56 protein-coding genes and 1 pseudogene (2 of these 57 only partly in view) are annotated in these 57,671 nt (G+C 52.9%); 40 read left to right on the top strand and 17 right to left on the bottom strand.

All coding sequences use genetic code 11. The features are described 5' to 3' along the window. The 3 genes from C3432_RS11345 to C3432_RS11335 form a co-directional block, all read right to left on the bottom strand. On the bottom strand, positions 1-361 hold the 5' portion of the coding sequence (locus tag C3432_RS11345) for a hypothetical protein (protein WP_103776689.1). The gene continues 29 nt to the left of window position 1, outside the view; 361 of the gene's 390 nt are visible here — the first part of the coding sequence; it begins with the start codon at positions 359-361; the stop codon falls past the left edge of the window. Positions 362-378: 17 nt separating this feature from the next. After that, complete coding sequence (locus tag C3432_RS11340) at positions 379-1,797, bottom strand: PAAR domain-containing protein (protein WP_103776688.1); 1,419 nt, start codon at positions 1,795-1,797, stop codon at positions 379-381. Positions 1,798-2,062: 265 nt separating this feature from the next. Next, on the bottom strand, positions 2,063-2,521 hold the full coding sequence (locus tag C3432_RS11335) for a hypothetical protein (protein ID WP_181012897.1): 459 nt from the start codon (positions 2,519-2,521) through the stop codon (positions 2,063-2,065). 604 nt (positions 2,522-3,125) lie between these two features. On the opposite strand from C3432_RS11335, the gene tauA reads away from it, so the two are divergent. From tauA to tauD, 4 genes are read left to right on the top strand one after another with little or no spacing between them, the layout of a single operon-like run. Beyond that, positions 3,126-4,088 carry a taurine ABC transporter substrate-binding protein gene (gene tauA / locus C3432_RS11330; protein WP_103776686.1) on the top strand — a complete coding sequence of 321 codons (963 nt, stop codon included), beginning with the start codon at positions 3,126-3,128 and terminating at the stop codon, positions 4,086-4,088. 11 nt (positions 4,089-4,099) lie between these two features. Continuing rightward, the gene (gene tauB, locus C3432_RS11325; RefSeq protein WP_103776685.1) at positions 4,100-4,867 is read left to right on the top strand and encodes a taurine ABC transporter ATP-binding subunit; all 768 of its coding nucleotides are present in this window, start codon (positions 4,100-4,102) and stop codon (positions 4,865-4,867) included. Continuing rightward, positions 4,864-5,691, top strand: coding sequence for a taurine ABC transporter permease TauC (tauC, locus tag C3432_RS11320; RefSeq protein ID WP_103776684.1), 828 nt, complete (start codon positions 4,864-4,866; stop codon positions 5,689-5,691). Before tauB ends, tauC begins: the two co-directional genes overlap by 4 nt. Next, positions 5,688-6,539, top strand: coding sequence for a taurine dioxygenase (gene tauD, locus C3432_RS11315; RefSeq protein ID WP_103776683.1), 852 nt, complete (start codon positions 5,688-5,690; stop codon positions 6,537-6,539). The genes tauC and tauD overlap by 4 nt, the downstream gene beginning before the upstream one ends. A 156-nt stretch (positions 6,540-6,695) precedes the next feature. Here tauD and hemB read toward each other — a convergent pair whose 3' ends face one another. Next, the gene (gene hemB / locus C3432_RS11310) at positions 6,696-7,670 is read right to left on the bottom strand and encodes a porphobilinogen synthase (RefSeq protein ID WP_103776682.1); all 975 of its coding nucleotides are present in this window, start codon (positions 7,668-7,670) and stop codon (positions 6,696-6,698) included. Between the two features lie 252 nt (positions 7,671-7,922). Here hemB and C3432_RS28335 point away from each other — a divergent pair, with 252 nt between their 5' ends. The 3 genes and pseudogenes from C3432_RS28335 to iprA all read left to right on the top strand — a co-directional run bounded on the left by C3432_RS28335 (position 7,923) and on the right by iprA (position 9,764). Continuing rightward, entirely contained in the window at positions 7,923-8,285 is a 363-nt protein-coding gene (locus C3432_RS28335; RefSeq protein ID WP_103776681.1) for a hypothetical protein, read from the top strand. Continuing rightward, positions 8,267-9,051, top strand: a pseudogene (locus C3432_RS11300) (autotransporter outer membrane beta-barrel domain-containing protein); the annotation flags it as partial. The gene C3432_RS28335 and the pseudogene C3432_RS11300, both read left to right, overlap by 19 nt. A gap of 89 nt (positions 9,052-9,140) precedes the next feature. Further along, positions 9,141-9,764, top strand: coding sequence for a hydrogen peroxide resistance inhibitor IprA (gene iprA / locus C3432_RS11295; protein ID WP_103776680.1), 624 nt, complete (start codon positions 9,141-9,143; stop codon positions 9,762-9,764). A 157-nt stretch (positions 9,765-9,921) separates the two neighbouring features. Here iprA and ampH read toward each other — a convergent pair whose 3' ends face one another. After that, positions 9,922-11,061 (bottom strand): D-alanyl-D-alanine-carboxypeptidase/endopeptidase AmpH, encoded by a 1,140-nt coding sequence (gene ampH / locus C3432_RS11290; RefSeq protein ID WP_103776679.1) that lies wholly within the window; start codon positions 11,059-11,061, stop codon positions 9,922-9,924. A gap of 273 nt (positions 11,062-11,334) precedes the next feature. Between ampH and C3432_RS11285 the strand changes: the two genes are divergently transcribed. The 3 genes from C3432_RS11285 (at position 11,335) to C3432_RS11275 (ending at position 14,334) form a co-directional block, all read left to right on the top strand. Next, positions 11,335-11,868: an isochorismatase family protein gene (locus C3432_RS11285; protein WP_103776678.1), complete on the top strand. Its 534-nt coding sequence runs from the start codon at positions 11,335-11,337 to the stop codon at positions 11,866-11,868. Between the two features lie 136 nt (positions 11,869-12,004). Continuing rightward, a complete protein-coding gene (gene sbmA, locus C3432_RS11280; protein WP_103776677.1) occupies positions 12,005-13,225 on the top strand; it encodes a peptide antibiotic transporter SbmA in 1,221 nt (406 codons plus the stop codon). A 14-nt stretch (positions 13,226-13,239) separates the two neighbouring features. After that, a complete protein-coding gene (locus tag C3432_RS11275) occupies positions 13,240-14,334 on the top strand; it encodes a DUF1615 domain-containing protein (RefSeq protein WP_103776676.1) in 1,095 nt (364 codons plus the stop codon). A gap of 3 nt (positions 14,335-14,337) precedes the next feature. Here the strand turns inward: C3432_RS11275 and C3432_RS11270 are convergent, their stop codons facing one another. Beyond that, a complete protein-coding gene (locus C3432_RS11270) occupies positions 14,338-14,646 on the bottom strand; it encodes a YaiY family protein (protein ID WP_103776675.1) in 309 nt (102 codons plus the stop codon). 254 nt (positions 14,647-14,900) lie between these two features. On the opposite strand from C3432_RS11270, the gene C3432_RS11265 reads away from it, so the two are divergent. Then, positions 14,901-15,101, top strand: coding sequence for a DUF2754 family protein (locus C3432_RS11265; protein ID WP_103776674.1), 201 nt, complete (start codon positions 14,901-14,903; stop codon positions 15,099-15,101). A gap of 104 nt (positions 15,102-15,205) precedes the next feature. Here the strand turns inward: C3432_RS11265 and ddlA are convergent, their stop codons facing one another. Further along, a complete protein-coding gene (ddlA, locus tag C3432_RS11260; protein ID WP_103776673.1) occupies positions 15,206-16,300 on the bottom strand; it encodes a D-alanine--D-alanine ligase in 1,095 nt (364 codons plus the stop codon). Positions 16,301-16,525: 225 nt separating this feature from the next. Here ddlA and C3432_RS11255 point away from each other — a divergent pair, with 225 nt between their 5' ends. The 5 genes from C3432_RS11255 to adrA all read left to right on the top strand — a co-directional run bounded on the left by C3432_RS11255 (position 16,526) and on the right by adrA (position 21,521). Beyond that, complete coding sequence (locus C3432_RS11255) at positions 16,526-17,209, top strand: extensin-like domain-containing protein (RefSeq protein ID WP_103776672.1); 684 nt, start codon at positions 16,526-16,528, stop codon at positions 17,207-17,209. A 707-nt stretch (positions 17,210-17,916) separates the two neighbouring features. Beyond that, positions 17,917-18,177 (top strand): anti-adapter protein IraP, encoded by a 261-nt coding sequence (iraP, locus tag C3432_RS11245; RefSeq protein WP_103776670.1) that lies wholly within the window; start codon positions 17,917-17,919, stop codon positions 18,175-18,177. 160 nt (positions 18,178-18,337) lie between these two features. Then, a complete protein-coding gene (gene phoA, locus C3432_RS11240; protein WP_103776669.1) occupies positions 18,338-19,753 on the top strand; it encodes an alkaline phosphatase in 1,416 nt (471 codons plus the stop codon). 216 nt (positions 19,754-19,969) lie between these two features. Continuing rightward, a complete protein-coding gene (psiF, locus tag C3432_RS11235; RefSeq protein WP_103776668.1) occupies positions 19,970-20,290 on the top strand; it encodes a phosphate starvation-inducible protein PsiF in 321 nt (106 codons plus the stop codon). Between the two features lie 127 nt (positions 20,291-20,417). Then, on the top strand, positions 20,418-21,521 hold the full coding sequence (adrA, locus tag C3432_RS11230) for a diguanylate cyclase AdrA (RefSeq protein WP_103776667.1): 1,104 nt from the start codon (positions 20,418-20,420) through the stop codon (positions 21,519-21,521). 16 nt (positions 21,522-21,537) lie between these two features. Here the strand turns inward: adrA and proC are convergent, their stop codons facing one another. Continuing rightward, on the bottom strand, positions 21,538-22,347 hold the full coding sequence (proC, locus tag C3432_RS11225; protein ID WP_103776666.1) for a pyrroline-5-carboxylate reductase: 810 nt from the start codon (positions 22,345-22,347) through the stop codon (positions 21,538-21,540). Positions 22,348-22,495: 148 nt separating this feature from the next. Between proC and C3432_RS11220 the strand changes: the two genes are divergently transcribed. The 5 genes from C3432_RS11220 (at position 22,496) to ppnP (ending at position 25,186) form a co-directional block, all read left to right on the top strand. Beyond that, positions 22,496-22,954 (top strand): YaiI/YqxD family protein, encoded by a 459-nt coding sequence (locus C3432_RS11220; RefSeq protein ID WP_103776665.1) that lies wholly within the window; start codon positions 22,496-22,498, stop codon positions 22,952-22,954. A 180-nt stretch (positions 22,955-23,134) separates the two neighbouring features. Next, positions 23,135-23,680: a shikimate kinase AroL gene (aroL, locus tag C3432_RS11215; RefSeq protein WP_103776664.1), complete on the top strand. Its 546-nt coding sequence runs from the start codon at positions 23,135-23,137 to the stop codon at positions 23,678-23,680. A gap of 26 nt (positions 23,681-23,706) precedes the next feature. Further along, on the top strand, positions 23,707-23,898 hold the full coding sequence (yaiA, locus tag C3432_RS11210; RefSeq protein WP_103776663.1) for a protein YaiA: 192 nt from the start codon (positions 23,707-23,709) through the stop codon (positions 23,896-23,898). 255 nt (positions 23,899-24,153) lie between these two features. After that, positions 24,154-24,831 carry an AroM family protein gene (locus C3432_RS11205; protein ID WP_103776662.1) on the top strand — a complete coding sequence of 226 codons (678 nt, stop codon included), beginning with the start codon at positions 24,154-24,156 and terminating at the stop codon, positions 24,829-24,831. Between the two features lie 70 nt (positions 24,832-24,901). Beyond that, positions 24,902-25,186, top strand: coding sequence for a pyrimidine/purine nucleoside phosphorylase (gene ppnP, locus C3432_RS11200; RefSeq protein WP_103776661.1), 285 nt, complete (start codon positions 24,902-24,904; stop codon positions 25,184-25,186). Positions 25,187-25,222: 36 nt separating this feature from the next. On the opposite strand, the gene rdgC is transcribed toward ppnP, so the two are convergent. Continuing rightward, positions 25,223-26,134, bottom strand: coding sequence for a recombination-associated protein RdgC (gene rdgC, locus C3432_RS11195; protein ID WP_103776960.1), 912 nt, complete (start codon positions 26,132-26,134; stop codon positions 25,223-25,225). 91 nt (positions 26,135-26,225) lie between these two features. Between rdgC and mak the strand changes: the two genes are divergently transcribed. Further along, entirely contained in the window at positions 26,226-27,134 is a 909-nt protein-coding gene (mak, locus tag C3432_RS11190) for a fructokinase (RefSeq protein ID WP_103776660.1), read from the top strand. 21 nt (positions 27,135-27,155) lie between these two features. Here the strand turns inward: mak and araJ are convergent, their stop codons facing one another. From araJ to sbcD, 3 genes are all read right to left on the bottom strand, one after another. Beyond that, entirely contained in the window at positions 27,156-28,307 is a 1,152-nt protein-coding gene (araJ, locus tag C3432_RS11185; RefSeq protein WP_103776659.1) for an MFS transporter AraJ, read from the bottom strand. A 180-nt stretch (positions 28,308-28,487) separates the two neighbouring features. Beyond that, positions 28,488-31,631: an exonuclease subunit SbcC gene (sbcC, locus tag C3432_RS11180; RefSeq protein WP_103776658.1), complete on the bottom strand. Its 3,144-nt coding sequence runs from the start codon at positions 31,629-31,631 to the stop codon at positions 28,488-28,490. Then, positions 31,628-32,830 carry an exonuclease subunit SbcD gene (gene sbcD / locus C3432_RS11175; RefSeq protein ID WP_103776657.1) on the bottom strand — a complete coding sequence of 401 codons (1,203 nt, stop codon included), beginning with the start codon at positions 32,828-32,830 and terminating at the stop codon, positions 31,628-31,630. Before sbcD ends, sbcC begins: the two co-directional genes overlap by 4 nt. A gap of 398 nt (positions 32,831-33,228) precedes the next feature. Here sbcD and phoB point away from each other — a divergent pair, with 398 nt between their 5' ends. Together phoB and phoR are read left to right on the top strand one after the other, a co-directional pair. After that, positions 33,229-33,918, top strand: a complete 690-nt coding sequence (gene phoB, locus C3432_RS11165) for a phosphate response regulator transcription factor PhoB (protein ID WP_103776655.1) — start codon at positions 33,229-33,231, stop codon at positions 33,916-33,918. Between the two features lie 78 nt (positions 33,919-33,996). Beyond that, positions 33,997-35,292 carry a phosphate regulon sensor histidine kinase PhoR gene (gene phoR / locus C3432_RS11160; RefSeq protein ID WP_103776654.1) on the top strand — a complete coding sequence of 432 codons (1,296 nt, stop codon included), beginning with the start codon at positions 33,997-33,999 and terminating at the stop codon, positions 35,290-35,292. Here phoR and C3432_RS27655 read toward each other — a convergent pair. Further along, entirely contained in the window at positions 35,246-35,413 is a 168-nt protein-coding gene (locus C3432_RS27655) for a hypothetical protein (RefSeq protein ID WP_181012896.1), read from the bottom strand. The two genes, phoR and C3432_RS27655, sit on opposite strands and share 47 nt — an antisense overlap. 286 nt (positions 35,414-35,699) lie before the next feature. Between C3432_RS27655 and brnQ the strand changes: the two genes are divergently transcribed. The 5 genes from brnQ to C3432_RS11135 all read left to right on the top strand — a co-directional run bounded on the left by brnQ (position 35,700) and on the right by C3432_RS11135 (position 44,669). Then, a complete protein-coding gene (gene brnQ, locus C3432_RS11155) occupies positions 35,700-37,019 on the top strand; it encodes a branched-chain amino acid transporter carrier protein BrnQ (protein ID WP_103776653.1) in 1,320 nt (439 codons plus the stop codon). 75 nt (positions 37,020-37,094) lie between these two features. Further along, a complete protein-coding gene (gene proY, locus C3432_RS11150; protein WP_103776652.1) occupies positions 37,095-38,471 on the top strand; it encodes a proline-specific permease ProY in 1,377 nt (458 codons plus the stop codon). Between the two features lie 200 nt (positions 38,472-38,671). Beyond that, positions 38,672-40,489, top strand: a complete 1,818-nt coding sequence (gene malZ, locus C3432_RS11145) for a maltodextrin glucosidase (protein WP_103776651.1) — start codon at positions 38,672-38,674, stop codon at positions 40,487-40,489. Positions 40,490-40,626: 137 nt separating this feature from the next. Next, a complete protein-coding gene (locus tag C3432_RS11140) occupies positions 40,627-43,278 on the top strand; it encodes a DUF2339 domain-containing protein (RefSeq protein WP_103776650.1) in 2,652 nt (883 codons plus the stop codon). Beyond that, on the top strand, positions 43,275-44,669 hold the full coding sequence (locus tag C3432_RS11135; protein ID WP_103776649.1) for a DUF3999 domain-containing protein: 1,395 nt from the start codon (positions 43,275-43,277) through the stop codon (positions 44,667-44,669). The genes C3432_RS11140 and C3432_RS11135 overlap by 4 nt, the downstream gene beginning before the upstream one ends. 162 nt (positions 44,670-44,831) lie before the next feature. On the opposite strand, the gene C3432_RS11130 is transcribed toward C3432_RS11135, so the two are convergent. Both C3432_RS11130 and acpH read right to left on the bottom strand, forming a co-directional pair. Beyond that, a complete protein-coding gene (locus C3432_RS11130) occupies positions 44,832-45,434 on the bottom strand; it encodes a peroxiredoxin (RefSeq protein WP_103776648.1) in 603 nt (200 codons plus the stop codon). A gap of 188 nt (positions 45,435-45,622) precedes the next feature. Further along, on the bottom strand, positions 45,623-46,204 hold the full coding sequence (gene acpH, locus C3432_RS11125) for an ACP phosphodiesterase (RefSeq protein WP_103776647.1): 582 nt from the start codon (positions 46,202-46,204) through the stop codon (positions 45,623-45,625). A gap of 217 nt (positions 46,205-46,421) precedes the next feature. Here acpH and queA point away from each other — a divergent pair, with 217 nt between their 5' ends. The 9 genes from queA (at position 46,422) to yajD (ending at position 55,184) form a co-directional block, all read left to right on the top strand. Continuing rightward, on the top strand, positions 46,422-47,486 hold the full coding sequence (gene queA, locus C3432_RS11120) for a tRNA preQ1(34) S-adenosylmethionine ribosyltransferase-isomerase QueA (RefSeq protein WP_103776646.1): 1,065 nt from the start codon (positions 46,422-46,424) through the stop codon (positions 47,484-47,486). A 182-nt stretch (positions 47,487-47,668) separates the two neighbouring features. Beyond that, the gene (gene tgt / locus C3432_RS11115; protein ID WP_103776645.1) at positions 47,669-48,796 is read left to right on the top strand and encodes a tRNA guanosine(34) transglycosylase Tgt; all 1,128 of its coding nucleotides are present in this window, start codon (positions 47,669-47,671) and stop codon (positions 48,794-48,796) included. Positions 48,797-48,818: 22 nt separating this feature from the next. Then, positions 48,819-49,151: a preprotein translocase subunit YajC gene (yajC, locus tag C3432_RS11110; RefSeq protein WP_003021544.1), complete on the top strand. Its 333-nt coding sequence runs from the start codon at positions 48,819-48,821 to the stop codon at positions 49,149-49,151. A 27-nt stretch (positions 49,152-49,178) separates the two neighbouring features. Then, complete coding sequence (gene secD / locus C3432_RS11105; protein WP_103776644.1) at positions 49,179-51,026, top strand: protein translocase subunit SecD; 1,848 nt, start codon at positions 49,179-49,181, stop codon at positions 51,024-51,026. A gap of 10 nt (positions 51,027-51,036) precedes the next feature. After that, complete coding sequence (gene secF / locus C3432_RS11100) at positions 51,037-52,008, top strand: protein translocase subunit SecF (protein ID WP_103776643.1); 972 nt, start codon at positions 51,037-51,039, stop codon at positions 52,006-52,008. A 174-nt stretch (positions 52,009-52,182) separates the two neighbouring features. Then, a complete protein-coding gene (locus C3432_RS11095; protein WP_374755467.1) occupies positions 52,183-53,577 on the top strand; it encodes a M24 family metallopeptidase in 1,395 nt (464 codons plus the stop codon). Between the two features lie 73 nt (positions 53,578-53,650). Beyond that, positions 53,651-54,016, top strand: a complete 366-nt coding sequence (locus C3432_RS11090; protein ID WP_103776641.1) for a VOC family protein — start codon at positions 53,651-53,653, stop codon at positions 54,014-54,016. A 25-nt stretch (positions 54,017-54,041) separates the two neighbouring features. Further along, positions 54,042-54,734, top strand: a complete 693-nt coding sequence (locus C3432_RS11085; protein WP_103776640.1) for a helix-turn-helix transcriptional regulator — start codon at positions 54,042-54,044, stop codon at positions 54,732-54,734. A gap of 102 nt (positions 54,735-54,836) precedes the next feature. Beyond that, entirely contained in the window at positions 54,837-55,184 is a 348-nt protein-coding gene (yajD, locus tag C3432_RS11080) for an HNH nuclease YajD (protein WP_103776639.1), read from the top strand. Between the two features lie 113 nt (positions 55,185-55,297). Here the strand turns inward: yajD and C3432_RS11075 are convergent, their stop codons facing one another. Beyond that, the gene (locus tag C3432_RS11075) at positions 55,298-56,182 is read right to left on the bottom strand and encodes a nucleoside-specific channel-forming protein Tsx (protein ID WP_103776638.1); all 885 of its coding nucleotides are present in this window, start codon (positions 56,180-56,182) and stop codon (positions 55,298-55,300) included. A 298-nt stretch (positions 56,183-56,480) separates the two neighbouring features. Further along, entirely contained in the window at positions 56,481-57,020 is a 540-nt protein-coding gene (locus C3432_RS11070; protein ID WP_103776637.1) for a SadB/YajI family lipoprotein, read from the bottom strand. Positions 57,021-57,172: 152 nt separating this feature from the next. Between C3432_RS11070 and nrdR the strand changes: the two genes are divergently transcribed. After that, positions 57,173-57,622 (top strand): transcriptional regulator NrdR, encoded by a 450-nt coding sequence (gene nrdR / locus C3432_RS11065; RefSeq protein WP_103776636.1) that lies wholly within the window; start codon positions 57,173-57,175, stop codon positions 57,620-57,622. 3 nt (positions 57,623-57,625) lie between these two features. Further along, a protein-coding gene (gene ribD, locus C3432_RS11060) for a bifunctional diaminohydroxyphosphoribosylaminopyrimidine deaminase/5-amino-6-(5-phosphoribosylamino)uracil reductase RibD (protein ID WP_103776635.1) crosses the window boundary here: on the top strand, positions 57,626-57,671 show its beginning. It continues 1,058 nt past the right edge of the window; 46 of the gene's 1,104 nt are visible here — the first part of the coding sequence; its start codon is at positions 57,626-57,628; its stop codon lies beyond the right edge, outside the window.

Genomic DNA, 57,671 nt, shown 5'->3' with positions numbered 1-57,671 from the left:
CTGCACCAAAGATAAAGGCAAGAAATATACTGAGATAAAATGCTATCACATATATTATTGTGAGTTTTTTAGGTAATGACCTTATAAATTCCACGTCATTAACGTTTTCACTAAATTTAGATTTTTTATTATATACCAAAGGCCAAAAAATAAAATCCAACTTCATAGTGTATCCCGCACATAATGGCGGAGATTTGTAAAATAGTTCTGTGCTTTGTGGTAATCTCCCAAATTTGTTTTTATATAAATCACATATGGTATAAAAATTTCTGTCACCAATAAGCATTAAAATGTACATAATTATTGCACCAAAAAATACTATGCCACTCAAAATTAAAAATATTATTCTTTCATTAATCATTTTTTCACCATCATCTTTTACTGCATGTCACTTTTTATATCGTATATTACTTCACCCGTTGATTCACCAACTTCTTCTCCAGCTTTACTTAGACCAAATGCTGCACCTGCTCGAACGATAATCTGACATGCCATACCTCCCACTCCACCTGCTGGAGCACTTAAAGCGCCTAATACTACTGCGCAAGTTGCAGTTGCTACGGGCACGATTACAGAGTTAAATGCGGCTGGAACTGCTATGCCCCCGGCAAATTTACCAATCTCAGTATAAGTCGTCTTTTCGCAATCTCTACCGATGGTACATGCGCTATAAATAGAATTAGTTCCGTTTAATGCAGACAGCCCAATACCGACTTTACTAAATGTCTTCATCAGTTTTGCCAGCTTTGCTGACTTTTCGATATAGGTCGCATAACCGTCAATATCGTTAACTCCTGTTTGATTCCATTTATGTACTATTGATGATGAAGATAACCTCAAAGCTTTTTTCATATCATCATACTGAGCAAGTCCGATATGTTCTCTAAATATTTTTAGAAATATCCCGTCTAATTGTTTGAATAGAATTTTCCGCTCTGCAAAAAACTGTTCACTGATTAATGTACCTCTTGATACATATTGATTTCTATAAGCATCCTGAATTTTATTTAGAGTATTTTCAATTTCACCAAAGTATTTTTCAGACATATCACTAAGAATGCCACCATAATCTGAACCATATGAGGTAACCATATCTATTATGTGTCTGTTTTGATATAAAAATCTTGCTTCTTCAAGAGTTAATGGCTCTAGCGCGCTATCTATTTTATCCCTGGCATTTTCGATATGTTTGATTTGTTCCGCGTCTTGTTTTTCTGGATCAGCAATAATTAAAATAGAACCAGGTTTTTTTTTCATATCAGGATTTAAGCTATGAAATAGCTCACGTGTACCATCGGGGGGATTATTGAAAAACCACGATTCATACGACGATGGTGTGGCTTCGTATGGCAGTACACAAAATCCCGCATCTACAGGTTCACGGGGCGGTTTTTCGTCGTCAACCGGGCCAGATGGCTCTGGAGCTATTGTAAGCGGTTTCGGTGCGTGCTGTGGTGTTTCAGATACCATTTTGTTTGTTGCTGGCCTGGCGGAATGGACTTTATTTTTACTCTCACTTTCATAGCCATACGTTACATTATAAATTGAATTAATAAATTTGCACTTACACGGACATGTACCGGTGCTATGTGCTGTTCCGGCAGCCTGTACACCCTGTATATAATAATTAGGCTGTCCCCCTGCTATAGAATAAATATTTTTATCTCTACCACATATATATTTATCACCATTACGAGCAGTACACTGTCCATGAATTGTATGATTAGACGCACCCGTTATGATTCTCCCGCCACATGTTGTTTTATCACCAATTCTTAAAAAATATGCCATACCCATAAAACCTCACTCCATAACTCATGTTCATGAATATACTGACAGATTTTTTTATTACTTTGATAGAAATACATTTTTAAATCTTACTCATCTGTTAAAAGTACGATAACAAACGATTTTCACAATAAATTTTGTGCTTTTGATCACATAGTATATAAAAAGCATAAATACAATCCTGGACGATTCAGGCTCAAAATAATTAATATGTGACTTATTTAACAAATGAATTGATTATAATGTTTTCACCTTTTCTATAATCAAATTTATCTCATTTAGCCCATTTTTTGATAGTAGAATCTGTAACGCTTTTTCCCATTTCAACGTTGCCTCTCTTTTTTTCAATAATATAGTCGTATCTGTCGTAGTGTTTTTTACCAATACTACTATTAGCGTGTTGATTTATTATTTCTTTTTCATTTTCTGTGAAATGCAGCATCCCAGATAGTGTTTTAAACGTTCGCCGTATATCACGTAACGAAAAAACAGACTCCACATGTTTCTTCGCAAAACTATTCACAGGAGCGGACCAGTAAAAGGAACTTAACTCAACTGTTGGCTTTAGAGCGCGTTTGAGCGCGTCAGCTTTGATTTGAGAATTATAAATTTTGAGTTGTTTTTCATAATTCTTATTAGGAAAAAAGAAATCGCTATCAGGATATCGCAACGCTTGCTCATTCAGTATTTTTTTAGCTGAATCACATATATACACGACATTATTTCTGTTCATTTTTGTGAATTCTTTGGCAATAGTTAATTTATTATTTTCGGTATCATAAAAACTTTTCTGCGAATGCGCCAGTTCGAAGGGGCGTTGTCCGCAGGTATACAGGCACAGCATTAGCAGGGATTTTAAGTCAGGGTCAAATTCCAGAAGGTTCTCTTTGAAAATTGAGTCTATTTTCTTTATTTCAGCAAATGTCAGATAGCGTTCGCCTGGTTTACTCGCGTTAATTTTTGAATATTAGTTGTTGGGTTATGGGGCAGATGAAACTCTATACCATTTGAAACTGAGTTACCTGGCGGGTCGTTATCCGCCACCATGCCGTATGCAAAAAATAGACCGTAAAATCAGACTATTACGATTGGTTTGCGATTAAATTATAGTCAATGATTTTGAATGATGTGGGCCTTCTCCGGTCTGCAACGGGGTGACCTGGCGAATGGGAACGTGTTCAAAACAACTTATCCGACATCGCTAAATACATTACATCGCTAACCATTGCCGCTTTTTTTCTAAAAACGCTTTGTTCTTAGCCAGAATTTTTAATTCCTTTATCAAATTCAGCCGCAACGAAATACTGCCTCCATAACAAGACAGGGGAGCAGACAACATGATTTTTTCATCGCGTAACACACTACTTGCCGCACTGGCGCTCATCACCTTTCAGACGCAGGCGGTGAACGTTACCGTGGCGTATCAGACCTCCGCCGAACCGGCGAAAGTCGCGCAGGCGGATAATACGTTTGCCAAAGAGAGCGGGGCCACCGTTGACTGGCGCAAGTTTGACAGCGGGGCAAGTATTGTTCGTGCGCTGGCATCCGGCGACGTGCAGATAGGCAATCTCGGCTCCAGTCCGCTGGCGGTAGCCGCCAGTCAGCAGGTGCCGATCGAAGTCTTTCTTCTTGCTTCCAGACTCGGTAACTCTGAAGCGCTGGTGGTGAAGAAAAATATCAGCAAGCCGGAAGACCTGATCGGCAAGCGTATTGCCGTGCCGTTTATCTCCACCACCCATTACAGTCTGCTGGCAGCGTTAAAGCACTGGGGCATCAGGCCTGGCCAGGTAGAGATTGTGAACCTGCAACCGCCCGCGATTATCGCCGCCTGGCAGCGCGGAGATATTGATGGCGCTTACGTCTGGGCACCCGCGGTTAACGTGCTGGAAAAAGAGGGTAATGTGCTGACTGATTCAGAAAAAGTGGGAGAGTGGGGATCGCCAACGCTGGATGTCTGGGTGGTACGTAAAGATTTTGCCGGGAAGCATCCCGAGGTGGTGAAAGCCTTTGCCAAAAGCGCTATCGACGCGCAGCAATCGTATATCGCCAATCCTGACGAATGGCTGAAACAGCCGGAAAACATCAGCAAGCTGTCGCGCTTAAGCGGCGTGCCGGAAGCGGATGTGCCGGGACTGGTGAAAGGCAATACCTATCTGACGCCGCAACAGCAGACATCCGAGCTGACCGGACCGGTGAACAAAGCCATTATCGACACCGCGCAGTTCCTGAAAGAGCAGGGCAAAGTGCCTGATGTCGCGAACGATTACAGTCAGTACGTTACCGACCGCTTTATACAATAAAGGAGGCGCGGATGCTGCATATCTCACATCTCTTTGCTGATTACGGCGGTAAGCCCGTGCTGGAAGATCTCAATCTGACGCTCGACAGTGGTGAACTGCTGGTAGTGCTGGGCCCATCCGGTTGTGGGAAAACAACGTTGCTCAACCTGATTGCCGGATTTGTGCCTTATCAGCACGGGAGCATTCAACTGGCGGGCAAACGGGTGGACGGGCCGGGCGCGGAGCGTGGGGTGGTTTTTCAGAATGAAGGGCTGCTTCCCTGGCGTAATCTCCAGGATAACGTTGCTTTTGGTTTGCAGCTGGCAGGCGTGGAGAAAGCGCGGCGTCAGCAAATCGCGCATGAGATGTTGAAAAAGGTCGGACTGGAAGGGGCGGGCAGGCGCTTTATCTGGCAGCTTTCCGGCGGTCAGCGTCAGCGTGTTGGCATTGCCCGCGCGCTGGCCGCCAATCCCCAGCTTTTGCTGCTGGACGAACCCTTCGGCGCGCTGGATGCTTTTACCCGTGAGCAGATGCAAACCCTGCTGCTGAAGCTCTGGCATGAGACGAACAAACAGGTGCTGCTGATCACCCATGATATTGAAGAGGCGGTGTTTATGGCAACCGATCTGCTGCTGCTGTCCCCAGGACCTGGCCGGATAGTGGAGCGTCTGTCGCTCAATTTCGCCCGCCGCTTTGTGGCTGGCGAATCGAGTCGTGGTATTAAGTCCGATCCACAATTTATTGAGACCCGCGAATATGTGTTAAGCCGCGTCTTTGAACAACGGGAGGCCTTTTCATGACCGTGGTTATCAATGACAAACCGGCTCAGCGCACGTCCGTATGGCGCTGGCCGTTCTCCCGACAGATAACGTTAAGCCTGGCAACGCTGACGACCCTCCTGGCGGTATGGTGGGCGGTGGCGGCGCTCCAGCTAATAAGTCCACTGTTTCTGCCGCCACCGCAGCAGGTGCTGCAAAAGCTGGTGACGATTGCCGGACCGCAGGGGTTTATGGATGCCACGCTGTGGCAGCATCTGGCGGCAAGCCTCACCCGAATTGTGCTGGCTCTGCTGGCGGCGGTGCTGCTGGGCGTCCCGGTTGGGATCGCGATGGGGCTGAGTCCGACGATGCGCGGCATTCTCGATCCGATCATTGAACTGTATCGTCCGGTGCCGCCATTGGCCTATTTGCCGCTGATGGTTATCTGGTTCGGTATTGGCGAAACGTCCAAGATCCTGCTGATCTATCTGGCGATTTTTGCTCCTGTAGCGATGTCGGCGCTGGCGGGGGTGAAAAGCGCGCAGCAGGTGAGAATACGTGCTGCGCAATCGCTGGGCGCCAGTCGCGCACAGGTGCTGTGGTTTGTGATCCTGCCCGGCGCGCTGCCGGAGATCCTGACCGGTTTGCGCATTGGGCTTGGCGTGGGCTGGTCGACGCTGGTGGCAGCAGAACTGATCGCGGCAACGCGAGGTTTAGGATTTATGGTCCAGTCGGCCGGTGAGTTTCTTGCCACCGACGTGGTGCTGGCAGGGATCGCGGTGATTGCGGTCATTGCTTTTATTTTAGAACTGGGTCTGCGTACGCTTCAGCGCCGTCTGACGCCCTGGCATGGAGAAGTACAATGAGTGAACGTCTGAGCATTGTCCCGCTGGGACCGTATATCGGCGCACAGATTTCTGGTGCGGATTTGACCCGCCCGCTGAGCGATAATCAGTTTGAACAGTTGTATCATGCGGTACTGCGCCATCAGGTCGTGTTCCTGCGCGAGCAGGCGATCGCACCGCAGCAACAGCGAGCGCTGGCGCAGCGTTTTGGCGATCTGCATATTCATCCCGTCTACCCACATGCCGAGGGGGTGGATGAGATTATCGTGCTCGATACGCACAATGATAATCCACCGGATAATGATAACTGGCACACGGATGTGACTTTTATCGAAACGCCGCCTGCCGGGGCGATCCTGGCGGCTAAAGAGCTGCCCTCCACCGGCGGCGATACGCTGTGGACCAGTGGGATCGCGGCGTATGAGGCGCTTTCTGAGCCTTTCCGCCAGCTCCTGAGCGGCCTGCGTGCGGAGCATGATTTCCGTAAGTCTTTTCCGGAGTACAAGTACCGTCAAACTGAAGAGGAGCATCAGCGCTGGCGGGAGGCGGTGGCAAAACATCCGCCGTTATTGCATCCGGTGGTGCGCACGCATCCGGTGAGCGGCAAACAGGCTCTTTTCGTTAATGAAGGCTTTACTACCCGAATCGTTGATGTCACACAGAAAGAGAGCGAGGCGCTGCTCGGATTTCTGTTTACCCATATAACTAAGCCGGAATTTCAGGTGCGGTGGCGCTGGCAGCCCAATGACGTGGCGATCTGGGATAACCGTGTCACCCAGCATTATGCCAACGCCGATTATCTGCCGCAGCGGCGCATAATGCACCGGGCGACTATCCTCGGGGATAAACCTTACTTTCGCGCGGGGTAAGGCTGTGGCGAGACTGCCTGCGGGTGCATCGGGGGAGCCGGGGGATAAAAACCGACCAGCGCCTCGCGCGCAAAAGGGCAAATGTCGTTTGGATGATGATTCGGCAACGTTTTGTGAACATGCCGGATGACGGAGTGTCATCCGGCAGAGGGGAGATTAACGCAGGATCTTCTTCTCAGCTAAATCGAGCGCGAAGTAGCTGAAGATCAGATCCGCACCGGCACGTTTGATTGAGCCTAAGCTTTCGAGCACCACTTTCTCTTCATCAATGGCACCGGCCATTGCTGCGAACTTGATCATCGCATATTCGCCGCTGACCTGATACGCGCCAAGCGGCAGCTCAGTACGTTCGCGGATGTCACGCAGTACATCCAGATAGGCGCCGGCAGGTTTCACCATCAGACAGTCTGCACCCTGCGCTTCGTCAAGTAACGACTCACGAATCGCTTCACGACGGTTCATTGGGTTCATCTGATAGGTTTTACGGTCGCCTTTTAAGGCGGTTCCCGCCGCTTCCCGGAACGGGCCGTAGAAAGATGACGCGAATTTAGTGGAGTAGGACATGATGGCGGTATCGGTAAAGCCCGCGGCGTCCAGCGCCTGGCGGATTGCCTGTACTTGTCCGTCCATCGCGGCAGAAGGCGCGATAAAGTCAGCGCCAGCCGCGGCAGCAACAACGGCCTGTTTGCCGAGGTTGGTCAGCGTGGCATCGTTATCCACGCCGTGCTCGCACAGTACGCCACAGTGTCCGTGGGAGGTATATTCGCAGAAGCAGGTGTCAGACATGACGATCATTTCCGGCACCGTCTGTTTGCAAATGCGCGACATACGCGCCACCAGACCGTCTTCTTTCCAGGCATCGCTGCCGGTGTCATCAGTATGGTGGGAAATTCCGAAGGTCATCACTGAACGAATTCCGGCACTGGCGATGCGTTCAATCTCACGTGCCAGATGCTTTTCCGGAATACGCATGACGCCTGGCATGGCTTCAATCGCTTTATAGTCGTCCAGTTCTTCTTCAACAAAGATCGGCAACACCAGGTCGTTTAAGCTCAGTGTTGTCTCTTCAAACATGGCGCGCAGCGCAGCAGATTTGCGCAGGCGGCGAGGGCGTTGGATTAAGTCTGTCATGGGATGCCTGATGTTTGTGGAATCGAAGGCTGTAGTATACCTGAACCTGAGTGCGGTGTTTCACGAAATGGGCCTCATTATCGACCCGTTCCGGGATAACCAGCGCTAATTTTTTATTGTGTATAACTAAATATTCATATTTACCAATGGCATTTATATTTAAGATCTTATTTTAAATATCGATGATTTTTTATTTTTATGATTTACATACAAGGGGGTTAGCTATTCATTGTTTTTTTGTTTCGGTAAATCATGGAAATTTATACCTATAATGGTACGCACACGGATGGTACGCCAGATACTCACGTTGTTGATGTTTACAACATGGGTACCGCCATCACGCTGGATCAGGAAGTTGATCTGGTCATTAAAAATAACTCCCGTGTTGCCGGTATTACCCTCACTCAGGGTTATGAGTGGGAAGACACTAACGATAATACCGTCAGCACCGGCGTAAACAGCGGTGAAGTATTTAACAATACCATCACGGTGACTGATTCTACCGTGACCCTGGTTCATGGTCTGATGAAGGGACTTCTGGCTGGTTCGGTAATAACAATAACGCCAGCGATTACAGCGGTGAACATACTGCTGATGACGTGGCTATTTTTGTAACTGCACATCCGTCTGCGGATAACGCAATGCAAACCACCGTTAATCTCAGCAATTCTACCCAGGGGACTCGTCTGACCAACTCTCGTCATGGCCTGACAGATAACGGTGGTGCATGGGTGAGTTACTTTGGCGGTAACCTCAACGGCGACAACGACACCATTAACTACGATCAGAATGTTAACGGTATCATGGTCGGTCTTGATACCAAAATTGATGGTAACAACGCTAAGTGGATCGTCGGTGCTGCGGTGGGCTTCGCGAAAGGTGATATGAGCGACCGTACTGGTCAGGTGGATCAGGACAGCCAGTCTACATCTACTCTTCAGCTCGCTTTGCAAACAACATCTTTGTTGATGGTAACCTGAATTACTCTCACTTCAGCAACGATCTGTCTGCTAACATGAGCAACGGTGAGTACGTTGACGGCAGCGCCGCTTCCGATGCCTGGGGCTTTGGTCTGAAACTGGGTTATGACTTCAAACTGGGTGATGTGGGTTACCTGACTCCGTACGGCAGCGTATCTGGCATGTTCCAGTCTGGTGATGACTTCCCGCTGAGCAACAACATGAAGGTTGACGGTCAGTCTTACGACAGCATGCGTTATGAGCTGGGGGTTGATACCGGTTATACCTTCACCTACAGTGACGATCAGGCTCTGACGCCGTACTTCAAACTGGCTTACGTTTACTCAGACGTCAACTACCCTGGTGGTGGTGATGTAGATCAAGACTGGTCCGCGAACGTAGGCGTTAAATATACCTGGTAATGATTTCTTTTTGATAAACTTATTAATAGTTATTTAACCCAGGCAATGCCCGTTAAGGATTTGACGGGCATTATTGCAAGGAATGCAAAATGATCTCACTGAGTAAACCACTTAATGAATTCAGGAAACTCGATCAATGCTTGTCTAAATATGGTACTCGCTTCGAGTTTTGTAATGAAAAACAAGTTATATTTTCTAAAGATACCCACCAGGATGATACGTTTGTTATTTTAAACGGCGTTATCTCTCTGCGAAGAGGAGAAAATATACTTATAGGTATTGCTCAGGCGCCATTTATCATGGGGCTGGCAGATGGTGTAATGAAAAATGATGTACAGTATCAACTGGTCAATGAAAGTAGCGGTTCGGGATATCATCTACCGGCCTCTCAAACGATAAAAATCATTGAGGAGAATAATCTGTGGCGTGAAGCCTTTTGCTGGCTGGCATGGCAAAATCGCATCATGGAAATGCGCGATGTACAGCTAATTGGCAATAATTCCTACGATCAAATCCGGGCTACGTTGATATCAATGATTGAGTGGGATGAGGAGTTACGTTTCCGTATCGGTGTTATGAATTACATTCACCAGAGGACGAGAATTTCGCGTTCCGTTGTTGCTGAAGTGCTTGCTGCCTTGCGAAAAGGTGGTTATATCGAAATGAATAAAGGCAAACTGGTGGGGATTAACCGTTTGCCTTCAGAGTATTAATCAGGATGCGGGAACAATTAACGATTTATACTCGTCATCCTTCAGGTTGCTGGTGCGTTGGCTTTGTTACCCGGCCCGTCCCTGGGCCGCGCCCCTGCGGGGCCAGCGCAAGCGCTGTTCAAACGACGACGCCGTTTTGCCCCGCAACGCGAATTATTTAAAATCTATTCTGGCTAAGTTCGGTCACCAAATCATTAATTCCATCACTCATATTGGTGAACCGGGTGAGTGGCGAACGGGTAACGACCACAAAGGCACCGACATTTTGCTGGGGAATCATCGCCATATAGGTGATGAAACCGCCGCCGCCGCCTGTTTTCTGAATGATTCCCGGACGTCCGTCTTTGGGCGCCATATAAACCCATCCCAGGCCCAGCGCATCGGCTTTTCCGGGCACATCCATCCCCGTCACTTTGGTTAACTGCGCGCGCTGAAAGATGAGCGTCTGCATACGATCGGCCTGATGGCTGCGCTGGTAGAAGTCAGAAGAGAGATACTGCTGCATCCAGCGCATCATGTCTCCGGGGGTGGAGTAGACGCCGCCGCTGCCAATTGCCGCCAGGGTATTGTTACATGGACTGGCCCCTTTCTCCGCCACCATCAGACGTTTGCACTGATCGGGCGACGGCGTATAAGTGGTGTCTTTCATGCCCAACGGACGAGTAATTTGTTCTTCGAAAAGTTGGGTGTACGGCTTACCGGAGGCGCTCGCCAGCGCATCAGCCAGCAGATCGAACGCCAGGTTGGAATAAGCGGCTTGCGATCCGGGCGCGCTTTTCAAGGTCGCGGTGGAGAGATAACTCCAGCGCTGTTCGCGGGTCGGCCAGACAAACACCGGACGTTTTGCCGCACCGCCGGGCTGTTCGCGAGGTAACGCGCTGGTATGCGTCGCCAGATTCACCAGGGTGATGGGCGTACCCTGATACGTTGGCACGCGCGCTCCCGGCGGCGCGTATTTACTCAACGGGTCATCCAGCTTCACGGTGCCCTGATCAAGCAATTTGACCAGCATCTCGCTGGTCATCAGCTTGGTGAGAGAGGCGATGCGAATAACAGAGTCCAGCTGTGGACGAACATTATTGCCAGGACGCGTCTCCCCAAAGCTGCGGAACACACGCTGATTGCCATCGATCACAACCAGCGCCATCCCCGTGGCGCCGCTGCCGTAATAAATATGATCGGCGTAGCGTTCTACGATATCAGAAGCGAAAACGGGATCGGTGACAGACTGCGCTGCCTGGGCTGATGTCAATGACGCCGCACACAGCGCGGCAGAAAAAAGCAGACTACGTTTCAACGGTGGTGTCCATGAGTGAAATAAAACAGAAAACTATACACAAAATTCGCGTTGCATCGAGGCGGCAAGAGAAGAAACCCGCAGCCAACAAAGATGATGTGTATGCGTATTTATACTATCTGGTAACACAATGCAAATCGCTAATTACAGCAATAATAGTGTTAAAAACGTAACGGAGACTAAACAAGGGATTTTTTATCGATAAACAAGATTCACTTTTGTGATCCCACACGTGCGATAATCTCGTTTTCCCCCTCCCCGCAGGAATGAACGATGTCTGAAAAACACGCGGTCATGGTAGTTGATATGCAAAACGGCGTTTTTACTACGCCACGAATCAATCGGGAAATCTGCGTTAAACGCATAAACCAGCTGACGCGGGCAGCGGACGTGACCCTTTTTATTCAGCATGCGGAAGCCGGAGGGCTGGAGGAGGGGAGTGAAGGGTTTGCGCTTTTACCGGAGCTGATGGTTCCCGCGAACGCGCTGTTCGTCACCAAAACGGCATGCGATGCATTTTACAAAACGGCACTGGAGCAGGTGCTGAGTGAGTATGGCATTAAGCAGTTTGTGATGTGCGGCTGTGCGACGGACTATTGTGTCGATACCACGCTGAAAAACGGCGCCAGTAGAGGTTATCGCATTACCGTTGCCGGGGATGCCCACACGACAGCCAATCGGCCTGCTGCCAGGGCAGAAACGCTGATTGCGCACTATAACGATGTCTGGCGCAACCTGACTGTGCCAGGCAATCCCGTCTTTGTGAAATCCGTCGAAACAATTCTTCAGGACTGGAAAGCGAACTAAGCGTCACCATTTTGGTCACAATGGGCGGTTTCGCCTTGCGTGTCATTGGGCTTTGTCCCTTTTTGCCGCAGTGAGCACTGTGGCAAAAACACAGCAGTCGTAAGTAAAAACGATAAGAAGTTAGCAGGAGAGCATCATGTTTACGTCTTTTTTCCCAAAGCCGGGAGCTTTTTTCCTGTCGGCATTTGTTTGGGCGCTGGTTGCCGTCATTTTCTGGCAAGCCGGTGGCGGTGCCTGGGGGGCGCATCTTGCGGGCGCATCGGGTGACATACCCATTAGCGCCGCCCGATTCTGGTCGCTGAACTACCTGATCTTTTACGCGTATTATATTCTCTGCGTGGGGCTGTTTGCGCTGTTCTGGTTTATCTATAGCCCGCACCGCTGGCAGTACTGGTCAATACCTGGGACGTCTCTGATCATCTTCGTGACCTGGTTCCTGGTGGAGGTGGGGGTGGCGGTTAACGCCTGGTATGCCCCTTTCTACGATCTCATTCAGACCGCTCTTAGCTCACCGCATAAAGTCACCATAGAACAGTTCTATCGTGAGGTTGGGGTGTTTCTTGGGATTGCGTTGATTGCGGTTGTGGTCAGCGTACTGAACAATTTTTTTGTGAGCCACTATGTGTTTCGCTGGCGCACTGCGATGAACGAATACTATATGGCTAACTGGCAGCATCTGCGTCATATCGAAGGTTCCGCGCAGCGTGTGCAGGAGGACACGATGCGTTTTGCCTCAACGCTTGAAAGCATGGGCGTGAGTTTTATTAATGCGATCATGACGCTAATTGCTTTCCTGCCCGTGCTGGTTACGCTCTCTGCGCATGTCCCGAATCTGCCGTTTGTTGGTCACATACCTTACGGTCTGGTCATTGCTGCTCTTGTGTGGTCGCTGATGGGAACGGGATTGTTGGCCGTCGTGGGGATAAAGCTTCCGGGCCTTGAATTTAAAAATCAGCGTGTGGAAGCCGCTTACCGTAAAGAGCTGGTCTACGGTGAGGATGATGCTAATCGCGCCACGCCGCCCACGGTTCGCGAATTGTTCAGCGCGGTGCGCCAGAACTATTTCCGCCTCTATTTTCACTATATGTACTTTAATATTGCCCGGATCCTCTATCTGCAGGTCGACAACGTTTTCGGGTTGTTCCTGCTGTTTCCGTCGATTGTTGCGGGTACGATTACGCTGGGTCTGATGACTCAGATCACTAACGTATTTGGTCAGGTACGCGGCTCCTTCCAGTATTTGATCAGTTCATGGACCACCCTGGTGGAACTGATGTCCATCTATAAACGTCTGCGTAGCTTTGAGCGCGAACTGGATGGTCAGGATATTCAGGAAGTCACCCATACTCTTAGCTAGCAAAAGGAAACGTTATGTCGGCGGTGTCCCGTCTTTACCCTTTGTCACTGTTGGCCGGGCTGGTGCTGGCAGGTTGTAGCAGCCAAACCCCGCAGCCGCTTAAAAAGGGTGAAAAACCCGTTGATGTGGCAGACGTGGTACGGCAGAAAATGCCTGCCAGCGTGAAGGACAGGGAGGCATGGGCGCAGAACATGGCGAAAACATTTGAGAGCCAGGGGCTGGCCCCGACGGTCGAAAACGTCTGTTCGGTGCTGGCGGTGGCGCAGCAGGAATCAAACTATCAGGCCGATCCTGTCGTACCGGGATTGAATAAAATAGCCTGGCAGGAGATCGACAGGCGCGCCGAACGAATGCATATCCCGGTTTTTCTGGTTCATACGGCGCTGAAAATTAACTCGCCAACCGGAAAAAGTTATAGCGACCGCCTGGATACGGTGAAAACAGAAAAACAGCTCAGCGCTATTTTTGATGATTTCATTAACATGGTGCCGATGGGACAAACGCTGTTTGGCTCGCTGAACCCGGTGCATACCGGGGGGCCGATGCAGGTGAGTATTGCTTTTGCCGAGCAGCATACCAAAGGCTATCCGTGGCAAATAGAGGGCACGGTGCGTCAGGAAGTCTTCAGCCTGCGTGGGGGGCTGTGGTTTGGTACCTGGCATCTCCTGAATTATCCGGTAAATTACAGTGCGCCCATCTTCCGTTTTGCTGATTTCAACGCCGGCTGGTACGCCAGCCGTAACGCCGCGTTCCAGAACGCCGTCAGCAAAGCCAGCGGCGTGAAGCTGGCGTTAGACGGCGATCTCATTCTTTATGGCAACAAAGAGGCGGGTAAAACGGAGCTGGCGGTACGTAAGCTGGCGGACAAACTGGATATGAGCGACAGCGATATTCGCCGTTCTCTGGAAAAAGGCGACAGTCTGGCGTTTGAGAAGACGGCGCTGTATGAAAAGGTCTATAAGCTGGCGGAAGCAAAGAGTGGTAAAATGCTTCCGCGTGAGATGCTGCCAGGAATTCAGCTGGAAAGCCCGAAGATCACACGTAATCTGACGACCGCGTGGTTTGCCAAACGTGTGGACGAGCGACGGGCGAAATGTATGAGTCAGTAACGTCTACTGATGGCGATCGCGCCAGCGCAAAAAGAGAGCAATCACGCCAAAAATCAGACAGCCCACCAGAAACGGCACCAGGCCAAAAATGGTGCCGACGCCCAGGCCGATTTCCACCCGCGGGCGCCCCGTTTCCTGGACCTGCATCAGATGCTCATAAATGCCAGGTGCATGGACCAGTAAGTTAAGTATTTGCGCGCCAGCCCAAAAGCAAAACAACACAAATACCGCATACGCAATATTACCAGGAGTGGAGGAGGTGTCTCGATGTTTCCCGCTAAACAGGGATTTTGAGAGAGTGAAATCAGCCATAAAGACCTCCGGAAAAATGCTGTTGCTCTGGCGTTATGCCAGTAACTTATCCTGAAGTCTGACAGGTCATCACGTTTGTCAATATCAGAATGATGGTAAATTCAGGCAGGGAATACTCCTGAATTGCAGATTTATGTGGATTGTCACAAAATAGCTACTTGTAGTTAAAATAATTAACTTTTAAGCCGCTTCACCTGCCGCACAGACGGTGTGCGGGAAATGTGTGAGGATGCTTTTTTCGTTCCGGAGCTGTTATGAATTTGCCTGTAAAAATTCGCCGCGACTGGCATTACTACGCCTTTGCCATTGGGCTTATCTTCATTCTGAACGGGGTTGTGGGGCTGGCAGGGTTTGAGGCTAAAGGCTGGCAAACATATGCGGTGGGCCTGGTGACGTGGGTGCTTAGCTTCTGGCTGGCGGGAATCATTATTCGTCGTCGGGCAGACGCTGACTAATATTGAGGTTCGCCGGATGTCGACGCTTTTACGTCTTATCCGGCCTGCGGACGGTGCCTTGCCCGCAGGCCGGATAAGGTATCTGCACGCCATCCGGCAAAAATTTACATGCTGGTTTTTAGCGCATTGTCCGCCGCGTGGCGTTCAAGCGCCAGTTCAATCAGACGGGTAATCAAATCCGTGTAGCTTAACCCGCTTGCCTGCCACAGTTTTGGGTACATGCTGATGTTAGTAAAGCCCGGCAGCGTGTTGATCTCATTGATCACCACCTCGTTGTCTGCCGTTAAGAAAACATCCACCCGCGCCATGCCGGAGCAGCCCAGCGTCTGATAAGCCTGAACTGCGATTTCACGGATCTTGTCATTAATTTCTGCGGCAATCGCCGCAGGAACGACCACTTTAGCGCCGTTATCATCAATATATTTGGTATCGTAAGCGTAAAAATCGCTGTTCAGGACGATTTCACCGCAGGTGCTGGCTTGTGGATGATCGTTGCCCAACACAGCGCATTCGATCTCTCGGCCTTTGATCCCTTGCTCCACCACCACTTTGTGATCGAATTCGAATGCCAGAGCAACCGCGCGATCGTACTGATCCTCACTGGTGACCTTACTCACACCGACGGACGATCCCTGGTTGGCTGGCTTAATGAAGAGCGGCAGGCCCAGACGGGATTCCACCTCGGCAAAACTCACGCTGTTGCGGTTTGCCCGCGTAAGCGTAATAAACGGGGCGATATTCAGACCAGCGTCACGCAGCAGACGTTTGGTCACGTCCTTATCCATACAGGCGGCGGATCCCAGTACGTCGGAACCGACAAAAGGTAAGTTCGCCACGCGTAACATACCCTGTAAGGAACCATCTTCGCCGAGCGTGCCGTGAACGATAGGGAAAATAACATCCATCGTCGGCAACGGTTGTGCGCTCCGGGCGTCAATCAACTGGTGTTCGTGTTTACCCGGCACCTGCGCAAGGCTGACTGTGGAAGGGCGCAGCGCAATGCGAGCCGGGTCGGTTGCGTTAAGCAGGTAGTTTCCTGCATCACTCACGTGCCATTGCCCTTGTTTATCAATACCTAACAGCACCACGTCAAAGCGGGTTTTGTCGATGGCATCGACAATGTTCTTTGCCGACTGCAATGACACTTCATGTTCCGCTGACTTACCACCAAATACGATACCTACCCGCAACTTTGCCATCTTAACCCATTCCATCGAACGCAAAGCGTATACCATACCACGACAAAACGCGGGATTCGCGGGCTTCTGCCATAATGTTGGAGAGTTTTATACTCGTCATACTTCAGGTTGCAGATGCGCTGGCTTTGTTACCCGGCCTTCGGCCTTGCCCCTTCGGGGCCAGCGCAAGCGCTGTTCAAAACGACTACGCGTTTTGTCTGTTTAGGGTAGAGAAAGGAGGCGCGAGTGAAAGGCAAAAGTGGAGTAACGATTGTTGTGTTAGTCGTTGCTGGCGTTATTGGATATCGTTTTCTGCCCTCGTATTACCATCCTTTTGCGCCTTTACAGTTAACCGATCCGCCGAACTGGCTGACGAAATTTAAGCTACAGCGCCTGACATCTGAACGGTGCTTCGCACTGCTTCAGGAGGCAAATCAGCAAAAGTTGATTTCGTCACAACCTGTTGCGGATAGCGACGGAGAGTGCCCGTTGATAAATGTTGTACGGGTCAGGGACTTTGGGGCGGTGAAGCTGAGCAGCAGCTTTTTGGCTTCTTGTCCGTTAGCGCTAAGCAGCGCGCTGTATATAAACCAGCAGGCGCGTCCGCTGACCCAACAATTTATGAACAGTTCCCTTGTGCGGATCGATCATTCAGGCAGTTATGCCTGCCGCAATATCTACCATCTACCGAATGCCCGTCGCAGTGAACATGCCACAGCCGATGCATTAGATGTTCGCGGTTTTCACCTGAGTGATGGACGCCATGTGACCGTGCTTCGGGGATGGAAAATGGAAACCACCACGCCGTGGCTGCGTGCCATATTAAGTGCAGGCTGCGGATACTATGGCAATGGTCTGGGGCCGGAGTATAACGCTCAACATGCCAACCACTTTCATTTCGGTATGCGCGGGTACGGGCTGTGTCGCTAAAGGAGAAAAACTTACCTGAATCCGGGCTTTATTGTGACTTGTTTCACAAATATGATGAACGGGGAGATAAAAGACCAGACTATTGGCCACTTTACCGCCGGTTTCACTGCCGTCATTGCGTCGGTTAAGCGGGGCGTGTTTTCAGTAATTTATTATCATGCGTATCGTGGCGTCCTGGAAGGTCAACCTAATCATGTGGTACCGAATACAATTTGATCCTGGGCGCCAGCTGTTTTACAGACGATGAAGGCCAGGCCGGATATTAACGACAGGCAGGAAAAGAAACCCACGATAACATTAATCCGGAATATCAAATTTATAACGGTGACGCGCTCTAAGTGAAACTCTTTCCTTTTTTCCATAACTTTAATTTATGGTACGGCGTGATTATTAAAATGTTGATTTTATTTTTAACGCATCATCCTCGTCATATTTCAAGTTGCAGATGCGTTGGCTTTGTTATCCGGCCCATCCCTGGGCCTCGCCCCTTCGGGGCCAGCGCAAACGCTGTTCAAAACGACTACGCGTTTTGTCCTGCAACTCGAATTAGATAGAGTATATATTGGGGCGAGAAACGTTTCGCTTCCCTTTAATTGTGATTATTTGCGCAAAGTTTTTCCTTTATCATATAAATACTACTTTCAGCCTCTATCAACTTACGATTCATAATGGTAACGTCACCTTTCTTTGGATAAGGAAGTGCGGTCATGAAAAATCTCATTGCTGAGTTGTTGCTTAAGCTTGCCCAAAAAGAAGAAGAGTCGAAAGAACTGGTTGCTCAGGTAGAAGCGTTAGAGATTATCGTCACAGCGATGTTGCGTAATATGGCGCAAAACGAGCAGCAGATACTGATTAATCAGGTGGAGGGCGCACTGGAAGGGGTAAAGCCCGATACCAGCGTTCCTGATAACGATACGGAATTGCTGCGCCAGTATGTGCAAAAGTTATTGAAGCATCCTCGTTACTAATCTGGTTCCGAACGTAATTTGTCATAAACTTGTCACATCAGGGACTTATAGTCGCTTTGTTCTTATTTTAATGTATTTATACCCGTCATACTTCAGGTTGCAGGTGTGTTGGTTTACCTGCAACCCGAATTATTTAGGGTATACACATGGAGAAAATAAAGTGAAACAAAGCGCTATTGCTCTTACCTTGTTACCTCTGTTGTTCACCCCCGTTACATATGCTGAAGACGCGTCAATGTCGGTGCTGGATAATCGTGCCGCGCAGGGCGATATTACCACCCCAGGCGGCGCTCGCCGATTAGTTGCCGACCAGACCGCCGCGTTACGCGATTCGTTGAATGATAAACCGGCCAAAAATATTATTTTGCTTATCGGCGATGGAATGGGCGACTCCGAAATAACGGCGGCGCGAAATTATGCCGAAGGCGCGGGTGGATTTTTTAAAGGTATTGATGCCTTACCGTTGACGGGGCAATACACGCACTATGCGCTGAATAAAAAAACCGGTAAACCGGATTACGTCACGGACTCTGCGGCATCGGCAACGGCCTGGAGCACCGGGGTGAAAACCTATAACGGCGCACTGGGCGTCGATATTCATGAAAAAGACCACACCACTATTCTGGAGATGGCGAAAGCGGCGGGTCTGGCAACGGGGAATGTCTCTACGGCTGAATTACAGGATGCCACGCCTGCGGCACTGGTTGCTCATGTCACCTCACGTAAATGCTACGGACCGAGCGTAACCAGTGAAAAGTGCCCGACCAATGCGCTGGAAAAGGGAGGGAAAGGCTCCATCACCGAGCAGTTGCTGAATGCACGTGCGGATGTGACGCTTGGCGGCGGCGCGAAAACTTTTGCTGAAACAGCAACGGCCGGCGAGTGGCAGGGAAAAACGCTGCGCGAGCAGGCGCAGGCGCGCGGCTATCAGCTGGTGAGTGATGCGACGACGCTGGCAGCAATTACCGAAGCGAATCAGGATAAACCACTGCTGGGGCTGTTCTCCGACGGCAATATGCCGGTGCGCTGGGAAGGGCCGAAAGCCTCTTATCATGGCAATATTGATAAACCCGTGGTGACCTGTAAGCCAAACGATAAGCGTAATGATAGCGTGCCAACGCTGGCGCAGATGACGGACAAAGCGATTGAACTGTTAAGTAAAAACGAGAAAGGGTTCTTCCTGCAGGTGGAAGGCGCGTCTATTGATAAGCAGGATCACGCGGCGAACCCTTGTGGACAGATTGGCGAAACGGTCGATCTGGATGAAGCGGTGCAGCGCGCGCTGGCGTTTGCGAAGAAAGACGGTAACACGCTGGTGGTCGTCACGGCCGATCATGCTCACGCCAGCCAGATTGTCGCGCCGGATACCAAAGCGCCGGGCCTGACGCAAGCCCTGAACACCAAAGACGGTGCCGTGATGGTCATCAGCTACGGTAACTCTGAAGAGGAATCTCAGGAGCATACCGGTAGCCAGTTGCGTATCGCCGCCTACGGCCCATATGCCGCAAACGTGGTGGGGCTGACCGATCAAACCGATCTGTTCTACACCATGAAAGCGGCGTTAGGTCTGAAGTGACTTTGCTACCTGGTCGTTAAATTTTACTTACCGATTGGCGATTTCTGTTCCAGCAACCAGACTTACTACACAAAATCATTCAAGTTGCATCAATGCGGCAAGGATGGGAACCCCAGTCACTTACCTGAGTCAGTGACTGGGGTGAGCATTCGCAGCCAACGCAGAAGCAGCCTGAAGGATGAAGTGTAAAGTGAATGCTCATAAAAGGATGGTGCTATGAAAATAACATTACTGGTTACCCTGCTTTTTGGTTTGCTGTTTTTAACAACCGTCGGTGCTGCCGAGAAGACCTTAACCCCGCAACAACAGCGAATGACGACCTGTAATCAACAGGCAACCGCAAAAGCGCTAAAAGGAGATGCGCGTAAGACCTACATGAGTGACTGTCTGAAGAACAGTAAATCGGCGCCCGGTGAGAAAAGCCTGACGCCGCAGCAGCAGAAAATGCGTGAATGTAACGTCCAGGCGACGGAACAATCCCTGAAAGGCGACGACCGCAGCAAGTTTATGAGTGCCTGCCTGAAAAAAGCGGCCTGATTGCGCATCTTCCCTGCGTCGTGCTAACGGGTGAGCTGCGAAAATCGCTCACCCGAAATTTCATACTTCCCCCGCCCGACCCGTCTCTATAATTGGGAAAATTGTTTCAGAATGTTCCCAAAAAATCATGAATGATGAAAACTTTTACAAAAAAGTGGTCGCGCCTGGTCATGAACCTCCGCTCTCACACCTGAGTGACTATCAGCGCTGCGGACTGCGGTTCGCCCGGCGAGTCCGTCTGCCGCGAGCGGTTGCGCTGGGGGGAATGTTTTTCCCGATCGCTTCGACGCTGGTTGCCAACCCGACTGCCGGAGGATGGTGGCTGGCCCTCGTTGGCTGGGCTTTTGTCTGGCCACATCTGGCATGGCAACTGGCGAGTAAAGCCGTCGATCCTATGGGCAGGGAAATTTACAACTTAAAGGCTGATGCTGTTCTTGCAGGCATGTGGGTGGGCGTTATGGGGGTGGCTCCGCTACCTTCTACAGCGCTACTGATGATTATGTGTCTGAACCTGATGGGGGCCGGAGGCACACGCCTGTTTATTGCCGGGATTGGGTTGATGATTGTTACCTGTCTGATGACCCTGCAACTGACCCGTGTTGATCTGGTGTGGGCGGTCGCCGCCCCGCAGGAGTGGTGGCTGACGCTGTCGGTAATGGTGATTTATCCACTGTTGTTTGCCTGGGTCAGCTACCAGACCGCGACAACGCTTGCAGAGCATAAGCGACGGTTGCAGATCATGAGCACGCGCGACGGGATGACGGGGGTATATAACCGGCAGCATTGGGAAACCTTGCTGCGTCATGAGTTTGATCGCTGCCGTCGCTACCGGCGGGACGCCACGCTGCTGATTATCGATATCGATCACTTTAAGAGCATCAACGATACCTGGGGACATGATGTTGGCGATGAAGCGATTGTCGCGCTGACGCGCCAGCTGCGGATAACGCTACGCGGCACTGATTTGATCGGACGTTTCGGTGGCGATGAGTTTGCGGTGATTATGTGTGGAACACCGGCAGACAGTGCGATTGCCGCAATAGCCAGAGTGCATGATGGGTTAAGCGCCTTGCGCCTGTCGTGTGCGCCGCAGGTTAAACTGCATATCAGCGTGGGCGTCGCCCCGCTGACAGCGAACATCAGCCATTATCGTGAGTGGCTGAAATCCGCAGATGTGGCGCTCTACAAAGCAAAGGACGCCGGACGTAACCGAACCGAAGTGGCGGCCTGACGTCCGGTGATATCACTCAGGATTTACTGAGTTTCTCTGACTTCTCCATACACTTCGCCATGGCTTCAATAACGGCTGCGCGGAAGCCCCGTTCTTCCAGGACGCGCACGGCTTCAATCGTTGTGCCGCCGGGTGAACAGACCATATCTTTCAGTACGCCTGGGTGTTCACCCGTATCGAGAACCATCTTTGCGGAACCCATTACCGCCTGCGCCGCGAACTTATAGGCCTGGGCGCGCGGCATACCGCCCAGTACAGCGGCATCCGCCATCGCTTCAATAAACATAAACACGTAGGCCGGAGAAGAGCCGCTCACTCCAACCACCGGGTGAATCATCGCTTCAGCAATCACTTCGGCTTCACCAAAGCAGCGGAATATGTTCAGAACATCGGCGGTGTCTTCCGATGTGACCAGCGCGTTCGGCGTAATTGAGGTCATCCCGGCATTGACCAGCGAAGGCGTATTTGGCATAGCGCGGACGATTTTGCGGTCGTGGCCCAGCGCGCGGGCCAGCTGTTCGAGCGTAACGCCTGCCGCAATAGAAACGACCAGGGAATCCTTGTTCAGGCTGGAGGTGATTTCGCTCAGGACTTTGATCATGATGCCCGGTTTGACGGCGCCAAAGACAATGTCCGCGACCTGCGCCACTTCCTGCGCAGATTGTGCCGCGTTGATACCAAACTGCGTTTGCAGTGCGGCGACTTTGTCAGGGGAAGGGGTATAAACCCAAATTTGTCCGGGTCGCACCTGACCGCTGGCAATCAGGCCGCCCAGAATGGCTTTCCCCATATTACCACAGCCGATAAAACCGATTTTCTTCTCCATCTCATCGCTCCCTATGCGTGATATTCATTGTTTTGATTAATAAAGCGTAGCTTAACGCGGAATGGGCATGTTCAGAAGGATAAACAGCACTTTGCCAGAGAGCAAAAGCACGAGACAATAGATGATTGCAAAAGAACAGGGAGCCTGTATGACGATTTGGGTGGATGCGGATGCGTGTCCGAATGTCATTAAAGAGATTTTATATCGCGCCGCAGAGCGAATGCAGATGCCGCTTATCCTGGTGGCAAACCAGAATCTGCGCGTGCCGCCGTCGAAATTGATCCGCACTTTGCGCGTCCCGGCCGGGTTTGACGTGGCAGACAATGAGATTGTGCGTCAATGCGCTGAAGGCGATCTGGTGATCACTGCGGATATTCCTTTGGCCGCGGAAGTGCTGGAGAAAGGGGCGGCAGCGCTAAATCCGCGCGGGGAGCGCTATAGCGAGTCGACGATCCGCGAACGTCTGACGATGCGGGATTTTATGGATACTTTACGCGCCAGCGGCATCCAGACCGGCGGGCCGGACAGTCTCTCACCACGCGATCGCCAGCACTTTGCCGCTGAGTTAGATAAGTGGTGGCTGGAAGTTAAACGCAGAAACAGGTGAATGTAATTTATTTTTTACACTTTTATCTCTGTGATTTCTTGTTATAGTAAGGATATATTGAAGTTGTTACTTCGGTTGGAACTTTTTCGTTACACTTAACGTTGTACTAGTTTGGTGGTATGATAAAGACTTTAATGACAGCAGAATCCGCACTATTGCGATTCCCAGGGAACTCCCACTATGACGCAACCGCTTTTTCTTGTTGGCCCACGGGGCTGTGGTAAGACAACGGTCGGACTGGTGCTTGCTGAGGCGGTTGATTTCCGTTTTATCGATACCGACCAATGGCTGCAATCGCAGATGCATAAGACCGTGGCTGATATCGTTGAGCGGGAAGGCTGGACCGGGTTTCGCGCCAGGGAGACCGCAGCGCTGGAGGCGGTTACCGCGCCGTCAACGGTCGTGGCAACGGGAGGCGGTATTATTCTTACGGAATACAATCGCCACTATATGCGTAGTAACGGGATTGTCATTTATCTCTGTGCGCCAGTGTCGGTACTGGTTAATCGTCTGGAGGCTTCTCCGGAAGAGGAATTGCGCCCAACCTTAACAGGAAAACCGTTGAGCGAAGAGGTCCAGGAAGTCCTTGAACAGCGCGATATTCTGTATCGCGAAGCGGCGCACTTTATTATTGATGCGACGAATCAACCTGCCCAGGTCGTATCTGAAATTCGTACCGCGTTGGCGCAGACCGCGCGGCGTAAACAGGGTGGCGTCTATACTTAACGTTCATTCAGTAAAAAGGAAGAACTATGCCGACGAAACCGCCTTATCCTCGCAAAGCGTACATTGTTACTCTTGAAAAAGGGACGCCAGGTCAGAAGGTCACCTGGTATCAACTACGTGCCGATCACCCAAAACCTGATTCGTTGATCAGCGAGCATCCCACCGCGCAGGAAGCGATGGATGCAAAAACGCGTTACGAAGATCCTGATAAAAGCTGATCGTTAAATGCCACTCAGAAAGGAATCTGAGTATCGCTGTAGCGTGCCTGTATCACATTTTTTAATCATTGATGTTTTTCACTCAACACGAAAGTTAAACGATAACAACTCACTACTGGAACTTTTTGGAATCTTTACATTATGTGTTGTCCATCTGCTGCTACGCTTTGTGGCATTAATTTCATAAAACGTAGCAGCAGTGGCCCACGGGCATTTGTCCGGGAATGAACGACGAAGCAAAAAAAGGTGAATAAAATGAGTGCGTCGTTGGCTATCCTCACGATTGGCATTGTACCCATGAGCGAGGTATTACCGCTCTTAACGGAGTACATTGACGAACAACACATTACCCATCACAGCCTGCTGGGGAAGATGAGTCGCGAAGAGGTGATGGCAGAATATGCGGTTTCAGAGGGCGAAGAGCCGCTGCTGACATTGCTCAGTGATAATCAACTGGCTCATGTTTCTCGTCAGAAGGTCGAACGTGATCTGCAAAATGTTGTAGAGGTGCTTGATAATCAAGGCTATGACGTCATTTTGTTGATGAGTACCGCCAACATTAACAGCATGACTGCGCGAAACAGTATTTTGCTGGAACCCTTACGTATCATCCCGCCGCTGGTCGCCTCCATCGTAGATGGTCATCAGGTTGGGGTGATTGTGCCTGTGGCCGAACTGCTGGCGGCTCAGACCAGGAAATGGCAGGTATTGCAAACGCCGCCGGTGTTTTCTCTGGCTAATCCTGTCCATGACTCTTCTCAGAAGCTCATTGACGCCGGGAAAGCGTTACTGGAGCAAGGGGCGGACGTCATCATGCTGGATTGTCTGGGGTTTAATCAGCGTCATCGCGATTTGTTGCAAAAAAACTTAGATGTGCCGGTGTTGCTCTCGAATGTGTTAATTGCGAGGCTGGCTTCAGAGTTACTGATTTAATTTTGCGTGACAGGCTGAACGTCCGAACCCTATATTGGTTATTAACTTAATCACGAGACAGGGTCAGTTTATGCTTCAAAGTAACGAATACTTTTCCGGCAAAGTAAAATCAATCGGTTTTACCAGCAGCAGTACTGGCCGTGCCAGTGTGGGTGTAATGGTGGAAGGCGAATACACTTTTGGTACCGCAGAGCCGGAAGAGATGACGGTGGTTAGCGGGGCGCTGAATGTCTTACTGCCTGGGGAAACCGAGTGGAAGGTGTATGCAGCAGGAGAAGTATTTAACGTCCCTGGTCACAGTGAATTTCATTTGCAGGTTGCAGAACCGACATCCTATCTTTGCCGCTATCTGTAATGCGGTTTCCCTCTCCACGGTGGAGAGGGAGTGCCATCAGCGTTGCGCTTCGCCGCCCAGACCTTCTACCAGGTTTTGAATTAACGCCGCCAGTTCACCGGTCATCAGGATAAAGTCAGCGTCAAAACGTTGGGCATAATCATCCCGATCGATATCTTCGTTTTGATCGCGTAGTTCATCGCTGAACTTCAGACGTTTAAGCGAACCGTCCTCACAGAGCATAAACTGGATCCGTTGCTGCCAGTCGAGAGCCAGTTTGGTTACGACTTTCCCGGCTTCAATATGAACGGCAATCTCATCGCTCACTAAATCCTGTTTCTTCGCGCGGATCACGCCGCCATCTTCGAGCATGGCTTTCAGTTCGGCTTCGTCCAGCAACTGGAAACCCTGTGCGACGCTGCCGGAGCGTACCCATTCGGTAAGCGTCAGCTCGATCGGATTTTCCAGTGCCAGCGGTACAACCGGCAGTGAGCCCAGGCTTTTACGCAACAACGCCAGCGTATCTTCCGCTTTTTTCGCACTGGCGCAATCAACCATGATCAAACCATTAACGGTGTCGATCCACATCATCGTCTGGCTGAAACGACTGAACGCACGCGGCAGCAGCGAATGCAGCACTTCATCTTTTAGCGAATCTTTTTCCGTCTTCTTCAGCTTGCGCGCCTGCTCGGCTTCCAGTTTGGCGATTTTCGCTTCCAGCGCCTGTTTGATCACCGGTGATGGCAGGATCTTCTCTTCTTTACGCGCGCAAATAATAATTTGGCCGTTGTTAGTGTGCGTCAATGCATCGCTGTGCGATCCCATTGGCGGTACCCAGCCCATTTTGGCCATATCCTGGCTACCGCAAGGGGTAAACGTCATCGAGGCCAGCTGTTTTTCCATCTCCTCGGCGCGCAATGAAATATCGCGGCTAAGACGGTAAACCATTAAATTTTTGAACCACAGCATGATAATTTCCACGGCGTTGTCGTTAAATCCAGCGGGCATGATAGCGAATTGTCGCTATGCTTGCATTGTTAATCGGGAAGAGGAGCAAACAGTGCGTATAGGTATTGATTTAGGCGGCACGAAAACGGAGGTCATTGCGCTCGGCGATGCGGGGGAACAGTTATTTCGCCATCGCTTGCCTACGCCGCGCGACGATTATCAACAAACCATTGAGACCATTGCGACGCTGGTCGGGATGGCAGAACAGGCGACCGGGCAGACAGGGACGGTTGGCACAGGGATCCCCGGTTCCATCTCGCCGTACACCGGAGTGGTGAAAAACGCCAATTCCACCTGGCTTAACGGTCAGCCGTTCGATAAGGATCTGAGTGCGCGTCTGAAGCGGGAAGTGCGGCTGGCAAACGACGCTAACTGCCTGGCGGTATCCGAAGCGGTGGATGGCGCTGCGGCCGGGGCGCAAACGGTGTTTGCCGTGATTATCGGTACAGGGTGCGGGGCTGGCGTAGCGTTGCACGGTCGGGCACATATTGGCGGCAACGGCACGGCAGGTGAATGGGGGCATAACCCGTTGCCGTGGATGGATGAAGATGAGCTGCGCTACCGCGAGGAAGTGCCCTGCTACTGCGGGAAGCAGGGGTGTATTGAGACGTTTATCTCGGGCACCGGTTTTGCCATTGATTATCATCGTCTGAGCGGAAATCCGCTGAAAGGCAGTGAAATTATGCGTCTGGTTGAGGAACAGGATCCGCTGGCGGAACTGGCGCTTAACCGCTACGAGCTGCGCCTGGCGAAATCGCTCGCCCACGTAGTGAATATTCTCGACCCGGATGTGATTGTGCTGGGCGGCGGGATGAGCAATATCGATCGGTTATATAAGACGGTGCCGCCGCTGATCGATCAGTTTGTCTTCGGCGGCGAATGTGAAACGCCGGTGCGTAAGGCGCGGCATGGTGATTCGAGCGGGGTACGCGGCGCCGCATGGCTGTGGCCGCAGGAGTAAATAAATTTTTGCCGGATGGCGCTATCGTTTATCCGGCAAAAGACGTCCATATAGCAGCAGCGATGACATCGCGGAAAACGACAGCAGGGCGGCGGGAAGCGCCACATAATTATAAGCAAAGCCCAGCGTCAGCATCATCCCACCACAATATGCGCCGATAGCGCTGCCCAGGTTAAAGGCGATTTGCCCACCGGCAGCCCCCAGCAATTCGCCGCCTTGGGCGTTTTGCAACAGCATGATCTGTAAGGGTGCTGAAAGGGCAAATAGCCCGGCGCAGCAGATAAAGGCGAAGGTCAGTGATGTCGCTTTTATGCCGCCGAACAAGAAGAGCAGCACCAGAGAAAGTACAATCACAAAATTCGTGACTACCGCAATGCGAAGAGGGGTGAACTTTCCGGATAGCCGACCACTGAGCAGATTGCCCAGCACCATCCCCAAACCGACCAGCATCATAATGAAGGTCATGGTCGTTTCAGTGAATCCGGAAATGTACATCATATATGGCTTGATATAGCTAAACCAGGCGAAGACGCCCGCGTTGCCAAACATGGTAGCAGCAAAAATCAGCCACGGCGCAGGGCTTTTCAGAAAGTGAAACTGCTCGCGCAGCTGACCTTTGGCATCATCGCTGATGTTGGGTACCCAGAAGGCAATCGACATAATCACCGCGATGTTGAAAACTGCAATCAGCAGGAAGGTATAACGCCAACTGAATTCGTGGCTCAGGAAAGTCCCTGTCGGAATGCCTACCAGGTTGGCGACAGTCATTCCAGAGATCATTCCAGCCACGGCAGCAGTTACTTTTCCCGGACGGGCGAGTTTTGACAAGATAATCGCGCCCACGCCAAAGAAAGCCCCGTGGGGAAAACCAGAAACCAGCCTGCCAACCGCCAGCATCTTATATGACGAAGAGAGCATGAAAATTGCGTTGCCGATGACGCAAAGCGTCACCAGAAACAACAGGATATGCTTGAGGGAAAATCGGCTGGAGAAGACCGCAATAATGGGCGCGCCCAGCACCACGCCGAAGGCGTAAAACGAGATCATATGCCCAGCGGCAGGAATCGAAATCTCAACGTCGTGCGCCAGCTCCGTCAACACGCCCATAATGCCGAACTCGGCCATGCCCAGGCCAAAGGTTCCCAGAGCCAGAGAGAAAATGATTTTTTTCATACCACCTGCCAAAAATAAAAGCGCTTATTCAGCGCTATGGCGGCGAATTTTCGCTGCCAGAAGAGGCATAGCTTGCGGGTAAGTCAGGCATAACGCCATTTCATATCCGTCTTAGAGTATTGACGATCGTGCTATGTGACTGTAAGCCAGGTAAGGCGTAACTACCGTCCGGCATGGCAGCTATTCCACCCCAAACATCCGGTCCAGCTTGCTGTACCCCAGCCCGTTGATTTTCTTTACTTTGATTTGTACCGGAATGCGTTCTTTCATCGCTTCGACGTGGCTTATCACGCCGATGGTTTTCCCGCTCGCATTCAGCGTATCCAGGGCATCCAGCGCGGTATCCAGCGTTTCGCTGTCCAGCGTGCCAAAGCCTTCATCCAGGAACAGGGAGTCAATCCGCGTTTTGTGGCTGACCAGATCCGACAACGCCAGCGCCAGCGCCAGACTGACCAGGAAACTCTCGCCGCCCGAAAGGGTACGGGTGTCGCGCACGGCGTCGGCCTGCCAGGTGTCAACCACCTCCAGCTCCAGCGCTTCGCTGGCTTTACGCTGCAACAGATAGCGACCGTGCAGGCGCGTTAGCTGGTTGTTTGCCAGCCAGACCAGGTTATCCAGCGTTAATCCTTGAGCGAATTTCCGAAACTTATCACCCTCTTTTGAACCGATCAGTGCGTTCAGATAACCCCAGTCTTCAACCTGCTGCGCCGCTTTTTCTATCTCCTGCATCAGCGCCTGCTGCCGCTGACGATTGTCCGCATCCTGTTTCAACTGCTGGCGAATCTCCCCCTGACGGGTGGTGTTGTCACGCAGCTCTGCGTTAAGTTGCACGACGTTTTGCTGGAGCTGTTCTATCGTCAGCGTGAGATCCAGACCTGCTGGCGGCTGTTGCTGATGCGCAGCCAGCGCCTGTGCGGATTGTGACGCGAGCGCTTGCGCCTGCTGTAGCTGGTTTTCCAGCGACTGTTTCAGCTGTTCGAGTCGGGTGACGGCGGCGTCATCCAGTAGCGCAGCGAGAAACGCATCCCGATCGGCAAATACGCTGGCCTGAAGGGCCGTATCAAACTGTGCCTGCATCTCTGCGGCACGAGCTTTCTCCTGCACCCCTTGCTGCTGCAACGTCTGCCGTTGGCTCTGTAACGACAGGCACTCATCATGCACCTGGCGCCAGTTTTCCAGTGGAGTATTCCCGGCGCTCTCCCCGGTGGAATTTGCCACAGGCAGCGTTTCCAGCAGCGGCGCAAGCTGCGCTATGCGGGTCTGTAATCCAGCGAGTTCCGCCTGACGATCCTGCCAGGTCTGCGCGTCAGCGGCTCGTGCGCTGAGCCAGGCTTCTTCTTCTCCTTCCGGTGGAAGCGATAACGTAAAACGCGTCAGCCCGTCTGACAGACTATTCTGGCGCTGCTCGATCTGCTGTCGAAACTGCTCCACCTGTTGCTGCACGGCGGTAATTTGCGCCTGGAGATCGTGACGTTGATTAAGCAGATACAGCTGCTGTTCGTGCTCTTCCTGAGCAACGAGCCACGGCTGGATATCGTCCTGTGGCTGTAACGTCATGTTCAGGCTGGCAGTCACCGTTTGCCACGCCTGAGTTAGCGCTTGCTCCTCAGCAATAAGGCTCTGCGCCTCGCTCTCTTCGCGCTGAAGCTGCCGGGTGAGCGTCTCCAGCTGTCCGCGCAGGGTTGCTCCTTCCTCCGCCAGCGTTTTGACCTCTTTTTCCAGCGCATCGCGTCGGGCCTGATTTACTCCGGGCTCGAGTGCCTGGTAAGCCGCGACCGCAGGATGTTGGGTCGAACCGCAGAGCGGACAGGGCTGACCGGGCTGGAGTTGCGCGCGCTGGCTTTCCAGATTTTTAATCCGCTCTTCCTGCTCGCAAATCGTTTTTACATCAAGAAGCTGCTGATTTTTTTCTTTATAGCGCAGCCGTTTCTCATCCAGTGCCGTCTGACGCTGCGCCTGTTCTTGCTTGCTGTGAGCAATGGCGGCCTGCAGCTGCGCCAGCCGCTTTTGCTTCGGCGCAATTTGCCCGTGGAGTGCGCTGAGCTTTTGCCGGAGTGGACGTTGTTCAGCGTGCTGTGCCAGTGCCGTTGCGACCTCCTCCGGTGAGAGATTGAGCGAGGGGGAAGGCAGAGTATCCCGCTTGTGGATATCGTTCGCCAACTGTTGCTGCCATTTAAGCCACTGCGCTTTGTCACTGGCCTGCTGAGCAAATAATGCGCGCCATCCGGCCAGCTCGCTGCTCCACAAGCGGAAGCGATCGTGTTCGGTAAGCCAGTCGGTCAGCGTCCTGGTATTGTTCTGCAACATGCCGGACTGCTGTTCCGCGCGGCGACGAATGCTGTCGCGCTGCGTTAACGCACTTTGTAAGCGAGCATTCACTTCCTCAATCTGCTGGTGAATGCGGGTAATGGCAGTGGATTGCTCCTGAATACGTTCCCAGTATGGACGTAGCTGTCTGGCGGGTTGTGCCAGCGCCAGCGCTGCCAGCTGGGGCTGCGCTTTCTCCTGTTCTGTCAGCGCGACCTGCTGCGCCTGCTGGCGGCGGCTGGCTTCCGTCTGGAGCTCAGTCTGCCGGGTAAGCCAGCTAAGGTACTGTTGCTGCTGCTGTTGCCGGGTGAGCAGATGTTTTTCTTCGTCAGTGAGCGCCTGCAAACTTTCAGTGAGTGTCTGCTGCTGCTCCGGGGCCAACAGCGCCACGCCGCTGGCCTGTGCCTGCAGTTTCTCCAGTTCGCTTCGGGCGCTCTTATGTTGTTCAAATACCCTCGCCGAGATTTGCCCGTAGATCTCCGTGCCGGTCAACTCCTCCAGCAGTTCAGCGCGCTCTTTGGGTTTGGCGTTCAGGAAGGCGGCGAACTGCCCCTGCGACAGCAGCATAGAGCGGGTAAAGCGTCCGTAATCCAGCCCGGTGAGTGACGCCGTCATCTCAAGCTTATCTTTCACCTTATCCGCGAGGATTTTCCCGTCGGCGCAGCGCGCCAGCTCCACGCGCGGAGCCTGTAGATTACCGTCTGGCTGATTGCGGGCCCGGTTCTGGCTCCAGAAAGCGCGATACGCTTCGCCTTTGACTTCAAACTCGACTTCCGCCAGACACTCTGCGGTGTCGCGGGTCATGAGATCGTTCTGTGATTGCGAAACGGTGCTCAGACGTGGTGTTTCGTGATACAGCGCGAGGCAGATAGCGTCGAGCAGAGTCGTTTTCCCGGCACCCGTTGGGCCGGTGATAGCAAACAGACCGTTGCTGGCGAAAGGTTCTGCCGTAAAATCGACCTTCCATTCCCCTTTCAGGGAGTTCAGGTTTTTCAGGCGCAGGCTGAGAATTTTCATGCGTCGTGCTCTCCGGCCAGCGTGTGCATCGTGGTGGTAAACAGCTGATTCAACCGCTCGCGCTGCGGTTCATCAAGTTCTTCCAGCGCCAGACGACGGTTAAATACCTCTTCCACACTCAGCTCGCTAAGCGTTTCACGCTGCTCATTTGCCAGGATGCGCTCACGCTGCTCGCGGCTGCGGCGCACCAGTAAGACCTCAACGGGCAACGACTCGGTTAGCCCCTGAATTTTGCGCTGCATATCGTGCAGATACTCGTCGGTGGTGATTTCAATATCCAGCCAGACAGGGGGGGACTGCTGAACATTCCGCCACTGCTCAAGCTGTTGCGTAATCGCCGACAGATCGCCCTTCAGGACCGCCAAAGGCTGGGTGACCGGAACGGTAATGCTCTCCACTTCCTGTAGCTTCCCGTCGGTGAAGCTGACCAGGTGAACGCATTTACTTTTGCCGCACTCGTCAAAGCTCAGTGCAATGGGAGAGCCGCAGTAGCGGATATGTTCGCTGCCGCCAATAATCTGCGCCCGGTGAATATGTCCAAGCGCAACGTAATCGGCCGGAGGGAAATTTTGCGCCGGAAAAGCATCCAGCGTTCCAATATAGATGTCGCGGACAGCCTCGCTTTTACTGGCGCCGACTGTCGTCAGGTGACCGGTAGCGATAATCGGTAGATTCCGTTCCCCACGCAGCGCGCAGGCGCTCAGGTATTGCTGCTGATAATAGTCAGTGATGGCACCGGATAAATGCTGTTGTTTTTCATTGGCCGAAAGTCCCGCCTGGCTGGTCATGATGTCACGCGGACGTAAAAACGGAACAGGGCACAGCACCGCGCCCGGCGTGCCGTCGCGCCGCTGGAGAATTTGCGGCGCATGGCCTGCGCTGGCAACCACGGTGGTGTTCAGAAACGCCAGAATGTCGCGGGATTCGTTGAGCGTGGCGACGGAGTCGTGGTTGCCCGCCAGCACCACCAGATGACAGCCTGTTTGCTGTAAATTGACCACAAAACGGTTATACAGCTCGCGGGCATAGCTGGGTGGTGAGCCCGTATCAAAAATGTCGCCCGCCACAATTATCGCATCCACCTGCCGGGACTGTGCGGTTTCCAGCAGCCAGTCGAGGAACGCCTGATGCTCCGCCGCACGGCTTTTACTGTAAAAATTCTGTCCAAGATGCCAGTCAGAGGTGTGCAGGATGCGCATAACAGTTCCATGGCGAAAAAATGTGACGGGCATTATATACCCTAAATAATGCGAGTTGCGGGACAAATCTGCCGGGAGCAGATTTGAACGCTGCTTGCAGCGGCCCCGCAGGATGGGCCGGGTAATAAAGCCAACGCACCTGCAACCTGAAATATGACGGGTATACGCTTCATCCTGCAAGTTGCCTCTGTGCTGGCAGCGCTTCTCATCCCTGACGCATTGCTCCTGAATACTTTTGTGTATATCCCCCTTCCGGAACTGTAATATCTCGTTTCTGTGGTGTCATAAATCAACAACCTGAGGTTAACGTCAGCTATCATTTTCATAAATCTGTCATAAATCTGACGCATAATGACGCCGCATTGATGACTAGCAATTTATATATAACAGGGCAAATCATGGCGAGACGTATTCTGGTCGTAGAAGATGAAGCTCCAATTCGCGAAATGGTCTGCTTCGTGCTCGAGCAAAATGGCTTTCAGCCAGTAGAAGCCGAAGATTATGACAGTGCGGTGAACCAACTCAATGAACCCTGGCCAGATCTGATCCTGCTGGACTGGATGTTACCCGGTGGTTCAGGCCTGCAATTTATTAAACACCTGAAGCGTGAGGCGTTGACCCGGGATATTCCGGTAATGATGCTTACCGCCAGAGGGGAAGAGGAAGACCGGGTGCGCGGCCTGGAGACGGGCGCGGACGATTATATTACCAAGCCATTTTCCCCCAAAGAGCTGGTGGCGCGAATTAAAGCCGTGATGCGTCGTATTTCACCGATGGCTGTTGAAGAGGTGATTGAGATGCAGGGGCTGAGCCTCGACCCGACATCTCATCGGGTGATGACCGGCGAAAATCCGCTGGACATGGGCCCGACCGAATTCAAGCTCCTGCACTTTTTTATGACCCACCCCGAGCGCGTGTACAGCCGTGAACAGTTGCTTAATCACGTCTGGGGCACCAATGTGTACGTAGAGGATCGCACGGTAGATGTGCATATCCGCCGCCTGCGTAAAGCGCTGGAAACCAGCGGTCACGACCGGATGGTGCAGACGGTGCGTGGAACAGGGTATCGTTTTTCGACCCGCTTCTGACTGACAAGAATAAGTGCCTGACACTGCCGGTGTGATTGTCGCAGCCTGGTGGTTCCGGCTCTGAATGGAGTGTGATGCGTGCTGGAACGGCTGTCATGGAAAAGGTTGGTGCTGGAGTTGATCCTTTGCTGTCTCCCGGCCTTTATCCTTAGTGCTTTTTGGGGTCACCTGCCGTGGTTTTTACTGGCATCGGTAACGGGACTGCTCATCTGGCATTTCTGGAATTTATTACGCCTCTCCTGGTGGCTGTGGGTCGACAGAAGTATGACGCCCCCGCCGGGACGTGGCAGCTGGGAGCCGCTCCTGTACGGCTTGCATCAGATGCAGCTGCGTAACAAAAAGCGCCGTCGCGAACTGGGGAGTTTGATTAAGCGCTTTCGCAGCGGGGCCGAATCGTTACCCGATGCGGTAGTGCTGACCACCGAAGAGGGCGGGATTTTCTGGTGTAACGGGCTGGCGCAGCAGGTGCTGGGATTACGCTGGCCTGACGACAACGGACAAAATATTCTTAACCTGTTGCGTTACCCGGAATTTACGCAGTATCTGAAAACGCGTGATTTTACCCGACCGTTAAATCTGGTGCTGAACACCGGGCGACATCTGGAGATCCGCGTAATGCCCTACACCGATAAGCAATTGCTGATGGTGGCGCGTGATGTTACGCAGATGCATCAACTGGAAGGCGCGCGACGTAACTTCTTCGCTAACGTCAGTCATGAACTGCGTACCCCGCTGACGGTATTACAGGGTTATCTTGAGATGATGCAAGAGCAGCCGCTGGAAGGGGCGACGCGGGATAAAGCATTGCATACGATGCGTGAGCAAACGCACCGGATGGCAGGACTGGTTAAGCAGTTGCTGACGTTGTCGAAAATTGAGGCGGCGCCGACGCTGTTGCTGAACGAGCAGGTTGATGTGCCGATGATGCTGCGGGTTGTCGAGCGTGAAGCGCAAACCCTGAGTCAGCAAAGACACCGCTTCACCTTTGAGGTGGACAATGAGCTGAAGGTGCTGGGCAATGAAGAGCAGCTGCGCAGTGCGATCTCAAACCTGGTCTATAACGCGGTCAATCATACCCCGGAAGGTACACACATTTTCGTACGCTGGCGACGCGTACCGCACGGCGCGGAGTTCAGCGTGGAAGACAACGGCCCGGGGATTGCGCCAGAACATATCCCCCGGTTGACCGAGCGCTTTTACCGCGTGGATAAAGCGCGTTCCCGGCAAACGGGCGGGAGCGGACTGGGGCTGGCAATCGTGAAACATGCGGTGAATCATCACGAAAGTCGATTAGTTATCGACAGCACGCCGGGCAAAGGTACGCGGTTTAGTTTTGTGCTGCCGGAACGTTTAATTGCCAGAAAAAACGCTTAACTGTTACTTGTAATGTAATCTTTCCATAAGCCAGCAGATGCTGGCTTATTTTCTTTTCGGTTAAGATAACCCTGCTGATTTTCTCAGCGTCTGCTGGTTTTTTGTTCGCATGATTATCCATGACTTTTTCTTATGAATAGTGTTTTGGGCTGGCTGGTGATTTCATATCGATATATTGTTCTGGTTTTTAGATCCCTCCTTGCTTTAAAACGTTATAAGCGTTTAAATTGCGCCCCATGTGCTGTCAGACCGACTGCATTTACGCGGTAAATCGAAAAACTATTCTCCGCCGCGCCAGCTCAGGAGCATATCCCGCTGGAATTGCCTAAAAATGTCGCTGTATCGTCCCAAAGGGAAGGCAGGGTATTTAACGTTTTCAACACCACATCCACAGGCCGTAAGACTTTATGACCCATCAGTTAAAATCGCGCGATATCATCGCCCTGGGCTTTATGACATTTGCGCTGTTTGTCGGCGCAGGTAACATTATTTTTCCTCCTATGGTCGGACTGCAGGCAGGCGAGCACGTCTGGACTGCGGCATTTGGGTTTCTGATTACCGCCGTTGGCCTGCCTGTGCTCACCGTTGTCGCATTGGCGAAAGTGGGAGGCGGCGTTGATAGCCTGAGCACCCCGATTGGCAAAGTGGCGGGCGTTTTGCTGGCGACCGTCTGCTATCTGGCCGTTGGTCCGCTGTTTGCTACCCCGCGTACCGCGACCGTTTCGTTTGAAGTGGGGATCGCCCCGCTGACTGGCGATTCGGCAATGCCGCTGTTCATCTATAGCGTGGTGTACTTCTCGATTGTGATTCTGGTATCGCTCTACCCGGGCAAACTGCTGGATACCGTGGGTAACTTTCTGGCGCCGTTGAAAATTATCGCGCTGATTATTCTCTCCGTTGCCGCGATTGTCTGGCCTGCGGGTCCGATCAGCAACGCGATGGAAGCGTACCAGAACGCGGCGTTTTCCAACGGTTTCGTCAATGGTTACCTGACCATGGACACGCTGGGCGCCATGGTGTTTGGTATCGTTATTGTCAATGCGGCACGCTCTCGCGGCGTAACAGAAGCGCGCCTGCTGACCCGTTATACCGTCTGGGCGGGGTTAATGGCCGGCGTGGGGCTGACGCTGCTGTATCTGGCACTGTTCCGTCTGGGCTCTGACAGTGCGACGCTGGTCGATCAATCCGTTAACGGTGCGGCGATTCTGCATGCGTATGTTCAGCACACCTTTGGCGGTGGCGGAAGCTTCCTGCTGGCGGCACTGATCTTCATCGCTTGTCTGGTCACGGCGGTCGGCCTGACCTGCGCCTGTGCGGAGTTTTTCGCTCAGTACGTACCGCTCTCCTATCGCGCACTGGTGTTCATCCTGGGCGGTTTCTCGATGGTGGTTTCTAACCTGGGCCTGAGCCACCTGATCCAGATTTCCATTCCGGTGCTGACGGCTATCTATCCGCCGTGTATCGCACTGGTTGTATTAAGTTTTACCCGCTCATGGTGGCATAATTCTTCCCGCGTCGTTGCTCCGGCGATGTTTATCAGCCTGCTTTTTGGTATCCTTGACGGGATTAAAGCCTCTGCATTTGGCGATGTCCTGCCTGCCTGGACCCAGCGACTGCCGCTGGCGGAACAAGGTCTGGCGTGGCTGATGCCAACTGTTGTGATGGTGGTCCTGGCAATTATCTGGGATCGCGCAGCAGGTCGGCAAGTGACCTCCAGCGCCCACTAAGATCGCTGAAAGTATGTGTATACCACGGGGCTCAGGCCCCGTGGTTTTTTTATTGTGTTGATGGGTCAGGAATTGATGGAAAGCAATAATAAGCTAAAGCGTGGGCTAAGCACCCGGCACATTCGCTTTATGGCATTGGGTTCAGCAATTGGCACCGGATTGTTTTACGGTTCGGCAGACGCCATTAAAATGGCGGGGCCGAGCGTGCTGCTGGCTTACATTATTGGCGGGGTGGCGGCGTATATTATCATGCGCGCTTTGGGGGAGATGTCCGTTCATAACCCTGCCGCCAGCTCATTTTCGCGCTATGCGCAGGAAAACCTTGGCCCACTGGCGGGCTATATCACCGGCTGGACCTACTGTTTCGAAATTCTGATTGTCGCCATTGCTGACGTGACTGCATTCGGCATCTATATGGGCGTCTGGTTCCCGACGGTACCGCACTGGATTTGGGTACTTAGCGTGGTGCTGATTATTTGCGCTATCAACCTGATGAGCGTGAAGGTATTCGGCGAGCTGGAGTTCTGGTTCTCGTTCTTTAAAGTCGCCACCATCATCATCATGATCGTTGCCGGTTTCGGCATCATTATCTGGGGAATTGGCAACGGGGGACAGCCTACGGGCATTCATAACCTGTGGAGTAACGGCGGCTTCTTCAGTAACGGCTGGCTGGGAATGGTGATGTCGCTGCAGATGGTGATGTTTGCCTACGGCGGCATTGAGATTATCGGCATCACCGCCGGGGAAGCGAAAGACCCGGAAAAATCGATTCCGCGCGCCATCAACTCCGTACCGATGCGTATTCTGGTGTTCTACGTGGGTACGCTGTTTGTCATTATGTCGATCTACCCGTGGAATCAGGTGGGAACCGACGGTAGCCCGTTTGTCCTGACCTTCCAGCATTTAGGGATCACCTTTGCCGCCAGTATTCTTAACTTTGTGGTGTTAACCGCCTCGCTGTCGGCGATTAACTCTGACGTATTTGGCGTAGGCCGCATGTTGCACGGTATGGCAGAGCAGGGCAGTGCGCCGAAAGTGTTTGCGAAAACCTCGCGCCGGGGTATTCCGTGGGTAACGGTGATGGTGATGACTATTGCCCTGCTGTTTGCGGTTTACCTGAACTACATCATGCCGGAGAACGTCTTCCTGGTGATTGCGTCGCTGGCGACCTTTGCCACGGTATGGGTGTGGATTATGATCCTGCTTTCGCAGATTGCTTTCCGCCGCCGTCTGCCGCCGGAAGAGGTACAGGCGCTGAAGTTTAAGGTTCCTGGTGGGGTGGCAACGACCCTTGCTGGCCTGATTTTCCTGGTCTTTATCATCTGCCTTATCGGATACCATCCGGATACCCGTATCTCGCTGTATGTCGGTTTCGCATGGATTGTCCTGCTGCTGACTGGCTGGATGTTTAAACGCCGTCACGACCGTCGAGTGGCTGAAGCGAACGGATGACAAAGCCTCGAATGCCCGATGGCGCAAGCTTATCGGGCTGACAAACGGCGGTGATTTCCCTGGCCGGATAAGTTGCCCGCGACGCCATCCGGCATTTTACCTCCTCCCCTTTACTCCTCCCCCAATAAACATGACGATGATGAGTTATCCTGTATGTTGCTATGGCAAGGTGACCTCATTTTTATTAAAGGGGATATGTGATGTTAAATGCCTGGCACCTTCCGGTTGCCCCATTTGTTAAGCAAAACAAAGATCAACTGACCATCACACTATGGCTGACGGGGGACGATCTTCCCCTGCGCGTCACGCTGCGCGCAGAAAATGATAATGAAGAAACCTCGCTGACGATGCATAAGCTGCGCAGTCAGCCGCAGCCTGGCGTGACGGCATGGCGGGCGGCGATCGATCTTGCCGGCGGGCAGCCGCGGCGACGCTATAGCTTTAAGCTGCTGTGGCACGATCGCCAGCGATGGTTTACACCGCAGGGATTCAGCCATTTTCCACCCGCACGACTTGAGCAGTTTGCCGTAGACGTGCCCGATAACGGCCCGCAGTGGGTGGCTGACCAGGTGTTCTACCAGATTTTTCCCGATCGTTTTGCCCGCAGCCAGCCGCGCGAGGCGGATCAGGATAACGTCTATTATCATCATGCCGCCGGGCAAGAGATTGTACTGCGAGACTGGGACGAGCCGCTGACGGTTCAGGCCGGTGGTTCTACTTTCTACGGCGGGGATCTGGATGGTATCAGTGAAAAACTGCCCTGGCTGAAGGCGCTTGGCGTGACGGCGCTTTACCTGAATCCGGTATTTACCGCACCGAGCGTGCATAAATATGATACCGAAGATTACCGGCATGTTGATCCGCAGTTTGGTGGGGATGGCGCGCTGCTGCGCCTGCGTCATAACACCCGGCAGCAGGGGATGCGGCTGGTACTGGACGGCGTCTTTAACCATAGCGGCGATTCTCACGCGTGGTTTGATCGTCATAACCGCGGTACCGGCGGGGCCTGCCACAACCCGGAATCCCCGTGGCGAGACTGGTATAGCTTCTCTGTGGAGGGCGTGGCGCTCGACTGGCTGGGCTATCCGAGTCTGCCTAAGCTGGACTATCAGTGCGAAACCCTGGTCAATGAGATCTATCGTGGTGAAGACAGCATTGTGCGCCACTGGCTGAAAGCGCCGTGGAACATGGACGGCTGGCGTCTTGACGTCGTCCATATGCTCGGTGAGGCCGGCGGCGCACGGAATAATTTACTCCACGTTGGCGGAATCACCCAGGCGGCAAAAGAGACTCAGCCAGAGGCATACGTGGTTGGCGAACACTTTGGCGATGCGCGCCAGTGGTTGCAGGCCGATGTGGAGGATGCCGCCATGAACTATCGTGGTTTTACCTTTCCGCTATGGGGGTTCCTCGCCAATACCGACATCTCTTACGATCCGCAGCACATCGATGCCCGAACCTGTATGGCGTGGATGGATAACTATCGGGCGGGGTTATCGCACCAGCAGCAGCTGCGCATGTTCAACCAACTCGACAGCCACGACACCGCCCGCTTTAAATCGTTACTGGGGAAAGATGTTGCCCGTCTCCCGCTGGCGGTGGTCTGGCTGTTTACCTGGCCCGGTGTGCCCTGCATCTATTATGGCGATGAGGTGGGACTGGATGGCAATAACGATCCCCTCTGTCGCAAACCGTTCCCGTGGCAGGCCGAAAAGCAGGACACCAGGCTGCTGGCGCTGTACCAACGGTTAGCAAAACTGCGCCACAGCAGCCAGGCGCTGCGTCGCGGCGGTTGTCAGGTCATTTACGCTGAAGATAACGTGGTGGTCTTTGTGCGCTTGCTGAACCAGCAGCGCGTGCTGGTGGCGATTAATCGTGGCGACGCCTGTGAAGTGGTGCTCCCGGCGTCACCGTTACTGAATGTCGCGCAATGGCGGTGTAAAGAAGGGAAGGGACAGTTTGCTGATGATATTCTGACTCTGCCCGCCATTTCCGCGTCGATTTGGATGAGTCACTGAGAGAGACAGCGCATCTTTTACCCGCGAGCAGGGATGGGCTGTGTTTTTTGAAAAGCAGCCCACTTTGCTAACAGATGTGGCGCAAATGCAACAAGTTGTGTCATTCTGCTTCGTTCTCATAGAGTGAAGGTGGAAACATGGATGAGCTACTAACCCTGGGCTGCATTGTTTTATTCTTCGCACTGGTGGTAGTACCCATTCTTGCGATTGTCGCACTCAGGCGCAGTGCGGCTGTTCGCTCTGAGCTTGTGGTACTGCGTCGCCGGGTCGAAGAGCTTGAACTGCGCGGTGCGGCACCCGCGGTGCAGGTTACAGGTACGGCGCCGATCGCTTCGGACGTGGTTACGCCGCCCGAAACAATGGCGTCGGTGCCTGATGTTATTCTTCCGGATCCGGTGGCTGACGTTGCACCTGACCCCGTTAATCCCTGGGGCTCACAGCCAAAGCCGGAGAAAGTGGCGGAGCCCACGCCACAAGCCGAGCCGCCTTCCGCTTTTGGTGGGGTGATGTCGTCACTGGTGCGCTGGTTTATGCAGGGCAACCCACTGGCGAAGCTCGGCATCCTGCTTCTGTTTCTGGGACTCTCTTTCCTGCTGCGCTATACGGTTGAACACTCCCTGTTCCCGCTTGAGCTGCGTCTGGTGGCGGCTTCGCTGTTTGCGATTGTCCTGCTGGCCGTCGGCTGGCGGCTGCGGCATAAGCAGCCGGTCTATGCGCTGATCTTACAGGGGGGGGCAACAGGGGCGCTTTATCTCACCGTTTTTGGCGCGTTCCGACTCTGGCAGATGCTGCCGATGACGCTGGCGTTTGCATTGCTGGTGGCGATTTGCGCGGCGAGCGTTGGCCTGGCTATTCTGCAAAAAGCCCTCAGCCTCGCGATGCTGGCAAGCCTCGGCGGGTATCTGGCACCGCTGCTGCTTTCCACCGGCGGCGGTAGCCATGTGGCGCTCTTCTCTTTCTATCTTCTGCTTTCGGTCGGCATTCTGGCCATCAGCATCTGGCAACACTGGCGGGAACTCAACCTGCTTGGCCTGTTGTTTACCTTTGGCATTGGCGGTCTGTGGGGGCTGAATGGCTATCGGCCTGAGTATTACCTGAGCTGCCAGCTGTTCCTGATTGTCAACACGGTTATTTTTGGTGTGCTGAGCGTGGCGTTGTCGCTGCGGGCGCAGGAGAAAGGTAAGCAGATTATTGATGGCGTGCTGCTGTTTGCGCCGCCGCTGGTCGGTTTTGGCATGCAGTACGCCATTACCCGGCATATGGGATATGGCCCGGCGCTCAGCGCATTGGGCTACGGTGGTTTCTATCTGGCGTTAGCCTGGCTGGCGTTGCGTCGCTATCCTTCTTCAGGAAGGCCGCTGGTGCTGGCGGCGTTGGCGCTGGGTGGGGCGTTTACGACACTCGCTATCCCGCTGGCGCTTTCGGCCCGCTGGACGGCGATGGCCTGGGCGCTGGAAGGTCTGGGGATCCTCTGGCTGGGCGTGCACCAGCAGCAGCGGCGCATGAGCTACAGCGGTACCGCACTGCTCGTACTGGCCGTGTGCAGCGCGCTATGGGCGCAGCTGGATGGGACAACCGCGCTTTCTCTGATGCTGATCTTCGCCGTACTCAGTCTCTGCTGGCTGGCTGCCGCATGGCTGTGGCGCAACATTCAGCGACAGGGCAGCCGGGGACTGCTGGCCGGCGGCGTGCTCTTCTGGATAATCGCGCTCATTGGGGCGTCGCAGCTGGTGCTGAAAAAGGATTCGTGGGTGCTGTCTGGCGTGCTGGCGTTAATGGCGATGTCGGCCTGGGGCTGGCGAATTGTCGCCGCTCGCCTGGCCTGGCGGGAGCTGGACGCCAGCAAATGGCTGCTCTGGCCGATGATGCTGGTGATGCTGATATCTCAGATTTCACAACAGCAGATTTTGGCCGCAGGCTGGCAGAATCTGGCCTGGTGTCTTGCGCTACCCGCTGCCGGGGCGCTCCTCTGGCGCGACGCTGGGGCGTTGCCGCCGCGCCTCTCCAGACTGGCGCACCTCTCACTCTTCTGGATGATTCTGCTGGCGCTGGCGGTAGAGCTTTTTTGGTTCACGCAGGCGCTATCATGGGGCATGGCGGCGTGGGGGAGCGGTCTGATGATGGCGGCTGGCGGCCTGTTGATTTTCCTGATTTATGAGGCGGTTCAGCGACAGCTCTGGCCGTTTCGGATCTGGCCTGAACTTTACGCTTCTCAGGCGATGATCCCGATAGCTGCGGCCCTGGCAGGTCTGTTGTTGCTGACGAATTTGCAGGACGGCGTGGTTTATCGTCATAGCTATCTGCCGCTGGTCAATCCGCTGGAAGAGGGCGCAGCTTTTGCGCTGCTGGGACTCATCGTGTTTTACCGTGTGTCGCTGCGCTATTTTCCGGTGCAGCTCTCGGTATGCCGTCCCTGGCCGTTTATTGCGCTGCTGGCGCTGAGCTTCTGGTGGCTGAATGGCGTACTGTTGCGCGCGTTGGCCTGGTACGGCGACGTCCCCTGGAGCATGGGGGCGCTGTGGCATTCACGGCTGATTCAGACCTGTTTTGTCCTGTTCTGGATGCTGGCGGCACTGGTGGTGATGTTGCGTGCAACCCGGCGTCGCTCCCGTCGCGAATGGCTTTGCGGGGCGGTCTTATTAGGTATTGTTATTGTGAAACTGATGTTGGTGGACAGTGCTCGCGGCGGCGGCCTGGCGCGCGCGGTGGCGTTTATCGGCGTGGCCATTCTGGTGTTAATCGTCGGATATTTCTCACCGTTACCGCCCAAAGCTGGAGAAGAAAAATGAAATGGATGAAAGCGGTGTTATGCGGCGTACTGCTGGGCGCGACAGGCGCGGCGGTAAGCAGCGATGAAGTGAAAGAGTCTCCGGCGGACTACGTAACGGGGGTGACGCTGGAAACTACGGGCACATCGCCGTGGTATCGCCTTTCGCTACCTCCGGCGGTGTATCCGGGTACCGCCTGGGCGGATTTGCGCGATGTCCGGGTCTTTAACCATCTGGGGGAGACGGTGCCGTTTACTCTGGTGGCGCAGAAAACCCAGCCCGTTACGCCAGAGGCAGTGGCGCTGCGTTTTTTCCCGCTTGATATGTCACCGGTTGCGCCGCGTGAGGAGGGGCAACGAGGCGGAGGCTCTATTGTTTTACGCTCGAAGAGCGGCATTGAAATTCATTTGCAAAGTGATGATGTCAAAGCGCTCGGCCAGAGCTATTTACTGACGCTCCCGGAAGAGACGAAAGATGCCTTTTCACTGGCGCAGTTACGCCTGAACTGGGACTCGCAGGCGGGCAACTGGCAGGGGAAAGCCTCGGTTTATGCAAGCAGTGATTTACGCTACTGGCGACCCGTGCAGGAAGATGCGCCGTTAATGGATCTGACGCGTGATAACGATCGCCTGAAAATGGACACCATCAGCGCCAGCCTCACGCTCTCTGCGGAGGCGACTCGCTACCTGCTGGTGATCCTCGACTCGCAAAGTCCGGTGCTGACGTTAAACAGCGTGAGCGCGATAGCGGCCAGCAGCGAGCCGGAATCCAAGCGTATCGTGATTGAAGCCCAGGGGAATAAGGTTTCGGATGACGAAGCCGTCTGGCGATGGGCGCAGCCCCAGCCGCTGACCTCGCTTCGAATCGATCTGGAAAGTGAAGGTGTTTTACCGGTGGAACTGGCCTGGCGCAGCGCTGAAAAAGAGCCCTGGCAGCCGCTGACAAAAACCATGCTTTACAATCTGGACTGGAGGCGTTCGGAAGATATTCGTCTTTCCGGTCAGTTGGTTGAGGCCGTCCGGATGACGACCATTAACGCCCGGTTGCCGGAGAGACTGCCTGAGTTGAGCGGCATGCGCGACAGTTATCAACTGGTGTTTAATACGCAGGGCAAAGGGCCTTATATGCTGGCGTGGGGAAACCGGGCGGCGAAAAAGGCAGATGTTGGTCTCGATATGCTGATCCCGGCGTCGCTGCGTAAATCGCAGGAGATGGATGATCTACCGTGGGCGACTCTTCAGGAGAGCGTGGCGCTTGGCGGTGAAGCGCGACTGGCGGCAACGACGGCAACTGAGCAGCAAAGTCAGTGGAAAACCCTGCTGGTGTGGGGGGCGCTGATACTCGGCGTTGCCGTTCTCGCACTTATGGCATGGCGGCTCTGGCGGGAAGTCAGCAAGGGCGGCGCAGCATAAGTAATAAGTGAAATGCCCGATGGCGCAAGCTTATCGGGTCTGCAAATGGTAGCACCCCGGGCCGGATAAGCCGCAAGCGAGGCCATCCGGTAAAAACAGGCGTGACGTTTGTCAGCAATAAAAAAGGCTCGCCGTGGCGAGCCTTTTTTCAATTCAAGCCGATTACAGGCTGGAAACGTTTTCGGTCAGGTATTTTGCTACGCCGTCCGGAGACGCGTTCATACCTTCTTTACCTTTTTCCCACTGTGCCGGGCAAACTTCACCGTGCTCTTCGTGGAACTGCAGCGCGTCAACCATACGCAGCATTTCGTCGACGTTACGGCCCAGCGGCAGATCGTTTACCACCTGGTGACGAACAACACCGTTCGCGTCAATCAGGAAAGAGCCACGCAGTGCAACGCCCGCTTCCGGGTGCTCGATGCCGTAGGCTTTCTGAATTTCACGCTTAACATCAGCAACCATTGCGTATTTCACCGCACCGATGCCGCCTTTGTCGACAGGGGTGTTACGCCATGCGTTGTGGACGAATTCAGAGTCAAAAGAAACGCCAACCACTTCAACGCCGCGCTTCTGGAATTCTTCATAACGTTTGTCGAACGCGATCAGTTCAGACGGGCATACGAAGGTGAAGTCCATCGGCCAGAAGAACAGAACGGTCGCTTTACCGTTGGTGTGCTGTTTGAAGTTGAAGTTTTCAACAATCTCACCGCTACCCAGTACCGCAGCTGCTGTGAAATCCGGAGCCTGACGAGTAACCAGTACCATATAATTCTCCTGCAAAGTTAAGGGTTTTTAGAACGCAACGCGGGCAAGTATAGGGAGGCTAAGGTAACAACTCAATGCGGTGCTGACAATCAATGAGACAGGTTTTGGCTATCAATATTTTTGCCGGATGGCGGCGTTACCTAATCCTGCCACCTCCCTGCTGCAATCCGTAGGCCCGATACTGGCAATCAAAGCGCTTTGCGGCTTGCCTGCGCCATCATCTGCGGATAGAAGCGCCAGAAGCGTTCTTCCAGCGCATCGTAGTGCGTATCCAGATCGTGCCAGGAGTCGCGTAGTGCATTGAGTCGCGGGCGGCGGCTGGCCATGCCGTTCAGCACGTTCTGGATGAAATCCATATCGCGGTAGCGTTCCAGCCATTTCTCTGACCATAAATAATTGTTCAGATTAACAAAGCGCGGTGGCGAATCGGGCAGGATCGTCGTGACCTGCGTGCGGGCATAGTCAATAAATGCGTGCAGAGGGAAATCGGGCGAGAGTTGCGCCCAGTGCCGTGACAGGAAATGGTCCCACATTACATCCAGCGTAATGGGGGCCACGCGACGCGTCTCGCTGCGAAACCACGTCCGCGCTTCTCGTACTTCCGGCAGGTTGTCGGTCAGTACGTCGATCCGTCGATGCATAAAAATGCCTTCCACCACGTCAGGTGGAAAGGTCGATTCCGGATTACCCCGGACAAAATCGGCCAGTAAATTGCCGGAAAGCGAGCTGTCGGCAAGGTGAGCCAGATGCAAATGTGCAAGAAAATTCATATCCACTTCATCCTTCAAACTGCCTCTTTGTTGGCTGCCTTCACTCACCCCAGTCACTTACTTGAGTAAGCTCCCGGGGACTCATTCAGTTGCCGCCTCGATGCATCTTGAATGATTTTGTGTATAGATTATGTCTCTTAACTTGAGGGGTAAAGGTTGCAGGGAGGGCGCCCCGGCACTAGACTACCCGCCTCTAATTTTAGTCTGAGTCAGTGTCATGCGCGTTACCGATTTCACTTTTGAACTACCCGAATCCCTGATCGCCCACTATCCGCAAGCGGAGCGCAGCAGCTGTCGTTTGCTGTCGCTGGACGGGCCAACGGGCGCGCTGACGCATGGTACTTTCACCGATTTACTCGACAAGCTCAACCCTGGCGATCTTCTGGTCTTTAATAATACCCGGGTGATCCCGGCCCGTCTGTTTGGTCGCAAGGCCAGCGGCGGCAAGATTGAGGTGCTGGTTGAGCGTATGCTGGATGACAAGCGCATCCTGGCGCACATTCGCGCTTCTAAAGCGCCAAAACCGGGCGCGGAGCTGCTGTTGGGCGATGACGAGAGCATCAACGCCACCATGACCGCCCGCCACGGCGCGCTGTTTGAAGTCGAGTTTAACGATGCGCGTCCGGTACTGGATATCCTCAATGCCATCGGCCACATGCCGCTGCCGCCCTATATTGATCGTCCGGACGAGGATGCTGACCGCGAGCTTTATCAAACCGTTTATAGCGAAAAACCCGGCGCCGTTGCCGCACCGACTGCCGGCCTGCACTTTGATGAACCGCTACTGGAAAAACTGCGCGCAAAAGGTATTGAAATGGCGTTTGTCACGCTGCACGTCGGCGCCGGGACCTTCCAGCCGGTTCGCGTGGATACCATTGAAGATCACATCATGCACTCTGAATACGCAGAGGTGCCGCAGGACGTTGTCGACGCGGTGCTGGCAGCGAAAGCGCGCGGCAACCGGGTGATTGCCGTGGGTACAACCTCCGTACGTTCGCTGGAAAGCGCGGCCCAGGCGGCGAAAAACGCCCCGATCGCGCCATTCTTCGGTGATACCCAAATCTTCATTTATCCTGGCTATCAATACAAAGTGATTGATGCGCTGGTGACCAATTTCCATCTGCCGGAATCGACGCTGATCATGCTGGTTTCGGCATTTGCGGGTTATAAACACACCATGCACGCCTATCATGAAGCGGTAAAAGCGGAATATCGCTTTTTTAGTTACGGTGATGCCATGTTTATCACGTACAATCCGCAAGCCATTTTTGAGCAACCATAAGCAGGCTATCTCATTTGCTATTTTGAAGCCGGACAGTGCTCGCCATCCTCACGTGCTGCGTGTACGCTCCGGTGGCTGCCTCGATAACGCCTTCGCTTGCGGGTTATTGTATTTTTAAGCTATGGAGTGATTCCGTGGCGAATGTTTAACCATCAGACTGTTTCTCTGATGCAGGAGAAAAAATGAAATTTGAACTGGATACCACCGACGGACGCGCGCGCCGTGGCCGCCTGGTGTTTGATCGTGGCGTAGTGGAAACGCCTGCTTTTATGCCTGTGGGAACCTACGGCACTGTTAAAGGCATGACGCCGGAAGAAGTTGAAGCGACCGGCGCGCAAATCATTCTCGGCAACACCTTCCACCTGTGGCTGCGCCCGGGTCAGGAGATTATGAAGCTGCACGGCGATCTGCATGACTTTATGCAGTGGAAAGGCCCTATCCTGACCGACTCCGGCGGCTTCCAGGTGTTCAGCCTCGGCGATATTCGTAAGATCACCGAGCAGGGCGTACACTTCCGCAACCCGATTAACGGCGACCCGATTTTCCTCGATCCTGAAAAATCAATGGAAATTCAGTACGATCTCGGTTCCGATATTGTCATGATTTTTGACGAATGTACGCCTTATCCGGCGGACCGGGACTATGCTAAACGCTCTATGGAGATGTCTCTGCGTTGGGCGAAGCGTAGCCGTGACCGTTTTGATGGTCTTGGCAATAAAAATGCGCTTTTTGGCATCATTCAGGGTAGCGTTTACGAAGATTTACGTGATATCTCTGTCAAAGGTCTGGTAGAGATTGGCTTTGATGGCTACGCTGTCGGCGGTTTGGCTGTGGGTGAGCCGAAAGAAGACATGCACCGCATCCTGGAGCATGTTTGCCCGCAAATCCCGGCGGACAAACCTCGCTACCTGATGGGCGTCGGTAAACCGGAAGATTTGGTTGAAGGCGTGCGTCGCGGTATCGATATGTTTGACTGCGTCATGCCAACGCGCAATGCGCGTAATGGTCACCTTTTTGTGACTGACGGCGTGGTGAAAATTCGTAATGCGAAGTATAAAAGCGACACCAGCCCGCTCGATGCCGAGTGTGATTGTTACACCTGTCGCAATTATTCACGTGCCTACTTGCATCATCTTGATCGTTGCAACGAAATACTGGGCGCGCGACTCAACACGATTCATAACCTTCGTTACTACCAGCGCTTGATGGCGGGTTTACGCAAGGCTATTGAAGAGGGTAAATTAGAGAGCTTCGTGACCGATTTTTACCAACGTCAGGGTCGACCTGTTCCACCTTTGAACGTTGATTAATTTTAATAATGAGGGAATTTGAATGAGCTTTTTTATTTCTGATGCGGTAGCGGCAACAGGTGCTCCGGCGCAGGGCAGCCCGATGTCTCTGATTCTGATGCTGGTGGTGTTTGGTCTGATTTTCTACTTCATGATCCTTCGCCCACAGCAGAAGCGTACCAAAGAACACAAAAACCTGATGAACTCCATTGCCAAAGGCGATGAAGTGCTGACTAACGGTGGTCTGGTAGGTCGTGTGACCAAAGTAGCGGAATCGGGTTACATTGCTATCGCGCTGAACGACACCACTGAAGTGGTTATCAAACGTGATTTCGTAGCTGCCGTTCTGCCGAAAGGCACCATGAAGGCGCTGTAATAGAAACTTTTCCCTAAGGGAACTGCCGTGTTAAACCGTTATCCTTTGTGGAAGTACGTCATGCTGATCGTCGTTATTGTCGTCGGTCTGCTGTATGCGCTTCCCAACCTTTATGGTGAGGATCCGGCTGTTCAAATCACTGGCGCGCGCGGCGTCGCCGCCAGTGAGCAAACGCTGATCCAGGTCCAGAATACGTTACAAAAAGAAAAAATTACCGCTAAGTCTGTGGCACTGGAAGAGGGCGCTATTCTTGCGCGCTTCGACTCCACCGACATCCAGCTGCGCGCACGTGAAGCGCTGGTGGACGTGCTGGGTGATAAATACGTCGTGGCGCTTAACCTGGCTCCGGCAACGCCGCGCTGGTTAGCCGCGATTCACGCAGAACCGATGAAGCTCGGTCTTGACCTGCGTGGCGGTGTGCACTTCCTGATGGAAGTGGATATGGACACCGCGCTTGGCAAACTCCAGGAACAAAATATTGATAGCCTGCGCAGCGATCTGCGTGAAAAAGGCATTCCGTATACTACCGTTCGTAAAGAAGACAACTACGGTCTGAGTATCAACTTCCGTGATTCCAAGGCACGTGACGAAGCCATTGCTTATCTCAGCAAGCGTCATCAGGATCTGGTGATCTCAAGCCAGGGCAGCACTACGCTGCGCGCGGTGATGACCGATGCGCGTCTGAGTGAAGCCCGTGAATACGCGGTCCAGCAGAATATCAACATCCTGCGTAACCGTGTTAACCAACTGGGCGTTGCCGAGCCAGTGGTGCAACGTCAGGGCGCGGACCGTATCGTGGTCGAGCTGCCGGGTATTCAGGACACTGCGCGTGCGAAAGAGATCCTGGGTGCGACGGCGACGCTGGAATTCCGTCTGGTCAACACCAACGTTGATCAGTCTGCCGCGGCATCCGGTCGTGTACCCGGCGATTCTGAAGTGAAACAGACGCGTGAAGGTCAGCCCGTTGTGCTGTACAAACGCGTGATTCTGACCGGTGATCATATCACCGACTCCACTTCCAGCCAGGACGAATACAACCAGCCGCAGGTTAACATCTCGCTGGATAGCGCCGGTGGCAACATCATGTCTAACTTCACTAAGGACAACATCGGTAAACCGATGGCGACCCTGTTTGTGGAGTATAAAGACAGCGGTAAGAAAGATGCTAACGGTCGTGCGGTGCTGGTGAAGCAGGAAGAGGTGATTAACATCGCCAACATCCAGTCTCGTCTGGGTAACAGCTTCCGTATTACCGGTATCAACAATCCGAATGAAGCTCGCCAGCTCTCTCTGCTGCTGCGTGCCGGTGCGCTGATTGCGCCGATTCAGATTGTTGAAGAACGTACGATTGGTCCAACTCTGGGTATGCAGAACATCAAGCAGGGTCTGGAAGCGTGTCTGGCCGGTCTGGCGGTCTCCATCCTGTTCATGATCATCTTCTACAAGAAGTTTGGTCTGATTGCGACCAGTGCGCTGGTGTCTAACCTGGTGCTGATTGTCGGTATCATGTCACTGCTGCCGGGGGCGACGCTGAGTATGCCGGGTATTGCGGGGATTGTCTTAACCCTTGCGGTAGCGGTCGATGCCAACGTCCTGATCAACGAACGTATCAAAGAAGAGTTGAGCAACGGGCGTACGGTTCAGCAGGCGATTGATGAGGGGTATCGCGGCGCGTTCAGTTCCATCTTTGATGCGAACATCACGACGCTGATTAAGGTCATCATCCTGTACGCGGTCGGCACCGGGGCAATTAAAGGGTTCGCGATTACTACCGGTATCGGTGTGGCGACGTCGATGTTTACCGCGATTGTCGGTACGCGTGCCATCGTAAACCTGTTGTATGGCGGCAAGCGCGTCAAAAAGCTGTCAATCTGAGGAGTGCGATGTGGCACAGGAATATACTGTTGAACAATTGAACCACGGCCGTAAAGTCTATGACTTTATGCGCTGGGACTACTGGGCTTTCGGCATCTCCGGATTGCTGCTGATTGCGGCCATCGTGGTGATGGGCATACGCGGTTTTAACTGGGGACTCGATTTCACCGGCGGTACGGTGATTGAAATTACGCTGGAAAAACCGGCAGAAATGGATGTGATGCGCGATGCGCTGGAGAAAGCGGGCTTTGTTGAACCGCTTTTGCAGAACTTCGGCAGCAGCCACGACATTATGGTACGTATGCCGCCAACCGAAGGTGAAAACGGTGGGCAGGTGCTGGGTAGTAAGGTGCTGAGCGTCATTAACGAAGCCACTAACCAGAACGCCGCGGTGAAACGTATTGAGTTCGTCGGCCCCAGCGTGGGCGCCGATCTGGCGCAAACGGGCGCGATGGCGCTGATCGTAGCGCTGATCTCCATCCTCGTCTACGTCGGTTTCCGCTTTGAGTGGCGACTGGCGGCAGGGGTGGTTATCGCGCTGGCGCACGACGTGATCATTACCTTAGGGATCCTGTCGTTGTTCCATATCGAGGTTGACCTGACTATTGTGGCATCGCTGATGTCGGTTATTGGTTACTCGCTGAACGACAGTATCGTGGTATCTGACCGTATTCGTGAAAACTTCCGCAAAATTCGCCGCGGTACGCCTTACGAAATCTTTAACGTGTCGCTGACCCAGACGTTGCACCGTACGTTGATTACGTCCGGTACGACGTTAGTGGTTATTCTGATGCTGTACCTCTTCGGTGGTCCGGTACTGGAAGGCTTCTCACTCACCATGCTTATTGGTGTGTCCATCGGTACTGCATCGTCTATCTACGTGGCATCGGCGCTGGCGCTGAAGCTGGGTATGAAGCGCGAGCACATGCTGCAGCAGAAAGTCGAGAAAGAAGGGGCGGATCAGCCGTCTATTCTGCCGTAAGCAGACTTTCACGCCATATCTGGAATCCCGGTTGTATGACCGGGATTTTTTATTGCAGCAGTCCGATCCCCTGCATAGCCCTGGTTGCCGTCGCCCTGCATGTAACTTGCAGTATGACGAGGATCTTCGCTACTCTCCATGATAAATGGCCTTTGACATGGAGTAACGCCAGTGATCCGTCCCCTCTCATCTATCCAGTTGCAAAAAGTCATCCCCCCCGCCGTCTGGCATGATGTGCCATCTGTCATTTTGAGCGACGAAACGCTGCACGCCCGCAAAGAAAAAGTGTTGTCACAGATGCGCTCCCGGCAGCTTGCGACGCTGATTATCTATGGCGACAAAGAGCATAGTGGCAACTTTGAATACCTCACAGGGTTTATTCCGCGCTTTGAAGAGGCGCTGCTGGTGTTGCACAGTGATGGCGAGGCTGTTCTGGTCCTTGGCAATGAAAACCTCAAGCTGGCGGCTCATGCACGGCTGGCAAATCGGGTGATTCATGCGCCGTGGTTCTCGTTGCCCAATCAGCCGATGGACAATCTGAAATCTCTGCCTGCGCTGTTAGCAGATGCCGGAGTGGTGGCGGGAAGACGCTATGGCCTGGTGGGATGGAAGCTGTTTACCGGCGTGGCTGATGATACAGCGCAGATGTTCGAACTACCGGCGTTTATTGTTGATGCCTTGCGTCAGGCCGCAGGGGAGCAGGCGCAGTTTTGTAACGCAACGGGGATATTTATTTCACCTGACGGTGGGGTGCGCACGGTGAATAATGCCAATGAGCTGGCGCATTACGAATACGGCGCAAATCTGGCATCAACGGCTGTTCTGACAGCGCTTAGCGCCATTGAACCAGGCAAAACCGAAAAGCAGATTGGCGCACGACTGGCGGCGGAAGGGCAGCCGAATAACGTGGTAATGATTGCCGCCACCGGCGAGCGCTTTGCACATGCTAATCTCTATCCCGGGGACAAAGTGATTCAACGTGGCGATAAGTTTTCGTTAACCACGAGCTTTAAGGGCGGGCTAAGCAGTCGTGCGGCTTATGTGGTCGCTGATGAAAGCGAGCTGGCACCCGAGGTGGCCGATTACCTGGACGTTGTGGCAAAGCCTTATTATCGGGCGGTGGTGAGCTGGTTGGAGAATTTGCGCATCGGGATGTGTGGTAGTGAAATGTACGCGTTAATCGAGCAGGTGTTGCCGAAAGCGGAGTATCACTGGCACCTGAATCCGGGTCATCTGGTGGCCGATGAAGAGTGGCTGTGCTCGCCGATAGATCCGCATTCTGCGGCGCAGCTGCGAAGCGGGATGATTTTGCAAATCGATATTATCCCTTCCCGGGCGGGTTATGCCGGGGCCAGTATTGAAGATACGGTGGCGCTGGCGGATAAGGCGCTGCGTGATGCGCTGGCGCAGGATTATCCCGAACTCTGGCAGCGTGTTGTCATCCGTCGTCGCTGGATCCAACAGCAGTTGGGTATTCGTTTACCGGATGAGGTTTTGCCTTTTTCAAATACCGTCGGTTACTTACGCCCGTGGCTGTTAGATCACGCCCGGGCGTTGGTTTGTGTATAGGCTGCTGACAGTATGCTGTCAGTAGCCCTGTCGTATATTTCTCCTGAACTTAATCACTAAGGCAGGAGGATGTATGAAGAGCGTAATTAACTGGTTTGAGATCCCCGTAACGGACATGGCGCGCGCTATTACGTTTTATGAGCCGGTGATGCAGGTATCACTTCGCCGCGAAAAAATGGACAGCGCTGACCTGGCCGTATTTCCCTATGACGAACCGGCCACCGGCGGCGCGCTGGCAAAATTTGATGGTATTACGCCGTCGGTGCACGGGGTTATTATTTACCTGCATACTGCCGATCTGGCGGCAACCCTTGGGCGCGTCGCGAGTGCGGGCGGAGAGTGCGTTTTGGGGCCTGTTCATTTGGGGCAGGATATCGGCACCATTGCACTGTTTACCGACAGTGAAGGGAACCGTGTTGGCCTGCATCAACCCGCGTAATCATCGCTGAATATCGAGAGCTAAAATGACCCGACGCGCCGACCGCTTATTTCAAATTGTGCAGATCCTGCGTGGCAGAAGGCTGACAACGGCGGCGCAGTTGGCCGGGCGGCTTGAGGTTTCTGAGCGGACTATCTACCGCGATATTCGTGACCTCTCTGTATCCGGTGTGCCCGTTGAAGGCGAGGCGGGCTGCGGTTACCGCTTAATGGCCGGATTTGACCTGCCACCGCTGATGTTAACGCATCGCGAATCAGAAGCGCTGATGGTCGCCATTCGCTTACTCAAGACGTGGGGCGGGGACTCGCTCTCCCGTGAACTGGAGTCCGCGCAGGAAAAAGTACTGGCGATCCTGCCGGAAGAGAGCCGCCGTAAGGCCGAGCAGACGCGGATTTTCGCGCCGGATTTTGGCACTCAGCCCCATTCACGCAGCGCGTTTGATCTCATCCATCGTGCTGTTTCGGCGCAGCAGGTGCTGGCGCTGCATTATCGTGATGAAGCGGGGCATCTCTCATGGCGTGATGTGCAGCCGTTGGGGATGTTTTTCTGGGGAGAGCACTGGCTGCTGGTGGCATGGTGTGAGCGACGAGAAGATTATCGCTGCTTTCGTGTGGATCGCTGTCTGCAAGTTACCCCGCTCGACAGGCGGTTTCGCGAATGTGCGGACCGATCGTTAAGTGATTTTTTACGCAAAGTTCGCTGCGAAGACAGGCCATAAAAAATCAGCGGTTAAAGCTGACTTAATCCTTCATGGGCAATGGTATGCGTAGAGTGTTAAACTCGCGTATAACTCTACATTCAACGCAAATACAGAATCACTATGGCAATTATCCCTAAAAACTACACGCGGCTGGAAAGCGGCTATCGTGAAAAAGCGCTCAAATTATTCCCATGGGTATGTGGGCGATGCTCTCGCGAATTTGTTTACTCCAATCTGCGCGAGTTAACGGTCCATCATATCGATCATGACCACACTAACAACCCGGAAGACGGCAGTAACTGGGAGTTACTGTGCCTGTATTGTCACGATCATGAGCATTCGAAATATACCGAGGCCGATCAGTATGGCTCAACGGTTATTGCCGGGGAGGATGCGCAGAAAGATGTTGGTGTTGCAGTGCATAACCCGTTCGCTAATTTGAAAGCGATGATGGATCAGAAGAAATAACAGCGTACCGACGAGTTGTCCGTCTGGGGCTTTGAGAGCGATGACAAAGCCTGAAATGCCGGATGGCGTATTGCGACGCCATCCGGAAAATAAAACAGCTTAGAGCAGGGCGCTTAGAAGTTGTAACCCACAACCAGATACCCACCCCAACCCGTAGAGTGGACGTTGAAGTTGCCTTTACCGAAGTTCAGCTCGGCATCATCATTCCACTGACCCCCGTTGTGCCAGTAACGAGCCACAACTGAGTAGTGCCAGTGATCATAATTCAGCGCCAGAATGTGACTGGAAGCAATCGAGTCGTTAGTTCGCGCTTTATTACCGTTCAGATCGGAGAAGTCGTTGTCGCCCAGATCGGATCCCCAGTCAAAGTTGGTAAAGCCGATGTAGCTCAGGTTGCCGCCCCACAGCTGGGTGATAGGGACAAAGTATTTCACTTTGAAACGGTAGCCGTCCCATTCGTTTTCGTTAGCGGCACCGTAATTCTGCCACTGGTATTTGGCATACACGTTCAGAGACAGGCTCATTGGCAGACCGGTATCGATGTCGGTACCCAGACCCATATACCAGGTGCTCTGACGGCCATCTTTGTTACGACCCATGTCGTAGATGTAGTTATTGGCGAAGTACCACTCTTTGAACGGACCGAAGCTCAGGTCGGTGCCGGTCAGTTTATCGATGGAGAAGCGCGGTTCGATTTCCATAAACAGCGGAGAACCGTGGTTCCAGATACCTTTCGCATCAGTGTTGCCGCCAAAGAAGACAGGTGCATCCATGTAACCATAGAAATCGAACCAGTCTTTTTTCGCAAAAGCTTCATATTCCAGGTAGGTATCGTTGCGGATCTGCGGTCCGAAACGGGTGTGGTAGCTGCCTACAACGTTGACACTCTGGTGCCACCAGTCGGAAAGATACTGCGGTTTATCATTTTCCGCTGCGTTCACGGTGAATGATGAAGAAAGCGCGAGCACTGCACCGGCTGCAAGTAATGTTTTTTTCATATGTATGCCACTGTTTGAAATCCCTGACGGGAGTGAAAAATGCGCAATAAGCGTTTCTAAATATTTCGTGTTTCTGCGGAGCCTATTATAAAAATCATTGCTCACAAAAATATGTGTTGTTTCACAGTTCTATCATTTGCGTAATCGATTGCGTTCACGTTTGTGTATTTTAGCGCGGCGATTGTACTCACTCTGGTGAATGTTGCCAACTTTTACCAAAATTTATGATGATGTAAGAAGAGTCACACGAGTGGCGTGGGGGATGTTGCGGAACGCACAAAACGTTCCGTCTGGAGGTTTATTGTGTAACAGGCTGGATGTCGTGGATGCGAACGAAACCTAACTGTTCGGGCGTCACACCATTTAACTGTAACGGGATATCTACATCGCTGGGGGCGAGGATGCTGGCTGGGGCATTAATCAACTGATTCTGAACATTCACTTCCTGATAATTGTCAGTTGTTCCCTGAATTTGCCCATATTCAACGGTACCACTGAACGCCGGTAATGGATCGTCAGACTCTCCCTGAATGCGGAGCGTCAAGCGCGTGCCGTCGGCATTGGGAGCGATATTCATTAGCGACATGCGCAGCGTGCCAATCTGGCTGTTCAGGCGGGCAGGGGTTCTGGAACCCGGTAGCAGGTATACGCCGCTGGCGGATTTGGCATTCAGCGTATTTTGCTGGGTAATTTTTATTGTCTCCTGATTGAGCTGTGTCATCTCTTTATTCAGTGTGCTGACGCTCTGGTTCATCTGGCGTACTTCGCTTGGCTGGGCACAGGCGCTAAGACTAAATAGACTTCCCACCAGGAGGATTCTTAGGTAACGTCTTGTCATATAGATTATTTCCTTGATTGTCGCGATAGCCTAATGGTAGATCGAAAAGTGAACAAAGACAGCGATCCTTTGTCTCAAAAGCGCTCCGCCTTTGTTGTCACGTCAGTTCAGGGTAAAATAGATTTCTGTTAACCACCTGGTCAGGACGCCGTATGCATTGCCCATTCTGTTTCGCCGTAGACACTAAGGTAATTGACTCTCGTCTCGTGGGAGAGGGCTCTTCAGTACGCCGCCGTCGGCAGTGTCTGGTTTGTAATGAACGTTTCACTACCTTTGAAGTGGCGGAACTTGTTATGCCGCGCGTTGTAAAAAGCAATGATGTGCGTGAGCCTTTCAATGAAGACAAATTGCGCAGCGGTATGCAACGCGCGCTGGAAAAACGCCCGGTCAGCTCCGATGATGTTGAAATGGCGTTGAATAATATCAAGTCGCAGATACGCGCCACCGGTGAGCGCGAAGTGCCGAGTAAGATGATCGGCAACCTGGTTATGGAACAGCTGAAAAAGCTCGATAAAGTGGCTTATATCCGTTTCGCCTCCGTGTACCGGAGTTTTGAGGATATCAAAGAATTCGGCGAAGAGATTGCTCGCCTGGAGGATTAAGCCATGCAGGATGAGTTATACATGGCGCGAGCGCTGAAACTGGCGCAGC

It is taken from the genome of Citrobacter amalonaticus (assembly GCF_002918555.1).
GTDB lineage: Bacteria > Pseudomonadota > Gammaproteobacteria > Enterobacterales > Enterobacteriaceae > Citrobacter_C > Citrobacter_C amalonaticus_A.
The sequence above is the reverse complement of the archived record's forward strand: the minus strand, read 5'-3'. Positions and strand labels throughout refer to the sequence as shown.

Bases quoted from the DNA above. Each gene is read 5' to 3' on its own strand.
- C3432_RS11340 (WP_103776688.1), bottom strand. From the start codon at position 1,797: ATGGGTATGGCATATTTTTTAAGAATTGGTGATAAAACAACATGTGGC.
- C3432_RS11335 (WP_181012897.1), bottom strand. From the start codon at position 2,521: ATGAACAGAAATAATGTCGTGTATATATGTGATTCAGCTAAAAAAATA.
- tauA (WP_103776686.1), top strand. From the start codon at position 3,126: ATGATTTTTTCATCGCGTAACACACTACTTGCCGCACTGGCGCTCATC.
- tauB (WP_103776685.1), top strand. From the start codon at position 4,100: ATGCTGCATATCTCACATCTCTTTGCTGATTACGGCGGTAAGCCCGTG.
- tauC (WP_103776684.1), top strand. From the start codon at position 4,864: ATGACCGTGGTTATCAATGACAAACCGGCTCAGCGCACGTCCGTATGG.
- tauD (WP_103776683.1), top strand. From the start codon at position 5,688: ATGAGTGAACGTCTGAGCATTGTCCCGCTGGGACCGTATATCGGCGCA.
- hemB (WP_103776682.1), bottom strand. From the start codon at position 7,670: ATGACAGACTTAATCCAACGCCCTCGCCGCCTGCGCAAATCTGCTGCG.
- C3432_RS28335 (WP_103776681.1), top strand. From the start codon at position 7,923: ATGGAAATTTATACCTATAATGGTACGCACACGGATGGTACGCCAGAT.
- iprA (WP_103776680.1), top strand. From the start codon at position 9,141: ATGATCTCACTGAGTAAACCACTTAATGAATTCAGGAAACTCGATCAA.
- C3432_RS11285 (WP_103776678.1), top strand. From the start codon at position 11,335: ATGTCTGAAAAACACGCGGTCATGGTAGTTGATATGCAAAACGGCGTT.
- sbmA (WP_103776677.1), top strand. From the start codon at position 12,005: ATGTTTACGTCTTTTTTCCCAAAGCCGGGAGCTTTTTTCCTGTCGGCA.
- C3432_RS11275 (WP_103776676.1), top strand. From the start codon at position 13,240: ATGTCGGCGGTGTCCCGTCTTTACCCTTTGTCACTGTTGGCCGGGCTG.
- C3432_RS11270 (WP_103776675.1), bottom strand. From the start codon at position 14,646: ATGGCTGATTTCACTCTCTCAAAATCCCTGTTTAGCGGGAAACATCGA.
- C3432_RS11265 (WP_103776674.1), top strand. From the start codon at position 14,901: ATGAATTTGCCTGTAAAAATTCGCCGCGACTGGCATTACTACGCCTTT.
- ddlA (WP_103776673.1), bottom strand. From the start codon at position 16,300: ATGGCAAAGTTGCGGGTAGGTATCGTATTTGGTGGTAAGTCAGCGGAA.
- iraP (WP_103776670.1), top strand. From the start codon at position 17,917: ATGAAAAATCTCATTGCTGAGTTGTTGCTTAAGCTTGCCCAAAAAGAA.
- psiF (WP_103776668.1), top strand. From the start codon at position 19,970: ATGAAAATAACATTACTGGTTACCCTGCTTTTTGGTTTGCTGTTTTTA.
- adrA (WP_103776667.1), top strand. From the start codon at position 20,418: ATGAATGATGAAAACTTTTACAAAAAAGTGGTCGCGCCTGGTCATGAA.
- proC (WP_103776666.1), bottom strand. From the start codon at position 22,347: ATGGAGAAGAAAATCGGTTTTATCGGCTGTGGTAATATGGGGAAAGCC.
- C3432_RS11220 (WP_103776665.1), top strand. From the start codon at position 22,496: ATGACGATTTGGGTGGATGCGGATGCGTGTCCGAATGTCATTAAAGAG.
- aroL (WP_103776664.1), top strand. From the start codon at position 23,135: ATGACGCAACCGCTTTTTCTTGTTGGCCCACGGGGCTGTGGTAAGACA.
- yaiA (WP_103776663.1), top strand. From the start codon at position 23,707: ATGCCGACGAAACCGCCTTATCCTCGCAAAGCGTACATTGTTACTCTT.
- C3432_RS11205 (WP_103776662.1), top strand. From the start codon at position 24,154: ATGAGTGCGTCGTTGGCTATCCTCACGATTGGCATTGTACCCATGAGC.
- ppnP (WP_103776661.1), top strand. From the start codon at position 24,902: ATGCTTCAAAGTAACGAATACTTTTCCGGCAAAGTAAAATCAATCGGT.
- rdgC (WP_103776960.1), bottom strand. From the start codon at position 26,134: ATGCTGTGGTTCAAAAATTTAATGGTTTACCGTCTTAGCCGCGATATT.
- araJ (WP_103776659.1), bottom strand. From the start codon at position 28,307: ATGAAAAAAATCATTTTCTCTCTGGCTCTGGGAACCTTTGGCCTGGGC.
- sbcC (WP_103776658.1), bottom strand. From the start codon at position 31,631: ATGAAAATTCTCAGCCTGCGCCTGAAAAACCTGAACTCCCTGAAAGGG.
- sbcD (WP_103776657.1), bottom strand. From the start codon at position 32,830: ATGCGCATCCTGCACACCTCTGACTGGCATCTTGGACAGAATTTTTAC.
- phoB (WP_103776655.1), top strand. From the start codon at position 33,229: ATGGCGAGACGTATTCTGGTCGTAGAAGATGAAGCTCCAATTCGCGAA.
- C3432_RS27655 (WP_181012896.1), bottom strand. From the start codon at position 35,413: ATGGATAATCATGCGAACAAAAAACCAGCAGACGCTGAGAAAATCAGC.
- brnQ (WP_103776653.1), top strand. From the start codon at position 35,700: ATGACCCATCAGTTAAAATCGCGCGATATCATCGCCCTGGGCTTTATG.
- proY (WP_103776652.1), top strand. From the start codon at position 37,095: ATGGAAAGCAATAATAAGCTAAAGCGTGGGCTAAGCACCCGGCACATT.
- malZ (WP_103776651.1), top strand. From the start codon at position 38,672: ATGTTAAATGCCTGGCACCTTCCGGTTGCCCCATTTGTTAAGCAAAAC.
- C3432_RS11140 (WP_103776650.1), top strand. From the start codon at position 40,627: ATGGATGAGCTACTAACCCTGGGCTGCATTGTTTTATTCTTCGCACTG.
- C3432_RS11135 (WP_103776649.1), top strand. From the start codon at position 43,275: ATGAAATGGATGAAAGCGGTGTTATGCGGCGTACTGCTGGGCGCGACA.
- C3432_RS11130 (WP_103776648.1), bottom strand. From the start codon at position 45,434: ATGGTACTGGTTACTCGTCAGGCTCCGGATTTCACAGCAGCTGCGGTA.
- acpH (WP_103776647.1), bottom strand. From the start codon at position 46,204: ATGAATTTTCTTGCACATTTGCATCTGGCTCACCTTGCCGACAGCTCG.
- queA (WP_103776646.1), top strand. From the start codon at position 46,422: ATGCGCGTTACCGATTTCACTTTTGAACTACCCGAATCCCTGATCGCC.
- tgt (WP_103776645.1), top strand. From the start codon at position 47,669: ATGAAATTTGAACTGGATACCACCGACGGACGCGCGCGCCGTGGCCGC.
- yajC (WP_003021544.1), top strand. From the start codon at position 48,819: ATGAGCTTTTTTATTTCTGATGCGGTAGCGGCAACAGGTGCTCCGGCG.
- C3432_RS11090 (WP_103776641.1), top strand. From the start codon at position 53,651: ATGAAGAGCGTAATTAACTGGTTTGAGATCCCCGTAACGGACATGGCG.
- C3432_RS11085 (WP_103776640.1), top strand. From the start codon at position 54,042: ATGACCCGACGCGCCGACCGCTTATTTCAAATTGTGCAGATCCTGCGT.
- yajD (WP_103776639.1), top strand. From the start codon at position 54,837: ATGGCAATTATCCCTAAAAACTACACGCGGCTGGAAAGCGGCTATCGT.
- C3432_RS11075 (WP_103776638.1), bottom strand. From the start codon at position 56,182: ATGAAAAAAACATTACTTGCAGCCGGTGCAGTGCTCGCGCTTTCTTCA.
- C3432_RS11070 (WP_103776637.1), bottom strand. From the start codon at position 57,020: ATGACAAGACGTTACCTAAGAATCCTCCTGGTGGGAAGTCTATTTAGT.
- nrdR (WP_103776636.1), top strand. From the start codon at position 57,173: ATGCATTGCCCATTCTGTTTCGCCGTAGACACTAAGGTAATTGACTCT.